Below are 56,852 nucleotides of genomic sequence, written 5' to 3'. Positions count from 1 at the left end.
ACAAAGCGGTGCTTGGCGTTACCATCCATTTGGGCGCAATTTTCAATTTGCCCGACGCTTTGCCGTTGCTGTACGACAGTTGCAGCGGGATGTGCGCCGTATCGGGCAGGCGGTGGGCGGTGAGGATGGCGGCGAGGCGTGCGATGTCGTGGCCGGGGGCAAGGGCGAGGCTGAGGCTGCGGGCGTAGCGTTCGCGCGCCATTTGCAGGGTCATGACTTGGTTTGCCATGATGCGCAGCCCGTCACTGCCACCGTAGTCGTCTCGGCTGACTTTGGATTCGATAATCAGCACTTGGTCGGACTTGAGGTAGTCGGCGCAGTTTTCCAGCGTCTGGCCGCTGACCATGATTTCAACCTGCCCGCTCAAATCTTCGAGGCTGACGAAGGCGATTTTGCCGCGCTTGCCCATCATGGTGCGTACGGCGGTCACGAATCCGGCGAGGCGCACGCTGTCTTGCGGTTTCAGACGGCCTAATTTGGTCGGGGCGATTTGGCGGACTTCCTGGGCATACGGGCCGAACGGGTGGCCGGACAGGTAAAAGCCGATGACGGTTTTCTCTTCGGCGAGTTTTTCCGATTCGCTCCACATGGGCGCGTCGATGAGCTGCACCGGTTCGATGGCGTCTTCCATCATGTCGAAGAGCCCGCCCTGATTGGCGTTGGCGGCTTTTTGGTCGGCGTTGTTCATGGCGAGGTCGATGTTTGCCAAGAGCATGGCGCGGTTGGGTTCGATGCTGTCGAACGCGCCGCCGCGTATCAGGGCTTCGAGGGTGCGGCGGTTCATGTGTTCTTTGCCGACGCGCTCGCAGAAGTCCAACAGGCCGGTAAATTTTCCGCCGCTTTGCCGCGCGGCGATGATGGATTCGACGGCGGCTTCGCCCGTGCCTTTAATCGCGCCGAGTGCGTAGCGGATTTTCATGTTCGGATACGGCGTGAAGCGGTAGTCGGATTCGTTGATGTCGGGCGGCAGGAACTCGATGCCGTTGGCGCGGCAGTCGTCGTAGAAATGCTTGAGCTGGTCGGTGTTGTCCAATTCAGACGACATGGTCGCCGCCATAAATTCGGCGGGGTAATGGGCTTTGAGCCATGCGGTCTGGTAGGAAATCAGGGCGTAGGCAGCGGCGTGGGATTTGTTGAAACCGTAGCCGGCGAATTTTTCCATGTAGTTGAAGATTTCGTCGGATTTTTCGCGCGAAATGCCTTGTTTTGCCGCGCCTTCAGCGAAGATTTCGCGGTGTTTCACCATTTCTTCGGGCTTTTTCTTACCCATGGCGCGGCGCAGCAGGTCCGCGCCGCCGAGCGAGTAGCCGCCGATAATCTGCGCCGCCTGCATCACTTGTTCCTGATACACCATAATCCCGTAGGTCGGCGCGAGGATGCCTTCGAGCAGCGGGTGGATGTATTGGAATTCCTGCCCCTTCATACGTGCGACGAAGTCAGGAATATTGTCCATCGGGCCGGGGCGGTAGAGCGATACGAAGGCGATGAGTTCTTCAAACTTGGTGGTATGCGCCGTTTTCAGCATTTTTTTCATGCCGGTCGACTCGAACTGGAACACGGCGGTGGTGTTCGCGTCGCGGAAGATTTGGTAGGCGGCTTGGTCGTCAAGCGGAATCTTGCCAACATCGACGATATCGCCGGTGGTGGTTTTGATGTTGTTCTGCGCCATTTCGATAATGGTCAGGTTGCGCAGACCCAAAAAGTCGAATTTCACCAAACCCACGTCTTCCACGTCGCCCTTGTCGTACATGGATACGGGCGAGGCGGATTCGTCCGCCTGATACACGGGGCTGTAATCGGAAATCTTGCCCGGCGCAATCAACACGCCGCCTGCGTGCATACCCAAACCGCGCGTCAAATCTTCCAGCTTTTTCGCCAGCGTAATCAGTTCGTCCGCTTCTTCTGCTTCGATCAATTCCTGAATCTGTGGCTCGGCCTCCATGGCTTTTTCCAAACTCAGGGGTTTGTTGGCTTCCAACGGAATCAGCTTGGACAGTTTGTCGCACAGCATAAACGGCAGTTCCAGCACGCGTCCGACGTCGCGAATCACTGCTTTGGACGACATCGTGCCGAAGGTAACAATCTGGCTCACCGCATCTGCACCGTATTTCTCGCGCACATATTCAATCACGCGGCCGCGGTTTGCCTGACAGAAGTCCACGTCAAAGTCGGGCATGGAGACGCGTTCGGGGTTTAAGAAACGTTCGAACAGCAGCGCGTATTTGAGCGGATCGAGGTCGGTAATCTTCAGCGAATACGCCACCAGTGAACCCGCGCCCGAACCGCGTCCCGGCCCGACCGGACAGCCGTGCGTTTTCGCCCAGTTGATAAAGTCTTGTACGATAAGGAAATAGCCGGGGAATTTCATCTGGATGATGATGTTCAACTCAAAATCCAGCCGTTCCTGATATTCCGGCATTTTCGCCGCCCGTTCCGCCTCGTTGGGATAAAGCTGAACCATGCGTTCCTGCAAACCCTCGTTGGACAACTTCACCAGATAATCGTCGAGCGACAGGCCGTCCGGGGTAGGGAAGAGCGGCAGGAAGTTTTTGCCCAATGTGATGTGCAGATTACAGCGTTTGGCGATTTCCACCGTGTTTTCCAAGGCTTCGGGCAAATCGGCGAAACGTTCGGTCATGGTTTCCGGCGGAATGAAAAACTGGCTCGGCGTGAAATCGCGCGGACGTTTCTTGTCCGTCAGTACCCAGCCGCCCGCGATGCACACCCGCGCCTCGTGTGCGTTGAAATCGTCACGGCTCATAAACTGCGTCGGATGCGTCGCCACCACCGGCAAACCCAATTCTTCCGCCAGCTTCACGCTGCCCGAAACGCAAGCCTCCCATTCGGGACGTTCGGGCAGGCGTTGCAGCTCTAAATAAAACGCATCGGGAAACCACGCCGCATACTTCAACGCCGCCGCACGCGCCGCGTCTTCATTGCCGTTCAAGAAATTCACGCCCACTTCGCCGTAATGCGCGCCGCTCAAACAAATCAAGCCGCTGTTGTTGCCGTTTTCCAGCCATTCGGGATTGAGTTCCGCATGATGGATATTGCGGTCTTTGCCGACATAAGCCGCCGTCAAAAGCTCGCTCAAGCGCAGATAGCCCGCATCGTTGCGGATAATCAGCATGGCGCGAAACGGCTTGTCGGGCGCATTCGGATTGCCTATCCACACATCCGCCGCGCCGACGGGCTTAATCCCCGCGCCGCGGCAGGCTTTATAGAATTTCACCAAACCGAATTCGTTCATCAAATCGCTGATGCCCAAAGCAGGCAAACCGTATTCCTGCGCTTTGGCAATCAGTTTTTTAATCCGCACCATACCGTCGGTAATCGAAAACTCGGTATGTAGGCGCAGGGGGATGTAGGTCGGCTCGGTCATGGCAAAATCGGAGAAAAAAGAAAAGCTGTATTGTAGCAGGGTTGGCAAAGGCCGTCTGAAACACTCATTTCAGACGGCCTTTTATTTATTCACATTATTTCAATTTCGCTTTGAAGAATTGCTCGAATTTATCAAACGGAATTTTATTCGTGCTGTTGTCGTATAAATCCGTGTGTGTTGCACCTGGTACGATGTATAGCTCTTTATCTTTGCTACCTAATGCTTTGTAAGCATCTTCACCGAAGTAACGGCTGTGAGCAATTTCACCGTGAACCACTAAAGCAGGCGCTTTCAATTCTGCCGCATATTTCAAAATTGGCATATTAATCAGCGGTAACATACCCGTTACAGTCCAAGACGCATCAGGGTTTGAGTTTACGCTACGAGGGTGGTAGCCGCGTTCGGTACGGTAGAAGTTGGCGTACTCTTTAACGAATTTAGGGGTTTCCGCCGTGAAATCTTTTTTCGGATCAAGGTTGTTGGGTGGTAACAAGTCAGCATAACCGTTTTTTGATGTTTCCCAACGTGCGTTGCTCATATCCAATTTCATTTTATAACGTGCATCAGCACTTTGCGCAGGTGCGCGGTCGTATGAACCATCGGCATTCGCTTGCATTTTGATTTCATAGCCGTTTGCTGTAACACGGGTCATATCGTACATCGTGCTGACTGCTACCGCTTTGATGCGAGGGTCTGATACCGCTGCGTTCAAAGCAAATCCGCCCCAGCCGCATACGCCTAAAATCCCGATTTCATCACGATTAACATTATCTAAAGAGCCTAAAAAATCTACCGCTGCTGAGAAGTCTTCAGTGTTGATTTCAGGTGATGGTACATTGCGTGGTGTACCTGAACTTTCGCCAGTGTATGAGCCGTCAAAGGCAATAGTAACGAAACCACGTTCAGCTAACGTTTGGGCATAAAGACCAGATGTTTGCTCTTTTACCGCACCCAATGGACCGCTTACTGCGATTGCCGGTAATTTGCCTGTCGCGCCTTGTTGGTACATATAAATCACCAACCAAAGTCAAACCATAGCGGTTTTTAAAGGTCACTTTACGGTGTTCCACTTTGTCAGATTGTGGGAAAATTTTGTCCCATTCTTGTGTTAATTGGATAGTTTGAGCCGGTACTTCAATGGCTGTGGCGTTTTGTGGTAATGCGCCCATGGCGTTTCCTCCTAATAATGTTGAACCTAAAACTGCTACAAGTGCGGTTGTTTTGAAAAATGTTTTTTTACTCATGTGTTCTCCTTTAATTTGAGAGTGATTGTTTCGTTGATGTGGGCATTATAGGAATTGAACTATTTTCAGTAAATTTATAAAATACAAATTTATAATTTCTAAAAATGGAATAATTAACTGTATGAAAAATCGCTTTGAAAGCCTAAAAATTTTTTGCTCGCTGGCGGAAACCTTACAATTTAAAGAAACCGCCAATCGCTTAGCTGTTTCACCACCCGTGATTACACGAATCATTGCTGAATTGGAAGATTATTTAGGCGAGCCGCTTTTTCAACGTAATACTAGACAGGTTAGGCTGACCGATTTTGGTGAGCAATTTTTACCTGAGGCGCAAGCTTTATTGGCACAAAGCGAACGCTTATTTATATCCAGAAAACAACGTCAAGAAAATGACATGACAGGTTTGGTACGCATTACTGTGCCGAGCTGGCGAATTAATGATAGTGTTCTGTCGCAATTACTGACCGCACTTTCGCCTTATCCTGAGCTGATTATTGATTGGCGTGACGATATGAGCAAACTTGATACCGTAACGCACCGTGTTGACATCGGTCTGCGCATTGGTTTACAACCAGATGAAAATTTTATTGTTAAAAAAATCACGGACATTGGCGATATATTAGTTGCCTCACCGGAGCTCATAGCACAACTAGGCAAACCTACTTCATTAGATGATTTGGCAGAACGCTATCCTTTTGCCGGACAAATCAACCTCAGCACAGGGAGAGCATGGCATTTCCCGATTAACAGTGAGCAAGTCTTGCCCCCCCGCCGTATTAATTTTTTAAGTACAGATGTATACAGCTATTTACAGGCTGTATTGCAAGGAAAATCAGCAGGAATGTTGAGTGATTTCTTGTGTGAGCCTTATCTAAAATCAGGACAGCTTGTTCGTTTATTTCCTGAAGTGGAGATTCAAAAATGGCAACTGTTTTTATACCGCCCATACGAAACTGTTACACCACCAAGGGTATTGAAAGTCTTTGAAATACTGGAAGGAATTTTGAAAAAGGAATTTGAGAGATAGCCAAGCGTGAGGATTTTGCAAAGCTCTTGGGTTTATCAGAATGAATAAAACAGGAGGAGGATTTTCTTTCAGACGGCCATGTTAAAATATCGCCATCATTAAAAAGGATTGAATTATGGAAGCCACTGTCTATCTTGAAGACAACGAATACATCGCTTTGTGCGACCTGTTGAAACTGGCCGGTCTTGCCGAAAGTGGCGGACAGGCAAAAGCGTTTATTGCCGAAGGGCTGGTGTTGCGCAACGGCGAAACCGAAACCCGTAAAACCGCCAAAATCCGTGGCGGCGAAGTGATTGAGTTTGACGGTGCGCGCTTGGAAATCGCCGATGGATACGACCCTGAAGAATAAGGCCGAAGCCATTTTGGGCGAGCCGATTTTAGATGAACCTGTCCGCCCCGAGTCGTGGGAGTGTTGCGGCAGCGAGTGCGGCGATGCCTGTATTCAGACAATGTATTGGGCGGAAAAAGCCCGATATGATGCGCAACGGCGGAAGTTGAAAGAATCAGGTTGGGTAGACGGCGAAGATGGTGCAAAGGCCGTCTGAAAAATGGTTTGGTTGAATAGAAACCGCATATCTTTGAGAATCTTACTGATATATCGTTATGGCGTTTTGAGTTTGCGATAAGAAAAAACGCAATAAAAAAGGGGATGCGCATACATACCCTTTGAAAGTCAGATAGAAAACGGCATGATAGAAAAACAAATGACGGAATAAGATTTGCGGTTGGTCAATTCATCTTATTCCGTCTTGTTTTACAATCACTCAGGCGATGTTTCGCCTGCAAAATTCTCGATTTCTTCGCGATGCGCGTCAAACCATGAGCCGACCACTTGATTGACTTCGTCCATGCCTTGTTTTTTCAAGCTGGAAAACAGTTGAACGCTGATTTTTTGGCGGTCGGTGTAGGGTTTGAGTGATTTTTTTACCGCCGCCAAAGTTTTAATCTGGTCGTTTTTAGACAGCTTGTCTGCTTTTGACAGCAGGATATGCACAGGACGGCCGGTAATGTGGAAAAAGTCCAGCATTTGAATGTCTAAAGCCTTGAGCGGATGGCGCGAGTCCATAATCAGAATCAGGCCGATCAGCTGGCGGCGTTGTTGCAGGTAGTCGCCCAAGAGTTTGACCCAGTGCGCACGGATGGCCTCCGGTACTTGCGCGTAGCCGTAGCCGGGCAAGTCGACCATGAAGTTGCCGTTTTCCAGCTCAAAGAAATTGATGTGTTGGGTGCGGCCCGGTGTTTTGGAAACGTAGGCTAGGCGCACGTGATTGGTTAAGGTATTGATGGCGCTGGATTTGCCGGCATTGCTTCGGCCGACAAAGGCAATCTCGGCCGGCGTGTCGGGCAGGTCTTTCAGATGGTTGACCGTTGTAAAGAATTTGGCGTTTTGAAAAAGGTTCATCAGTATTCCCTTGCATGGAAACAAAACTGCAACATCATAATTTGTATCGGGCATTTATGTTGCAGCAGTTTGGTAATTTGAGTAGTAATTTAATGTAAACTTGGTATAGAATAGCACGTTTATAGAATTATCGGTTTTAATCGGGAAAATTCCCCGGTATTTGAGTATAAAAAAGGCATTGACGCGGTACGCAATGCTGTAATCAGGAGCACTCCATGAAACGATTGACTTTATTGGCCTTGGTATTGGCTGCCGGTGCGGTTTCCGCTGCCCCTAAAGCAGATGCTGAAAAAGGCAAACAGGTAGCGACTACTATCTGTGCGGCGTGTCACGCAGCCGATGGTAACAGCGGTATCGCAACTTATCCTAAACTGGCAGGTCAGGCTGCGGCCTACGTCTACGGCCAAACCATGGCCATCAAAGACGGTACCCGTACCCACGGTGCTGCCGGCGTGATGAAACCGATGGTGATGAACTTGTCCGAACAAGACATCCGCGACGCTGCCGCCTACTACGCCAAACAACAAGGTAAACCGGGCGAAGCCAATCCTAAAGAAAACCCGGAGCTGGGCGCGAAAATCTATCGCGGCGGCCTGAGCGCTAAAAAACTGCCGGCATGTATGTCTTGCCACGGTCCTAGCGGCGCAGGTATCCCTGGCGGCGGTACTGAAATCCAAGCCTATCCTCGTCTGGGCGGCCAACACAAAGCTTACGTTGTCGAGCAAATGAAAGCTTACCAATCCGGCCAACGTAAAAACGCCATCATGGCCGATATTGCCAACCGCCTGAGCGAAGAAGAGTTGAACGCAGTAGCCAACTTTATTCAAGGTTTGCACTAAATTTCGTTCTGAAACGAGTTTATTGATACAGGCCGTCTGAAAACCCTTCAGACGGCCTTAGCCAATATAAACCGATAAGCCTGATTGGTTTTTTCAAATAGCGACGGCAAGATTTTTACTGCAATATGCAGTATTCTTCCTTTCGCATCACACGTCATTGCAGTCCGTTCCATCAATCGGGTTGCCCCAAGCCGACATTTGAGACATGAGTAAATCTTCTTCATCCGTCCCACTCATCCGCAGACCGTGGTTTGCCTTTTTCAGCTCCATGCGTTTTGCCGTCGCCCTGCTCAGCCTGTTGGGCGTGGCTTCGATTATCGGTACGGTCTTGCAGCAAAACCAGCCGCAAGTCGATTATTTGGTGAAATTCGGCCCGTTTTGGTCGCAGATTTTCGGCTTTTTGGGCCTGTACGACGTGTACGCCTCGGCGTGGTTCGTTGTCATCATGATGTTTTTGGTGATTTCCACCGGATTGTGCCTGATTCGCAATGTTCCGCCGTTTTTGCGTGAGATTCGTTCCTTCCGTGAAAACGCCAAGGAAAAATCACTGGCGGCAATGCGCCATTCCATCGTTTTAGACGGACAGGTAACGCCCGAAGTTGCGCAACGTTATTTGGAAGTGCAGGGCTACGGCTGCAAAACCGTTACGCGTGAAGACGGTTCGGTTTTGGTGGCGGCGAAAAAAGGCGCGATGAACAAATGGGGCTATATCTTTGCCCATGCCGCGCTGATTGTGATTTGTTTGGGTGGTTTGATGGACAGCAACATCCTGCTGAAAATCGGTATGCTCACCGGCCGGGTTGTGCCGGACAATACGGCGGTTTACGCCAAAGACTTTAAGCCCGAAAGCGTGTTGGGCGCGTCCAATTTGTCGTTTAGGGGCAATGTCAATATTTCGGAAGGGCAGAGCGCGGACGTGGTGTTTCTGAATGCGGATAACGGCATGCTGGTGCAAGACCTGCCGTTTTCGGTCAAATTGAAGAAATTCCATATCGACTTTTACGATACCGGTATGCCGCGCGATTTTGCCAGCGACTTGGAAGTCACGGACAAGGCAACCGGCAAAGTCAGCGAACATACCATCCGCGTCAATCATCCTTTGACGCTGCACGGTATTACGGTTTATCAGGCAAGTTTCGCCGACGGCGGCTCGGACTTGACGTTTAAAGCGTGGAATCTGGCTGATGCCGACCGTGCTCCGGTCAAACTCAAAGCAACTTCCATGCGCGAGTTTCCGCTGGATTTGGGCAAGACTTCTTATAAGCTGGAATTTGACCAGTTTACTTCGATGAACGTCGAAGACATGAGCGAGCCGTCTGAAAAAGAGCAAAACTTAAAATCCGCCATCAACGATGTTCGTTCCGTCCGTCAAGAAGGCAAAAAATACACCAATATCGGCCCGTCTATCGTTTACCGCATCCGCGACAAAGCGGGGCAGGCGGTCGAATATAAAAACTATATGTTGCCGCTGAAACAAGATGAAGACTATTTCTTCATTACCGGCACGCGCAGCGGCTTGGCGCAGCAATACCGCTGGTTGCGCATTCCGATGGATAAAAACGGCCAAATCGATACCTTTATGGCTTTGCGCCAATATCTGAAAGATGATGCGGCACGCCGTAAAACCGTTGCCAATGCCGTCAAAGGCGCCCCCGCCGAAATCCGCGAACAATTCATGGCGGCGGCGGAAAACACCTTGTCGATTTTTGCCAAAGGCGGCTATTTGGCTTTGGACAAATTTGTTACCACCAATATTCCCAAAGACCAGCAGGAAAAAATGCAGGGCTATTTCTACGAGATGCTCTATGGCGTGATGAATGCCGCTTTGGAAGACACGATCAGTACATACAACCTGCCGGCTTGGCCGCAAGACGAAAAGCGCAACCGCTTCCTGCTGCATGCAATGGATGCGTACACCGGTTTGACCGAGTATCCTGCGCCGATGTTGCTGCAATTGGACGGCTATTCCGAAGTGCGCTCTTCCGGATTGCAGATGACCCGTTCGCCGGGCGCATTCTTGGTGTATCTGGGTTCGGTATTGCTGGTGTTGGGTACGGTGTTTATGTTCTATATTCGTGAAAAACGCGCTTGGCTGCTGTTTTCAGACGGCCGTATCCGTTTTGCCATGTCTTCCAGCCGCAACGAACGCGACTTGCAGAAAGAATTTCCGCAACACACACGGCAATTGCAGCAGCTTGCCAAGGATTTGAACCATGAATAACAAACATCAGGCCTTGCCCGAGCATGAGCTTCTGACACACAAATCATTTATCCGAAACCTCAACCTCTTCGACTGGGCATTCGCACTGCTGATTGCCATCGGTGCGTTTATTGCCCAAACCCAGGCCGGTCTGCACATGGACATCTACGAAATGGTGATTTTGTGGGCGAGTGCCGGTATTGCCGTTTTTCTGGGTTGGTTTTTCAAACCGATGCGCTGGTTTATCCCTGTGGGCGTGTGCCTGGCGTATTTGGCCGTTGATTTGTATGGCGGCGATATCAAACGCGCAGACGGCTTCCTGCTCAAATACCTGTTAAGCAGCCAGTCGGCGATTATGTGGCAATGCGCGTTTGTGTTCTTTGCCTTGTTTGCCTATATCGTCGGCGCGATAGCGGCGGTGCGCAAGAATGTGCCGACCAATACGCTTTTGGGCATGGGGAGCGTGTTTGCGTGGGTTTCCGCGATGGCGGGCTTTGTCGGCCTGCTGGTACGCTGGCATGAAAGCTATCTGTTGCGTCCCGATGCCGGCCATATTCCGGTTTCCAACCTTTACGAAGTATTCATCTTGTTCTTGGTCATTACGGCACTGATGTACCTCTATTACGAAGGCCGTTTTGCCGTACAAAAACTGGGCGGATTTGTCTTCAGCTTTATGGCGGTCGTAGTCGGATTTGTCTTGTGGTACAGCGTTTCGCGCGAGGCACATACCATTCAGCCGCTGATTCCTGCTTTGCAGTCTTGGTGGATGAAAATCCACGTTCCGGCCAACTTTATCGGCTACGGCGCATTCTGTATCGCCGCCATGCTGGGTATTGCCGAACTTTTGGCGCTCAGAAAAGAAGATGCGGGCAAAAAATCATGGCTGCCGCAATCTCAAGTCATTGAAGAAGTCATGTACAAAGCGATTGCCGTCGGTTTCCTATTCTTCACCATTGCCACCATTCTCGGCGCATTGTGGGCGGCCGATGCGTGGGGCCGCTATTGGAGCTGGGACCCGAAAGAAACTTGGGCATTTATCGTTTGGCTGAATTACGCGGTCTGGTTGCATTTGCGGCTGGTGGCAGGCTGGCGCGGCAAAGTGTTGGCTTGGTGGGCGGTCATCGGCCTGGTCATTACCGCCTTTGCCTTTATCGGCGTGAATATGTTTTTGAGCGGCCTGCACTCTTACGGCACTTTGTAAACCGCTTATTCCGCACTTTATTTCAGACGGCCTTTTTCCGTTTTCGGAGAAAACGCCGTCTGAATCGTTTTTAATCATTTTTTCAGACGGCCTCAAACCATGTTGGTATTAGGAATTGAATCATCTTGCGACGAAACCGGCGTTGCGCTCTACGACACCGAGCGCGGCCTGTTGGCGCATCATTTGCACACCCAGATGGCGATGCACGCCGAATACGGCGGCGTTGTCCCCGAATTGGCCAGCCGCGACCATATCCGCCGTGTCGTGCCGTTGACGCAAGGTTGCTTGAAGGAAGCAGGCGTAGGCTATGCCGACATCGACGCGGTTGCCTTTACGCAAGGCCCGGGCTTGGGCGGCGCATTGCTGGCCGGTTCGGGCTTCGCCAATGCGTTGGCATTTGCCATCGGCAAGCCCGTTATCCCCGTCCACCATCTTGAAGGCCATTTGCTCTCACCCTTGTTGGCAGACGACAAGCCTGAGTTTCCATTTGTCGCTTTGCTGGTGTCGGGCGGACATACGCAATTTATGGCTGTACGCGGTATCGGCGATTACACCTTGCTGGGTGAGAGCGTGGACGATGCGGCAGGCGAAGCGTTCGACAAAACGGCCAAGCTGTTGGGGCTGCCTTATCCCGGCGGTGCCAAATTATCCGAGCTGGCCAAACTCGGCACGCCTGATGCCTTCACGTTCCCACGCCCCATGCTGCATTCGCACGATTTGCAGATGAGCTTTTCCGGTTTGAAAACCGCCGTTTTGACCGCTGTCGAAAAAGTCCGTGCCGAAACCGGTTGCGATGAAATTCCGGAACAAACACGCAACGACATTTGCCGCGCTTTCCAAGATGCGGTGGTTGACGTGTTGGCGGCCAAAGCCAAAAAAGCGTTGTTGGATACCGGCTTCAGAACTTTGGTGGTTGCCGGCGGTGTGGGTGCAAACTGGAAATTGCGCGATGAATTTTCGCGCTTGACCGTCAAAATGCCGTCTGAAAAAGGCAAACCCAAGCCGCAGGAAGAAAAAATCAACGTCTATTTCCCACCGATGGCATACTGTACCGACAACGGCGCAATGATTGCCTTTGCCGGCGCGATGCGTCTTGCCGAGCGTCAGGCTGTCGGTGCATTCAATGTTAAGCCGCGCTGGCCGCTGTCGGATATTGTGAAGCAGGGTTGATACATTAGACTGCTTCGATGTAATGAAAGGCCGTCTGAAAACCTGAAGACAGGGTTTTCAGACGGCCTTTAATGAAATAGATGTTTGCGGTACAACTTCATTCAAAAAGATGAGTAATTTTTTCATCCGTTTTTTCTACAATATTAACTTTGATTGATTGCAAAAGGCAGTCTGAAATGACGAATTTATCCAAAGGTTTGCTGGCTGCGGTAGCGTCCAATTTGTTATTTTCCATGCTGTTTCTGTACGGTATGTGGATGAGGCCGATGACGGGGACGGAGGTGTTTGCCTGGCGCATGGTTGCCATGCTGTCGGCTTTGTGCGTGCTGATGACCATGGTCAACGGTTGGCAGGCGGCAATGCGTTTTGCTTATGGCGTCGGCCGGGATTGGAAACGATGGCTGCTGATTGTATTGCCGACGCCGATATTTGCCAGCCAGTTGTGGCTGTTTGTCTGGGGGCCGGTCAATGGGGAAGGGGTAAACATTGCCATGGGTTATTTCCTGTTTCCTTTGGCGATGATGCTGGGCGGACGGATTTGGTTTAAAGAGCGTTTGAACCGGTTGCAGAGGGTGGCGGTAATCTTGGCGTGTGCAGGCGTGGCATGCGAATTGGTGCGGTCGGGCGCGTTTTCGTGGACGACTGTATGGGTGTTCGGTACTTATCCGTTTTATTATCTGCTGCGCCGCAAGCTGGGCGTGCCTTCCTTAATCGGGCTGACCTTTGATTTGATGATGATTACGCCGTTTGCGTTGGCATATATTGTGTTGGCAACGGATACGCCGGCGATGATTGCGGCCAAACCGGTTTTAATCTTTTTTATTGTGTTGCTGGGTTTTAATAGTGCAATATCCATGCATTTGAATTTGAAGGCAAATCAGTTGCTGCCGGTGGCAGTGTTCGGCATGTTGAGCTATTTGGAGCCTGTATTGCTTTTTATTGTGTCGATTGTGTGGCTGGGCGAGCCGGTGCAGGGCGGCGCATTGATCGGCTACGGATTGATTTGGTCGGGATTGTGCGTGATGATTGCCAATGGCCTGTTGGGGATGAAGAAAGAAAAGAAATTGGCAAAATTTGATTGATGGATTGAGGCCGTCTGAAAATGGTTTGATCAATGTTTTCAGACGGCCTTGAGTATTAAAAGGGGCGTATCGGATACGTCCCTTTTGTTTTACCAGCTTTGGGCGATACGGTCGGCTTCTTGCAGGCGTTCGACTGTGCCGACGTCCAACCAAAGGCCGTTGTGGTATTCGCCGCTGATTTGATTTTGGCTCATGGCTTGACGCAACAGAGGGGCAAGCTTGGCAGCCTGGTGTGCCGGGGTGTCTTTGAAAAGCGCAGGATGATAAACGCCCACACCACTGAAAGTAAGGGCTTGGCCGTCTGCGGATGATGCAGATACCAGGCCGTCTGAAAGCAGGCCGAAGTCGCCTTCGGGATGATGGGGTGGATTGTCCACCAGCCACAAATGGGCAAGAAGGTTGTGTTCCTGTATGCGCTGGGCAGCCAGTCGTGCAGCTTGGAAATCAATGTCAGTCAACACATCGCCATTGATGACTAAAAACGGATCGTTGCCCAAAAGCGGCAGGGCGGTGGCAATGCCGCCGGCGGTTTCCAGGCCTCCGGCACGCTCGGGAGAATAGGCAATGCACACGCCGTAGTCCGCACCGTCTTTCAAGGTGTCTTCAATTTGTTGGCCAAGCCAGGCATGGTTGATGACGATTTCAGTAAATCCGGCCTGCTGCAGGCGGCGCAAGTGCCAGCCGATAAGCGGCGTGCCTGCTACTTCGAGTAAAGGTTTGGGCGTGTGGTCGGTCAGCGGGCGCATACGCTCGCCGCGACCGGCGGCCAATATCATTGCTTTCATGGGTGTGCCTATAATGTGTGAAACAGAAAAAGTCTCAGGCCGTCTGAAAAAATGAAACCGATGTTTCAGACGGCCTGAGACCCTTAAAACCTTCTAGATCGAAATCCCCTTCATATTTGCTTCCAGAATGGGCATCTCAATACCTAACTCTTGACCTGTCTGAAAGACACTTTGACAACAATAGAAGATATCTTGTTTGTCATTGTGTAATGTCATAATCTTTCGGGTCATTTCATTTTTAGCAAACATGACTTTCATAGCTCTTCCGGCAAGCCAAGCGGGAATTTTGTAAGGTAAGAGCTCAGCTTTATAAAGCTTCAAATTTACGCCACGTGCTTCAACGACTTTCAAAGCCTCTCGAATGGCTTTGATAGCTAATGATAATTCTGAAGAACTATTCATCAAGTTTAGGGCTAACTCTTCCGGGTTTTCCAGTTTTCCCGAACGTGCAGCTGTTGAAGTAACACCCGCATTAATCGCCATATGAATCCAAATCCACTCGACCATATCATGAGGAACTTCCCACTTCAAATCTACAGAGGTCAGTAAAGTCGTCAGATTGACATAATTAAGAATTTTTGCTTTTTGCTCACCTTCTAGCATTAAATGGTCGAACAGAACACCGTCCAAATGATCCTCGGTCATATGTCCACCAGCTGTCGGAAAAGCTAAAATATAGTCGTACTCTCCTGCCCACTCCTGGATCTCTTTTCGAGTATTCCAGAAATTGCAGAAGAAAACTAGAGTTCCTTTGATATTATTTTCTTGCAAGGTTTTCACGGCTTCTTTAACAAAACCATAACGCACACTCAGAAAAATAAAATCATATTCTGAATGAGCTTCAGCCACTTGAACCTCATAGGTATCATGTTTGCTTTCCCCTTTGGAATTACAGCGACCATCTAGCAAATTAACCGAGATAGATTTTGGAGCATTGTTCCGCCTACTGTTTCTAAGTATGTGTTTTACTTGATGGCCTGCTTTTTGAAAAGCATAGGCATAAGTTGTTCCGATAACTCCGAGTCCTAGGATTGCTATTCTCACCTAAAAATTAATTCCTTTTTATGCCAAAGATTTGAATTGCCTGCGGAAATACAACAATGCCGGCGCTTGCGCGTCGGTATTGCGGATTTCGTTGATCTGGACGAAAAAGACGTAATGTGTGCCGATTTCGCGTTGCTCGACAATACTGCCGTGCAGGTGCGCCAGCGCGCCTTCAACTTCGAGCTGTCCGGTTTGCCCTCTATGCCAAATATGGTATTCGAAGCGTTCTTCGGGCGAGAGGTCGGTCAGTCCGGCAAAGTGTTCGGCAACATCCTGCTGGCTGTCGTTGAGCGTGTTGATACACAAATTGCGGTTGCCCTGCAGGATGGGGATGATGGCGGATTGGCGGTTGATGCACAGCATGACCGTCGGCGGCTCGTCGGTAACGGCAGTGACGGCAGTCATGGTAATGCCATAGCGCCCTGCTTCACCGTCTGTCGTGATAACGTGTACACCGGCGGCACAGGAGGCCATGGCATCTCGGAAGGATCTCTTGAGTGTGTGTGTTGAATCTGTCATCCGGCTCGCTTTATTTTAATGCCTGTTCGATTTTTGCCAGCTCTGCCAAGAGTTCTTTGAGTTGTGCCATTTTTTCTTTGGAAAGGACTTTTTCAATTGCGTCATAGCGCTCGTCAACCAATGCGCCGGTGGACTCATAGAGTTTCTCGCCTTCGGGCGTCAGTTTCAGATAAACGCGGCGTTGGTCGTTGGAAGGCTTCAGGCGCACGGCCAAACCTGCTTTTTCCAAGCGGGTCAGAATGCCGGTCAGGCTGGGACGGAGGATGCAGGCCTGATTGGCCAAGTCTTGGAAGTCGAGTGTGCCGTTTTCCGCTAAGAGCCGGATGATACGCCATTGCTGGTCAGTAATATTGGCTTGGTTCAGAATAGGGCGGAATTGGGTCATCAATGCTTCCCTTGCCTGAATCAGACCGATATTGATAGATGCATGTTTAGATTGGTTGGGCATTACTAAGTCTCCGGGGTTATCAAAAATCAAACCGTTGAAGCGTGAGGTAAATTAATAAAGGCGAATATTGCTGTTTTAAGGCTGCCGTCGGCAACCGGGTCTATGGGAACAAAAGCATCACGGCCACAATATTAGATGAAGGTCTCTAACAGTTTGTTTTGATAATAATGTTTCCAATTGTTCTTATGGTTATATCTTAGTCTATTTTCTTTATAATCTCAACAAAATCATATGTTATTGGGAAAGAGATAGTTTATTTATTTATGAAGTGGAATAGGGTAAATATATTCGGCAGAGATAATTCTTTGGATTTTCTATTTTTAGTGGATTTTCAATGAATTTAGCCGAAGATGTCTGCTAAGTAAATTCTGATTTTTAAGCCGATGTAGCTGGAAAGTCCGGATGTGTGATGAATCATTTTTCCATCTTTTAATATGATAATGGTCGGTGTGACGGCTATGTTCCATTTTTGAGCCATCAGGCCGTCTGAATCATTGACGTTTGGAAAGGATAGATTGTTTTCTTGCATATGGCGGGCAATATCATTGTCGCTTCCTGAGCGTAAGGCTACGCCCAGAGTCGGAATATTGTCTTGATGCAGTTTTTCTATGGTCGGTGATGTGTATGAGCAAATACCGCACCAGCTACCCCAAAAGTAAACAACGGCAACACGGTTCTGGCTGAAGGATTGGAGGGAGGTGGTTTGTCCGTTGGTTAGCGTGAGGGTTTGCGCTGCTGATTGCAATGGTTGGTCGGGTTTGCGTACCCAGTCGACAATCAAGGAGAGAAAAATGAAAATAATCACGGCCTGAAGCAATGATTTGGCGTAGTGGAGTAGGGTTTTCGTCATGTATTTGCCGTGAAAAAAGATTGAATGATTGTTTGATAAATGAAAAAAGCCTTGCAGAGCAAGGCTTTTGATTCGATTCTGAAAACGTATTAACGTTTGGAGAATTGTTTTGCACGACGTGCTTTGCGCAAACCTGGTTTTTTACGTTCAACTTCACGAGCATCGCGAGTAACGAAGCCTGCTTGAGACAGAGCTGGTTTCAGGGCTGCGTCAAAGTCGATCAGGGCGCGGGTAATGCCGTGGCGGATAGCGCCGGATTGACCGGTTTCGCCGCCGCCGGTTACGTTAACTTTGATGTCGAAAGATTCGGCATTTTCAGTCAGAACCAGGGGTTGACGTACAACCATGCGGCTGGTTTCACGTGCGAAGAATTCGTCAACGGGACGGCCGTTTACGATGATTTGGCCGGTACCTTTAGTCAAGAATACACGAGCCACTGAACTTTTGCGGCGGCCTGTGCCGTAGTAGTATTTACCGTTCATGTCGTGTCCTTATTATTTCAGTTCCAAAACTTTAGGTTGTTGTGCAGCGTGGCCGTGTTCGGCACCGGCGTACACTTTCAGTTTTTTGATCATGGCGTAGCCCAGAGGACCTTTAGGCAACATGCCTTTTACGGCTTGCTCCAAAGCGCGGCCAGGGAATTGCTCTTGCATTTCGCGGAAAGTGCGCTCGTAGATGCCACCTGGGAAACCAGAGTGACGGAAGTATTTTTTGTCTTCGAATTTAGCACCGGTCACGCGCAGTTTGTCTGCATTGATGACGATGATGTAGTCGCCGGTATCAACGTGAGGGGTGTATTCGGGTTTGTGTTTGCCGCGCAGACGGTGTGCGACTTCGGCTGCGACACGACCCAGAACTTTGTCTTCTGCGTCAATGACGAACCATTCGCGCTTCACCTCGTGGGGTTTTGCAGAGAAGGTTTTCATGGTTGGAATCCAGATATATATAGAAAGTTATGGATTTTAAAGAGGAGATTGGTTTTTGTCAATCTTAATTGAGCGTGTTTGATGCATGAATATGCGGTTTTTTCAGACGGCCGGAAATCTTTACGAAAGTCTTTACCTAGAAAGGGGAAAGCCACACCTTTCGGTATGGCTTTTTTAGGGAATCCCCACGAGTGCCGTTTAGGCTGAATCCGCTTGAACCTTGCTGACAAGGCGGTCACCTCGGGTAGTTTCGGGTGCGTCCGGCAAACGGACGCTCGCGCCCACTACAACTCCCGGCAACCTAAAGCGAACGTATTGGTTCAAAGGAATATATGCCTTCGCGAACACCGCAGGGAAAAGGGGAAATTAGTTTTGCTCCAAGCGCGCCAGTGCTTTTTGGCACGCGTTGTTCATGTCGGTTATTTTACGCTCAAATTCACCGATTGCCAAATCGTCGTTGAGGGTGGTTTTCAAGAGGTCGTGTACGACGTTGAGGGCTGCCATGACGACGATTTTGTCCGTGCCGACGATGCGGCCGCTTTCTTTAATCGCATCGCTTTTTTTGTTGAGCATTTCAACGGCTTGCAGGAGGGTTGCTTTTTCTTCACTCGGCGTATTGATGGTGAAGTTGACATTCATGATGTCGAGATTGACTTGTTCGATACTCACGGGGCATCCTTTTATTGTTGTGTTTCTTGGGGCAATCGGGCAATGAGGCTGCGGATTTGGTCTGCACTTTGGGCCAGCGCGTTGCGGTAGTTTTCTTTTTCGGCAGTCAGGTTGTCAATTTTGCTTTGCAGGTCTTCTTTGAGTTTGCCGACTTGAACCAGCAAGGCTTCGCTGAGTTCGTCAATGGCCGCGTCGTGTTGGCGTTTTTGTTGCTCTTGCTCGAGTTTGAGTCTGTCGATTTCTTCGTTGAGACGGCGGTTTTCTGAAACCAGCGTTTCAAATTTTTGGACAAGTTGGTAAACGTTGATTTCCAGATTGTTCAGTGATTGGTTCATGTGTTTCCCTTCAGACGGCCTTATGGCCGTCATATTGTGTGTCAGGCCGTCTGAATGGCAGACGGCGCGACCGTTTATTCGAAGCGCGCGCTTCGTTCCATCAGTCGTTCAACGACTTGCTGCGGGGTCATTTCTTTGCGGATGAGTTGCAGCAGGGTTTGGGTGATGGGCATATCGATTTGGTATTTGGCGGCGGTATTGAAGACTTCTTCGATGGTGCTGACGCCTTCGGAAACGTGGCCGATTTCGACAAGCACTTGATGCAATTCTTTGCCTTCTGCGAGGCCGAGGCCGACGCGGCGGTTGCGCGAGAGTGCGCCGGTACAGGTCAGGATAAGGTCGCCGATGCCGGCCAAACCCATCATGGTTTTGGGTTGCGCGCCCATGGCGATGGCAAGGCGGGTGATTTCGGCAAGGCCGCGCGTTACTAGGGCTGCGCGTGCATTGAGGCCGTATTCGAGGCCGTCTGAAAGGCCGGTGGCAATCGCCATGACGTTTTTAACGGCACCGCCCACGGCAACGCCGATGACGTCGGTGCTGCCGTACAGGCGCATTACGTTGGTGTTCAGTTGGGCGGTGGTTTCTTCCACCCATTCTTTGTTTTCGGAGGCGAGAACGACGGCGCAAGGCAGTTGGGCGGCCAGTTCTTGGGCAAAGCTCGGGCCTGAGAGAACGCCGATTTTTTTATTGTTTGGCAGGACTTCTTTCAGTACTTGGAAAGTCAGGAGGCCGGTATCTTGTTCAAAACCTTTGCAGGCGGCGAGAACGGGAATGTCGGCGGCGTTATGTTGTTTGAGCAGCTCGGCGCTGCTTCTGAGTCCGGCTACGGAGGTAACGATCAGGGCAAGTTGGCTGTCTTTCAGCGCTTCGCCCAAATCGGCATAAACGGTCAGGGACTCGGGGAAAGGGAAGCCGGGCAGGCCGCGTTTGTTTTCGCGATCTGCTTGCAGGGTGCGGATTTGGTCGGGATTGCGTGTCCAAAGGGCGACTTCATTGTTGTGGTGCGCAAAGTGCAACGCGAGAGCTGTACCCCACGAACCTGCGCCGATGACGGTAATTTTCATGTTTCTCTTCCATATGGGAACGGGGCTTACTTTAAAACAAACGGCTTTGGGGTGCAAGGGCGGCGTTTGTGAAAAACATTTTGTACTGTTTAAAAAGCCTCAGGCCGTCTGAAAGTTCAGACGGCCTGCTTCAGTTTATGATTTATTGTTGCCGGAATGGTAGGCATCGTAGGCGTAGTAGTCGTAGCTGTTGTTGGCTTCGCGCTTCATGCCGTTGAGGACGACACCTTTGATGTTGATGTGGTTTTGTTTGAGGCGTTCGACGCTGGCCTCAAGCTCTCGTGCGCGGGTGTGCGCATAACGGCTGATCATCAGGACGGTGCCGGCATGTTGGCCGATGATGACGGCGTCGGTCACGGCCAATACGGGCGGCGTGTCCAAAATGACGTAATCGTAGCGTTGGCGCGCGTGGGCGAGCAACTCGTTGAAGCGGTTGTCCATCAAAAGCTCGGACGGATTGCTGGGATAGTTGCCGCTGCTGATGAGGTGGAGGTTTTCAATGCCGGTTTCTTGTACGGCTTTGGCCGGAGCCGCTTTACCGCTTAGGATGTCGGACAAGCCGAACTCGGGGGTAAGGCCGAAGAGTCGGTCAAGATAGCCTTTGCGCATATCGGTATCGATAAGCAGGACGCGTTTGCCCGATTGCGCCATTACGGCGGCTAGGTTGGCGGAGATAAAGGACTTGCCTGCTTCAGGCGCGGCGCCGGTAATCATGAGGACGTTGTTGGGTGCGTCCAGCATGGAGAAGTAGATATTGGTACGCAGGGCGCGGATGGCTTCGACGGCCGTGTCGGTACGGTCTTCGCTGGCCAGCAGATAGTTGGAACGGCCGCCGGTCTTCTTGAATTTGTTTTTGAAGAAGTCACGTTTTTGCTGGGTTTTGGAATGCGGAACAAGAGCGACGACTTCCAAATTGAGGTTTTCGATTTCTTCGGAAGAAGTAATGCCGTTTTTCATGCGGTTGCGGATCATCAGCCACAAAGCGGTCAACGAGCCTGCGGCAAGTGCGCTCAGAAGTGTAATGACGGCTTTGCGCGGTGCAACCGGATTTTCAGGGACGTAGGCATAATCGACGATGCGGACATTGCCTTGCGCACTGGCTTTCATGATGTTGAGCTCTTGTTGTTTGCTCAACAGTTGGACGTAGGTTGCTTGGTTGGTTTCTACGTCGCGGGTCAGGCGGATGACTTCTTGTTGGGTATTGGGCAATTCGGCGATTTGTTGGTTGATTTTGTTTTTAGCGCGCTCGAGGACGGAGAGTTTGTCCAATACGGCTTTATAGGAAGGGTGTTCCTGCGTGTACAGTTCGGCCAAACCTGCTTCTTCGGTTTTGAGCAGGGTAATTTGGGTTTCGATGCCGGTCAGGCTTTCCAATGCGCCTTTGGACTCAAGTGGGATGTCGAGGGAGCCTGATTGTTGGCGGTAGGCATTGAGTTTGTTTTCAGCGTCTTGCAAGGTTTCTTTCAAGCGTGGCAATTCTTCGCTGATGAAAGCCAAGCCGCTGGATGCGACTTGGACGTCGCGTTCGCGGTTTTGCGCAACATAGTTGTCGGCAATGCTGTTGAGAATGACGCTGGTGCGTTTAGGGTCGGTGCCGGTAAAGGTAAGGTTGATGATGGGGCTGGTTTTACCTTTGCTGATGACCGCCAGTTTGCTTTGGATGTTTTCAATGGCGCTGATGCGTGAGAACTTGGTCAACGCAAACTCTTGGCCCGGATCGGCCAGGATTTGATCGATTTTGAGGGTGGTTTGGTTGTTGATTTTCAGAGGCACGCCGACCTTGCCTTCGACAACGTGTTTGTCGGGAAGGGTGAGGGTATAGGCTTTGTTGTTTTTGACGGTCAGCGTGAAGGTTTTGTTGAACCATTCTTCTTGTACGGTAAAGTTGCCGACGGTCAGTTTGGGATCGGGGTTGCCGCTGAGATTGTGCATCAGGCTGCCGATAACGGGCGTGTATTTGGCTTTGACTTCTTGGTCGAGTTGGAGGTCGTCAACGGTTTTACCCAGCACCAGGCGTGATTGAACCAGCTCGACTTCTGCTTCAGACGGCGTGGTTTGGTTGTTGAAGATGCTGTTGATTTCGGTCAGGATTTGGTTTTGCCGCGTTTCGATTTCCAGCATGGCGTCGGCGCGGTATTGCGGGGTGGATGCCAGGCTGAAGGCTGCGCCGAGTATGCCGCCTGCAAGCAGGGCGGCGAGGATTTTGTATTTGTGCATCCAAATGACGCGGAGCTGTTGGCCGAAGTCGATTTCGTCGTTGTCTGCGCTATAAGGTGTGTAGGTCGTTTTTTTCATTGCTTGCTTTCTTGTTCATGCCGGTTTTATACCGGTTGAGTTTTTCCGTTTAGTTTGGTTTTCCAAGTGTCTGCGGCAGCATTGAGTTGTTCGAAAACGGCTTCAAACATTTCACTGCTTTGTTTGTATGGGTCAGGTACGGTTTTCTTCGGCAACCATTGGGCAAACAGCATGGTTTTGCTGCGTGCCGGCGGATGGATGTCGGCCACCATGTCGATTTGACTGGGCTCCATGACGAGAATCAAATCGGCCTGTTCGCACATTTGGGCGGTCAGTTGGCGTGCCGTATGGCCTGCAACGATAACGCCGTGTTTGAGTGCGGTTTTAATGGCTTGGAAATCGGCATCCTTACCTGCCAGTGCTTTTATGCCGGCGCTGCTGATTTGATAGCCGGGTAGTTTTTTCTGCATAATCCGCTCTGCGGTGGGGGAGCGGCAGATGTTGCCTAGGCAGACAATGAGTATGTTGTGGTACATGATATTGTTTCGGTTTATGGTCTGAAAAAAGCGTGAGTCAGACTATAAGGTACTGCTTTTCCGTTTGTGCGGTGTGTACGGCTTTTATATGCCGTTTATGTAATTTGGTCGGATTGTGCGTGATTTTGTATCCTGCTGTCAAACAAGGTCTGACAGCAGGAGCCACTGCTTATTTAAACGTATTGTCGAGGGTGTTGACGTTGCTGATGGAGTTGGTAATTTGTGACATTACGCGGTTCCAACGGGTAACCGGGGCGGAGGTAACGTAAACGGTGTCTTCGGAACGCAGTTTGAATTCGCTGCCCATTGCGTAAGAGGTCGCATCTTTCAGGTTGAGCTGGTAGATGTGGATAGGTTTGGCCGCATCTTCAGGTACGCGGCGGATCACGAATACGCCGGTTGCATCCGCATAGGCTTGGTTCATGCCCCCCACTTCGCCGAGCGCTTGGGTCAGGTTGAGGCCGTGGTTGCCGATCGGCAGGGTCGCTTGTTTGCCGACTTCGCCCATGATGTAGATTTTGTTGTTGCTGCTGTTAGGAACGTAAACGATGTCGCCATGGCTGAGGAGGTGGTTTTGCGACATATCGCCGTATTGCAGCATATTTTGCAGGGAAATGGTGCGGTCAACGCCGTTGTGCGTCCATTTGATGTGCTGGGTGTCGGCGCTTTGGGTAACGCCGCCGGCTTGGTTGATAGCATCCAAAATGGTCATCGGGATATTGGTAATCGGCAATTGGCCGGCTTGGTTGATGGCACCGGAAACGGAAACGCGTTGCGAGCGGAACTCGGTAACGTTGATGGCGACTTGAGGGTTTTTGATGTAGCGTCTTAAAAGGTTGGTCAAGATGTTTTGCAATTCGTCCAAAGTTTTGCCTTTGGCTTGAATTTTGCCTGCCAACGGGTAAGTGATGTAACCGCCCTCATCCACCCAGGCGCCGCGGCTGACTTGGTTGGTTTGCGGGTTGCTTTGTTGGATGGGGGAATTGAGGTCGGAGTGCGCCCAAACCATGATGTTGAGGACGTCGCCGCTGCCGATGCGGTAGCGGTAAGCGCTTTTGCTTTGTTCCAAGCCTTGGTTGGCTTGGGAAAGTACGGGCGGCGTACGCATTTTTTCAATCAGGTTGGGCGTGATGGGGTAAACGGCAACGCGGCTGTCGAGGTTGGTATTGGCGGCGGTGTCGTTGTCGGTGTAAACAATGGTTTTGGTTCGGGTTTTGATGGTCGAACCGGGAATGACTGTCGTGCTGTTACAGGCAGCCAGTGCAAATAGAGTAAGCAGGGAGAGCGTTTTTTTCATGTAGTAGTCCTTGCAGTATGGTGTCCGGGCCGTCTGAAAATGTTCAGACGGCCTTGTTGTTTTGTTGCCAAACCAAGTCGCAGATACCGTCTTTAGGTACGAAGCCTGTCGGTGCGCGCAACAGAAGCTGGCGCAGGCTGTTTTGGTCGCTTTGGAGACAAGCGGTTTGGAGTTCCGACAGTATGTCAGATAATTGCGTCCATGGAAGCATTACTTCACTGGCGGTCATAATCCGGGGATGAGTGGTTTTTTGCACCTCGTCGCCGATGAGCAGTTCTTCATAAAGTTTCTCGCCCGGGCGCAGGCCGGTAATCTTGATTTCGATGTCGCCGTGCGGGTGTTGCTCGTCTTTGACTTTGAGGCCGCTGAGGACAATCATTTGACGGGCAAGGTCGATGATTTTGACGGATTCGCCCATGTCGAGGACGAAGACGTCGCCGCCTTTACCCATTGCGCCGGCTTGGATAACCAGTTGCGCCGCTTCGGGAATGGTCATGAAGTAGCGGGTAATGTCTTGGTGGGTCAGGGTAATCGGACCGCCTTCGGCAATTTGTTTTTCAAATACCGGGACAACGGAGCCGGACGAACCCAATACATTGCCGAAACGCACCATGCAGAAGCGTGTTTTTTGTTCCGGCTCGGCGGCAAGCGCTTGCAGGCAGAGTTCGGCCATGCGTTTGCTGGCACCCATGGTATTGGTCGGACGGACAGCTTTGTCGGTGGAAATCAAAACAAAGGTGGAAACGCCCGCATCTACGGCAGCCTGCGCGCAGCAGAGTGTGCCGAACACGTTGTTTTGAATGCCTTCGATGGTGTTGAATTCGACCATAGGGACGTGTTTGTAGGCTGCGGCATGATAGACGGTATCGACTTGGTAGGCCTTCATGACGCTGCTGAGGCGTTCTTTGTTTTGAACCGAACCCAGAAGCGGTACGACTTCGACTTGGCTGCCTTGCGCGGCTTGGGTTTCGCGCAATTCTTTGTCTATGCTGTACAGGGCGAATTCGGACAATTCAAACAACAGCAGTTTGGTCGGACGGCAGTTGAGAATTTGACGGCAAAGTTCGGAGCCGATAGAGCCGCCTGCGCCGGTTACCATCACGACTTTGTCGCTGATGTCGGCGCTCATCAATTCAGGGCGCGGTGCCACAGGGGCTCGGCCGAGCAAATCGACCACGGAGATTTTTTTCAATGAGCTGACGCTGATTTTGCCGTCCACCAAGTCCTTCATGCCCGGAATGGTCAGGACTTCGCATTTGTAGGCTTCGAGGCGGCGGATGATGTCTTTGCGTTCTTCAGGCGTAGAACTTGGAATCGCCAGCAGAATTTTGCGGACGCCGTAGCGGCTGATCAGCATCGGGATTTCGTTGGGGTTGTAGACGGCAAGGTCATAGATGACGGTGCGTTGGATTTTCGGGTTGTCATCGACAAAGGCGATGGCCGAATATTCGTTAACCTGTTTGATGGCTTCCAACAATTGGCGGCCGGATTGGCCTGCGCCGTAGATGATGACGGGGGTCATCTGCTTGCGGTGGTGGTCGGTCAGAATCGCGCGCAGGATCATGCGCGAGCTGGTTACGCCGACCACCAAGACCAAGAAATAGACGATGGGCAGGGCAAGGTGCAGTTTTTGCTCAAAAACCAGGGTGGTCAGGCAGAACAAGACTGCTGAAATAATGCTGCCGAATGCGGCGGCGGTCAGGACGCGGACGCTGACGAAGCGCGTAACGGCACGGTAGAGGCCGATACGGATGAAAAGGATGATGGTCAGCAACGCGGTGCTGCCGAAAGCCAGCCAGTTGGCGATACTCAACCATTCGTCGGAGTATTGCACTTTAAGGCTTTGGGCAAACCAAAATGCCACGAAGATCATCAAGATATCGTGAATGACGAAGAAGGTTTTTTTTAGATTGCGCGGCAGAGCCAGCAGGGTTTCCAAGTTCATTTTATTTTTTACGTGTCTGAGTGTTGTAATGTGGCTTGGTACGGATTGTTTGAAGCAGGCTGTTTTGTTTTTTTCAGACGGCCTGAAGTTGCAGGCCGTCTGAAAATGATTATGCCGTGGCTTCAGTCAATACGGCTTCTATGTTTTCTTTGCAGAACGCAATTTCTTCATCGGTCAGGGTCGGGTGCACCAAGAACATCAGGCTGGTGTCGCCCAGTTGGACAGCGTTTTTCAGCCGCTCTTTCGGACGCCAAGGCGTGTTGTCGAAGGCTTTTTCCAAATACACTTCGGAGCAGCTGCCTTGATAGCAGGGGACTTTGCGCGCGTTCAGTTCGCTGACGATGCGGTCACGCGTCCAGCCGTCTTTCAGGTGTTCGGGTTTGACGAAAACGTAGAACTTGTATTGCGCGTGTTCGATGTAGTCGGCTACTTCAACCAAACGGATGCTGGCGAATTTGCCCAAGCTTTCAGCCAGTTTGGCGGCGTTTTCTTGGCGGCGCGCCGTCCATTCGGGCATGCGTTTGAGCTGGATGCGGCCGATGACCGCCTGCATTTCCAACATGCGCCAGTTGGTACCGAAGCTTTCGTGCAGCCAGCGGAAACCGGGTGCGTGTTCGCGGTGGTACACGGCGTCATAGCTTTTGCCGTGGTCTTTGTACGACCACATTTTGCTCCACAGCTCTTTGTCGTTGGTGGTCACCATGCCGCCTTCGCCGCCGGTGGTCATGATTTTGTCTTGGCAGAACGACCATGCGCCGACATGGCCGATAGAGCCGACGGATTTGCCTTTGTATTTCGCGCCGTGCGCTTGGGCGCAGTCTTCGATAACCCACAAGTTATGTTCTTTGGCCAAAGCCATGATGTCGTCCATTTCGGCAGGCATACCGGCCAGGTGAACCACGATGATGGCTTTTGTGTTTGGCGTCAAAGCGGCTTTGATGGTTTCGGCGCTGATGTTTTGGCTGTTTAAATCGACATCGGCGAAAACCGGATTGGCGCCGGCGGTCACGATGCAGGATGCGGAAGCCAAGAAGGTGCGCGAAGTGACAATCACATCATCGCCTTGGCCGATACCCATTGCTTTGAGGGCTACGTCCAAAGCCAACGTACCGTTGGAAAGGGCGACGGCATATTGCGTGCCGACAAAGGCAGCAAATTCTTTTTCAAATTCGCGACATTCCGTACCTGTCCAGTAGTTGACTTTGTTGGACAGCAGGACTTTGGAAACGGCATCGGCTTCTTCTTGAGTAAAGCTTGGCCATGGGGAGAGTGATGTATTAAGCATTTGTTTTTCCTGCAAAAAGACTGGTTGAGCCTTTGGGGGCGATTTCTTCCAGCAGTTGGCGGTTGATCAGGGTGTATTTCTGACCGTTGATTTCGACGTATGCGCCGTCGTAAGGGGGGAACCAGAAGGCGCGGATTTTCTTCTCGATATTGTCGCCGTCGAGGATTTGCTTCATGGCTTCCATTTCGTCGCGGCTGACGTAGCGGCCGCCGATGTTGGGCGTGGTCGGCAATTTGGTTTTCGACTCGATGGCGCGGGCGATGATGCGTTGTGCGAACGGCTCCAGCGCCTGCATGGTTTTGCGTTCGAGCGATTGGGCGGTTTCTGTTTCGGCGTCGATGGGGAAGCGGTCCACTTCGATGATTTCGCCAGTGTCGATGGAGGCATCAACGTAGTGGGCGGTGTTGCCCCATTGGTCCAGTTCGTCCATGATGGCCAGGTTGTAGCCGCCTGTGCCTTTGTATTCGGGCAACAGCGCAGGGTGGAAGTTGATCGTGCCCAAAGTCGGAATGCTCAGGAATTCATCACGCAGCTTGCGCCAGTAAAGGACGGACAAGCCCAAATCGTATTTCAGACGGCCTTCACGCATTGCTTCCAAAGCCGTATCGAAGGTGTACAGGGGCAGACCCAATTCCTGCGCGGCAGCCGCGGTCGGCGAGCCTTGCAGATGGCTGTCGGTCAAAACGCCGACGATTTCGATATGGTCTTGTTTGGTCAAAAAACGAAGCAGGTTGGCGGAAACCTGTTTACGACCCATAAATAAGATTTTCATGGAGAAATGTCCCTTATGCATTTGCTTTTTCGGTGGCGGAAGTTGTCAGTGTAGTCAATTCTTCCAGGGTGTTTATCCAAAGGGTGGGCTGGTATTCGCGGCCGTATTGCTCGGGCTCGGCTTGATGAATATTGTGCGGCTTAGGCATGATGCCTATGGAGAGCCAACCCAGTTTGTTGGGTGCGACAAAATCTTTTTTGATGTTGTCGCCGATGTAAATAAAACGTTTTGCGGCCGGATATTTGTTTTGCAGGAAAACGAAACGCTTGTCGTCGGGCTTTTCCGATTGTGTGGCTTCCGAAATCAAAATGTCGTCAAACAAATCGGTCAGGCCCAAGGCCTGTATTTTCAACCGCTGTGTCAGGCTGCGGCCGTCTGTAATCAGGGCGCGTGCGGCAAAAGGGCGCATCAGCTTCCGTAAAAAAGACGGTTCGACATAGGGTCGGATGGCAGGCCGATGCAGTCGATATTGCCACAAGAGTGATTGTTTCTCTGATTCGTTTAATTTGCAATGATGACACAAATTGTCGAGCCAGTCTTTACTTTTATTGTCGGCAATTTCATATAGTACGCCGGCATTGTATTGCGGATAAAGCGACGTAATCATCTCTACAACTGCCCGTATTCCGGAGCATTTGTAGTCATGTTCGGAGTAAAGCGTATCGTCAAGGTCAAAAACGATGACGGATTCTTCCGGCTTAATCATGTTCTCTTACCAAAACCTTAGCATCATAACGAAGCATGATTAAATTGTTTTCCCAGTCGTCGGAGAAGGGAATGTCTTGGCCGCCGATGTATTCTTGAATCAGCCAGCCCGGATAGTTGCCGCCTGCGGCGTAGGTCAGTGGGAAACCGCCGCCGAAACGCGGATTGATTTCCACGCCGTAGGTCGTATTGTCGGTTTTGCTGACGAAGAATTGCGCGGTAATGCAGCCGCGTGCGCCTTCCAATACGGCCATTTTTTCAACCAACTCTTCGTACAGGGCATTGCGCCGGGTCGCGCCTTTGCTGACTTCGCCGGTGCGCACTTCCAAGCGTTCGCGAGGAATGGCGCATTTCAGACGGCCTTGACGGTCGTAATACATATCGACGGTAAACTCGGAAAAAGTATTTTCAATATCGATGTATTGGGCGAACATCATTTTCGGATCTTCGGCAATGTCGGCAGTCAGATCGGCCGGTGTGTTGATTTTTTTCGCACCGATGGCGCGGCTGCCGTCATAAGGCTTGGCAAAACACGGGAAGGCCAGGCGGTCCCGTTCGTAAATTTCAGGCGAACGGATGCCGTATTGTGCAAACAGGCCTGCGGTCAGGCGCTTGTCGCGGCACAGGGTAATCAGTTTGGCGTCGGAAATGACGATGTGTATTCCTTCGGCTTCAAAACGGTCGCGTGCTTCGGCCAGCTTGAGCAGTTCGGTATCGATGGTCGGCACAATCAGGCCGATGTTGTGTTGTTTGGCCAGTTCGAAAATGCTGTCGATGTATTCGGCTGCGTCGATGCGCGGTACGCTGAAAGCGCGGTCGGCGACATGACAGGCTGAAGACATGTGGGGATTGAGGTCGGTGGCAAATACGCCGATGCCGTCTGAAAAACGTGCGGCTTCGGTTTGGAAGTCCTGCACCAATTCGACGCGGCGGCCTGCCGACAGAATCAGTATGTTATTTTTTTTCATCAGTTTTATTACCCGTGAAATAAGGCATAGTGGCTTCTCCTTCGGCTGAGATGCCTTCTTTGACGAAGACTTTTTTAACCGTCAGGAACAAAATTTTAATATCCAGCCAGAAGCTGAAGTGGTCGATATACCAAACATCGTGGGCGAACTTTTCGTCCCATGAAATGGCGTTGCGGCCATTGACTTGCGCCCAACCGGTCACGCCCGGTTTCATTTCGTGGCGGCGGTTTTGGAAGTCGTTGTACAACGGCAGGTAGTGCATCAGCAGCGGACGAGGGCCAACCAAACTCATCTCGCCTTTTAAGACATTCCATAATTCAGGAAGTTCGTCCAAGCTGGTGGCCCGTAATTTTTTGCCGAAATCGGTCAGGCGTTCGCTGTCCGGTAGCGGGTTGCCGTCTTTATCAATTGCATCGCGCATGGAGCGGAATTTAATCATTTTAAACGGCTTGCCATCCTTGCCCGGCCGCTCTTGGATGAAGAACACGGGCGAGCCTAAGTTTTTGCGGATGAGGTACACCAAAATCAAAAACACAGGCGACAGGATAATCAGCCCTGAGGCGGAGGCAACAATGTCAAACAGGCGTTTGAAAAATTTATTCATGAGCTAATCTTTCAATCAGGTTGACGATTTTTTGATAGGCAACGTCGCGCTTGAAGCGGCGGACGATTTCTTCGGACTGAACAGGATCGTCTTTGCGCTTCAAAATATCTTTGGCGGCTTTAACGAAGCTTTCCACATCGCCGGAACGGTAGTCCGCATGCGGCAGCAGGGTAAGGACTTCGGCAACTTCGTCGTTGACCTGGCTGTTCAGAATCGGTTTTTGCAAAGCCATATAGTCGGACAGTTTGTTGGTAATCGACTGCATGGCGTAAGAGTGGATGGCGTTGACGGAGATGTCGCAGCCCTTGGCGACAGACATCATTTCGGCGTAAGGAATGTAGCCGTAAAATTTGATGCCGTCGCAGGCGTATTGTTTGAGCCTGTCCAAATCGGGACCACCGCCCATGATGTGCAATTCAACGTTTTCGCCGGCATCCAACAGTTTCCGAACGCCTTTGCACACGGTTTCCACGTCATAGCTGTAACTGAGCGTACCCAAGTAGAAAAAGCGGGTTTTGTCGTCGCCGAAATTTTTGGCAGGCGCGGCATCGAGTTTGGGAAAGTCGGCACCGATATAGACGACTTCGCCGGGTACGTTCGGATTGGCTTCTTTGGCGCGGTCGAGATAAGTCTGCGATACGGCGACCAGCGCGTCGGCGTAGCGGTAGGCTTGGTTGGCGCGTGAAGCAAAGGGCAGCAGGTTGTGCGGTACTTTTTTCAAAAACGGTACGACTGAGGAGAAAGACTCCGGCCATACATCCTGCACATCGACAATCAGCTTGTAGCCCAAACGTGCTTTGTGTTTGCCCAACAGCAGGTTGGTGGCAATCAGCGGATAGGCGGAAAAGACGACGTCTTGTTCGCCCGGACGGCAGTTTTCCAACCATTTTTCAAAATGTTTGACGAAGCGGTGATGGCTGGTCACGCGTCCTAAAGACACGTTTTTGCTGTATCCGCTTTCTTCTAACAACATCACTTTCAGACGGCCTTGTGAGGCGGCCTCGGCATCTTCGGGCCGTCTGAAAGATTTGTCGTAGTGCTTGAAGTTGCTGGTAATCAGCAATACGTCATGCGACTGCGACAACAGCTCGGCCAGATACCAGAAGCGGTTGAAATGCGGCTCGGACGGCAGCGAGCAATAAGGGGCGACGATGGTAATGTTCATGTTTCAGACGGCCTTACATTTCGTACGCAGCCATGGTGGTGCGGTAGATTTCATCGTCGGAGCATAAAGTTTCGACGTGTTTGTGCAGGGCTTTGCCCATTTGACCGCGCAACTCTGGATGCTTGATGAGTGTATCGACGGCTTCGATAAACGCTTCGTCATCGCCGAAAGGAATGCAGTAGCCGGTTTGGCCGGTGATGACCATTTCGGAAATGCCCGCCATGTTGTAGGTCACGACAGGTGTGTCGTAAAGGCCGGCTTCCAAAATATTGTTGCCGACGCCTGCGCCGTGGTCGCCCACGCAATGCGGCGTGTTCACCAATATATCGACTTCTTTGAAGTAGCCGGTCAAGTCGCGGACGCCGCCGAGGAAGGTAACTTTGTCTTCAATGCCCAAACGTTTGGCTTGGGCTTTGAGGTTGTCCATTTCTTCGCCGATGCCTGCAACGTTGAGGCGTACAGGCATACCGCGGTCAACCATTTTCTTGAGAATGTCCAACATCAGGTGCACGGCGCGGACGGTGTCCAAACGGGAAAGCGTGCCCAGTTGGACATAGTCTTTGACTGTTTTTTCAGGAACGTAATCCGCTTTGTGCAGGGCGTTGTAAGTGTAGGTGATGCGGTTGGCAGGGAAACCGTAACGGATGAGTTTTTCGCGTTCGTGTTTGCAGTTGCCGATGATGTACACGCCCAGCTTGTCGAAAAGCTTGGAAATTTTCGGATAAGTTTCCGGATCAAGGCCGCGCGCGTGGTAGAACACTTTGGTTTTCGGCGAGGTAAACTTGGCCGCAATGGCGCAGGCCGGAACGATACGCGCCATTTGGCAGTGAATCACATCAGGTTTCTCTTTTTTCAGCAGTTTCATGTAGGCAAACATGCCTTTGATGTAACCCAAAAGACCGCCTTGGTAAAAATCAATCGGCTGCCAACGGATGCCCAATGCTTGTGCTTCCTGAATCAAAGGGCCGTCTGAAGAGGCCAATACGATATCGTGTCCGCGTTGTTTGAGCAGGCGGCCGAGGCGGAAAGTGGCGTTTTCAGTGCCACCGAGGCCGGACATGGAGGTAGTCAGGATGATTTTCATGATGGTTTCTTCGTATCGTATAGTGTTTCGTTGTATGCGTAAGCGGCCATATCTTTCAGCTTGGGCGCAACAAATACGCTGTAAATAAAAATCAGCAGGCAGGGCAGCCAGATAAACGGCATACGCAAAATGGTGGACGGAATAAAACCGGCCATGAGGAAAATGCCTAAGGCAACCCAAGCCAAAACGCGTGATTTGCCGGTTACTGCGCGGTTTGAAGCGGTGTAGAGGAAATAACACGCCACAAATGCAATAAAGCCGAGCAGGGAAATCATGCCGAAACCCAGATACAGCTCGATGATGAAGCTGTGCGGGTTTTCAAAGCCCAAGCTGTCGCTCAAATGGCCGCCGAAATATTCGCGGAAGTTTTTAGGGCCGTAGCCGGTCAGCAGCAGGGGCGGATTGTTCCAAAAGTAGTTGTAAATCTCCTGACGGTAGGACACGGAGTTGTCGCTGCCCAAGTCGTACAGGAAGAGGTACACGCGACTGGAAAAGCGTTCCAAAAACTGGTTGCCGTTGAGTGAGAGCAAAAATTCCGCAATCGCGCGTGACGGAATCATCGACAACACCAACGCCAGCAGGCCTGCTACGCCGACCGTAATAAAACCGTTTTTGCGATAGGCCGTATAAACCAGCAAAATCAATAGGTAACAGCCGATGGCGGTACGCGATACGCTGGCGAAAATGGCCATACCCAACAGCAGGAACAAGCCCCAGCCCAGTAGTTTTTCTTTGTGTTTTCGTCCTTGGAGTTGGAAGAAAAACAAAATGGCAGGCGCAAGGCAGACTGCGGTGGCGGCAAGGTTGTTCGGGTTAAAGAACAAGCCTTTGAGCGAGCCTTCATCAATAGCCAACTCATCGCTGGCGCTCACAAACTGAATACCGGTGGCCAGCTCTGCAAACGGCGGCACGGCGATAAACAGCGTAAATACGACGAGGAACTTCTGAATTGTCCTCAAAGGGTCGTCGGCGCGCTTCAATACTTGGTAAAACAAGTAGAAGAAAGCCGGAACCGCCATAAAAAACAAAATATCCATGTACTGCGTCGGCGTCAGCGACGTAATGCCCATGTGGATGGCAGGCCAGATGCACATGGCGGTCAGGGCGCAGAGCATGGCAAAAATCTTGCGCGGAATATGCTTGCTTTCCAGAAAAAATACGACAAAACCAAGCAGTACAAATATCAGGGTCAAGGGGTTGTCGATACGCGGCACGCCGACCTTAAAGGACAGCGCGGGCCCCAGCATATAGGCTGCGAGCATGATGTAGAGGATGTAAGTGTATAAGTTCAGACGTTTTATTTTCATAGTCGTGCTGTTGTTATCGTAGAGACGTGAATCTCAGGTTGGCTATTTTGCCGAACGGTTTAATTTGACTTTGATTTTTTCGGTCGCGGCAAATAATGCGTGTTTGTATTTTAGGAACAGGAAACCCAGTCCGACTGCCCATGCCAGCGCAAACCAAATATAGTTGTCGCGCGTACCCAGCCAAGTGTAGGCAAGGCAGATCATCAGACAGAGCGTTGAGTTGGTATAAATCTTCAGGCGCGGCAAAGGCTGCCACAGGCGTGAAGAGAATTCGGTTTTCAAGATGAAAAACAGCCAAAAAGCCGTTGCGCTGGCCATAGCCGCACCTTTTGCACCGAATTTCGGCACCAGCAGATAGAGCAGGGCGGTATTGGCGATAAAGGCAACGATGTTGATGGCGGTAATCAGCCAAGTCGAGCGGACGACGTTCAAACCGATGCCGCTGACTTCGGTCAGCGTGTAAAACAGGGGGAAGAGCATACACGAGAGCAGGATAAATTGAACCTGCGTGTATTTTTCCGGCAGTATCCAAGTCGCCATCGGCGAGAAAATCCCGATAAGGCAAATCATTGCACTGATGAAGACGGTCATGGAAAGCGTGATGTCGCCAATTTTGTCCAGATTGTTTTTTTCTTCCACCCATTTAAACACCAAAGGCGCCCAAATGGTGGAGAACACGCTTTGGAAAATCAAGGCGACGGCGCCAAAGCTGACTGCCATCGAATAAATACCCAACTCGTCCAAGCCCGAGATATTTTTGAGGACAAAACGGTCAATCGAAGTCAAACCCCAATAGGCCAAGTTGCCGAATGCCAGCGGCAGGCCGTAGCGCAGGCCGTCCCGATGCAGCTCAGGCGACCATTTCGCATGGGAAACGGCTTGCAGGTCTCGGCGCAGTTGATAGATCAACAGCGCAACGGTCAGCACTTGGGCGGCGGTGTAGGCAAAAACCAGCGAAGTCGTATTGGCGGGCAGGCCGGAAGCGATCACGGCAAAAACCAATACCAAAATCAAAAATTTCGGCGCAAGCTGGCTAAGTGAAAAAGCCAATGCCTGCTCTTTCATTCGCAAAATCAAGGCTAAAAAACGGATAATCAGCGTGGTGGCCAAGAAAATCAGGAAAAGAATCCCCAAATTCGCACTGGGGATGTCGAAAATGATTTCAGACGGCCATGATGCGTTTATCAGCAACACTAAAACCACAACCGCCACCGTCAGAATCAATGGCGATAAAAAAACGGATTTGAACAGCGCGGCCTTGTCTTTAACGGCGTAATAGTCGCGAATATAGGATTGGTCCAGCCCCAGGCCCAGCAACAGGATGCTCAGTCCGGCAATGGTCTGCAAGAGTACGATACGGCCGATGTCTTCCGCAGGGAAGTACCATGAGATGAGCGGCAGGGAAAGCAGGCCGAAAGCGGCGCTTCCTATCGGGCCCAATGCGTAGCCGAGGATTTTTTTCGCGTTCATATTATTTGTTTTCAGACGGCCGGAAGTTCGAGCTGAGCGTTTTTCGTAAGAGATGCGTTGTTACCGTTGCCGGTTTCCCAAGGCCGTCTGAAAAAACAAATGGCCTTGGGAAACCGGCCGCCGTCCCAGTCGGGGAAACCGGAGGCAGCCGGATGCGTCTGAAGCAAGATTATGCTTTGATGACTTTAGGATTTTTCACTGGGAATTTGCCACGCGTATCGACAATCAGTTTGGCATGTTCGGTGATCATGTCATAGTCGAATTTGTCGTGATCGGTGGTCAGAACCACGCAGTCGTATTGGGCGACAGTTTCAGGGGTCAGCGCTTCACTCTTCAAATCGAAGTAGTGGTGGCCGGGGATGTGTGGGAACTCTGGAACGTGCGGGTCGGAGTAGGAAACCACAGCGCCCAATTTGTGCAGGCGGTCCATCACTTCCACAGAGGGGCTTTCACGCATATCGTCCACGTTTTTCTTGTAGGCGATACCCAATACCAAGATTTTGCTGTCTTTGATGGAACGGTTGTGGTCGTTCAAAGCCAGGCCGACTTTTTCGATAACGTAGTCGGGCATGTGGGAGTTCACTTCACCTGCCAGCTCGATGAAGCGGGTGTTTACGCCGTATTCGCGGGCTTTCCAAGTCAGGTAGAACGGGTCGATAGGGATACAGTGGCCGCCCAAGCCGGGGCCCGGGTAATAAGCAACGAAGCCGAACGGTTTGGTTGCGGCGGCATTGATGACTTCGTGAATGTCGATGCCCATTTTATCGGCAACGATTTTCATCTCGTTCACCAAGCCGATGTTTACGGCGCGGTGGATGTTTTCCAAAAGTTTGGTCAGCTCGGCCGCTTTGGTGGAGCTTACCGGAACAACTTTATCGATGGCGGGTTGGTACAGTGCCAGGCCGACTTCCAAACAAGCAGGGGTATGGCCGCCGATGACTTTGGGGATGGTACGGGTTTCAAAGTTAGGGTTACCCGGGTCTTCGCGCTCAGGAGAGTAAACCAAGAACACGTCTTGACCGACTTTCAAGCCGCCTTCTTCCATGCGTGGCAGCAATTCTTCTTCGGTAGTGCCGGGGTAGGTAGTGGATTCCAAGGACAGCACTTGACCGGCGCGCAGGTAAGGTTTGACCGCGTCGGTAGTGTCGATAACGAAGCTCATGTCCGGTTCGCGGTATTTGTTCAGCGGAGTCGGTACGCACAAAATCACGGCTTCTACTTCGCCGATACGGGAGAAGTCGGTCGTTGCTTCAAACAGGCTGTTTGAAGCGGCGGCGATTTTTTCGGCAGGAATATGCTCGATGTAGCTTTCGCCTTTGTTGAGCTTGTCAACTTTGGTTTTGTCGATGTCGAAACCCAAAACTTGGTAACCGATGTCCACATAGCGCAGCATCAGTGGTAAACCGACGTAGCCTAAGCCGACGATGCCGATTTTTGCGGTCTTATCGGCAAATTTTTGTATCGTAATGTTTTTCATGATGTCTTTCGTGTAATGAATGAGTAAATCGGGAGTGTTTGCCCGATGCCTGAGTTGTTTGCTGCTGCCGTATCGTGTGAAGCCTCAAAACCGTACTTATAATCCCAGCAGACGAAATCATAAGCATTTATCAGATTCGTCTCAATCAAAAAAGTTTAACGGTCGTTCAGACGGCCTCTGAGGTATGGAAACGGTATTTTCGAATATTTAATTTTAAAAGGTTTTATGCAACTACATGTTTTAATTTTGGATATTTTTCTGTCAAATGCTTGGTTCATGAAATCAAGCTGTCGGTTATGCCGTTTAAAACCCTTCTAGAATAAAAACTTTTAATAAATTTTCTCGGCTTAACTTATTTTAAAAGTTTATTGTTTTGTGAAGAAAAAAGAATTTTGTTGACAATCAGGTTAATTATAATGAGCCTAAGTCAAAGTTTTAAATTGAAATACGCTATAGTCATTATAATAGATTGATGAATAAATCACATTTATTGCTATATAAACAATAGAATAACTCTATTGAAAATAATTAAATTATTTATGACAAGCAATCAGACGGATTTTTTCCGTAGAACCCATTTAATGTCCTGCCCGATGATTTCTACCGATTGACTCAGCCAGGGGCCGTCTGAAAGTAGGGCGGCCGGATTTTCAGGGAGGGAGAATAGAGGTTTGCCTGCGCCTAACAGTTTCGGCGCTTGGTAGAGGACGATTTCATCCACCAAGTCATCCTTCAGGAAGGCTGAGACAAGTGTTGAGCCGGCTTCTGCCAGAACTTCGCCAAAGCCAAGCTCTGCCAGTTGCGGCATGAGGGAAGGAAGATTGATGCGGCCGTTGATGTGTTCAGACGGCCTGATGATGCGGATATGTTCAAATTTACCCAGCGCCTGCAAACGTTTTTCGTCTGAGGAAAGGGTAACGATAACGGTCGGGCTGTCGGTATCGGTCACGAGGTGGCAGTCCAAAGGGATTTGCAGACGGCTGTCTAAGACGATGCGCGCAGGCTGGCGCAGGGTGGGGAAGCTGCGGACGTTGAGTTTCGGGTTGTCGGCAAGTACGGTGCCGATACCGGTCAAAACGGCGCAACTTTCGGCGCGGAGAATTTGTACGTCTTCGCGCGCCGCTTCGCCGGTAATCCAAAAGCTGCGGCCGTCTGAAAGAGCGGTTTTGCCGTCCAAACTGGCGGCGCATTTGAGGCGGATAAACGGTCTGCCGCGTTCGATACGCGATAGGAAACCGCGGTTGAGCTCGCGCGCCTGCGCTTCCAGCAAACCGCTTTCGGTACGGATTCCGGCGGCTTCCAGCATGGACAAACCTTTGCCTGCGACCAATGGGTTAGGGTCAGTCATGGAGGCGACCACACGTGCTACGCCGGAATGAATCAGCGCTTCGGCGCATGGCGGCGTGCGGCCGTAATGGCTGCAAGGCTCCAGCGTGACATAGGCTGTTGCGCCTTTTGCCGCCGCTTGGGCCTGCCTCAAGGCGTGAACTTCAGCGTGCGGCTCGCCTGCTTTGACGTGGAAACCTTGTCCGACGATTTGGGCGCCGTGTGCAATCACGCAACCTACGCGGGGATTGGGGGAAGTAGAAAACCGCCCAAGCTTGGCCAGCTCGAGGGCGGTTTGCATCATTTGGGTATCAAGTGCGGAAAACATGGTTTCAGACGGCCTTATTTGGCTTTGCATTCGGCGATGACTTGGGTGAATTCGGAAACGTCTTTAAAGCTTTTATAGACGGACGCGAAGCGGACATAAGCGACTTGGTCGATTTTTGCCAGCTCCTCCATCGCCATTTCGCCGACGATGCGCGAAGCGACTTCTTTTTTGCCCAAACGGTAGAGGCGCTGCTCGATCAGGGCAACGGTTTCGTCGATTTGTTCTTGCGTGACAGGGCGTTTGTGCAGCGCGCGCTCAAGGCTGGTCTGCAGTTTGTGCGGATTAAAGGGAACCCGTGTGCCGTTGGATTTGATGACTTGCGGCATCCGCATTTCAACGGTTTCAAAAGTGCTGAAGCGTTGTCCGCATTCCAAGCATTTGCGGCGGCGACGGATGCTGTTGGTGTCTTCCAGCCATCGCGAGTCGGTTACTTGAGTGTTGGGGTGTTGGCAAAACGGGCACTTCATCGGGTTTCCTTGTCATACGCTCGGCAAGGTCGCTAAGCAATTGAATTTATTGTTTGTGAACTATTATTGTAGCGGATTGCGTTATTTTCGTATAGTAAAGGCTTTTGCGTAGAATTTAGGTATAAAAAGGCCGTCTGAAAGGGCAGCTTTGGCGAAGTCGGGCTTTTCAGACGGCCTTGTGTTTTTCAGTCAATCACACGTCAAACCGATACGCCGACGGCACGGGCGATTTCCAAACCTTCTTCCGCGCTCATGTAAACCGGATTGTCGGGGCGGTCGCTGAGGACAATGTCGCCGTCTTGAAACATCACCAATTCATTGACTGCCAATTGCGACCAGGTTTCATCGCGCGTCAGGGGCAGGGTGGCGATGACAGAAACTTTATCGTTCGGGGTGGTCACTTCTGAAAAATCGACCATGACATCATCGTCCAGCAGGCGTGCTTTGCCAAACGGGGCTTTGCGCACGATGTAGTGCAGCAAGGTGCTGGCGTGGGCAAACAGGCAGTCGCCGTTGGACATCACGAAATTAAACAAGCCGTAGCGGCGGATTTCATGGGTCAGGCCGGCAATGGCGTCAAACAAAACTTCAGGTTCGGGCTTGGTGGCAAAGCGGCTGCGCAGGCGGTTGAGAATAAAGCAGAACGCGCGTTCGGAATCGGTTGAGCCGACGGCATGGTAGTACTCGCCCTGCTCGGGAAAAAAATCAATTAAATGACCGTTGTGGGCAAACAGCCAATATTCGCCCCACATCTCGCGCATGAAGGGATGAGTGTTTGCCAATGAGGTCTGGCCTTGTGAGGCCTTGCGGATATGGGCGATAACGTTTTTAGATTTGATTTGGTAGGCGCGTACCAAGTCGGCAACGGGCGAGTTGGCGCTGGGTTTGTCGTCGTGAAACAAGCGCACGCCTTTGCCTTCGAAAAAGCCGATACCGAAGCCGTCGGCGTGGTGGTCGGTAATGCCGCCGCGACGGCGGAAGCCTTCAAAAGAAAACATGATGTCTGTGGGAGTGTTGCAATTCATGCCGAGCAGTTGGCACATGGTGTTAACCTTTATTTTTGGGGTATTTATAGGGTTATTATGGTGTATCGGGCAGGCAGTTTCAATATGTAGAGTGTGATATGTTTATAACTGTCTCATACTTGGCGGGCCGTCTGAAAAATTGCTGTCAAAAATTCAGACGGCCTTAAAGTGTTCCCAGACCGGGCGGCATTGTTCGGGTAAGTCGGGGCAGGCGCCGAGTATGCCGCCGCTGAAGTCGTTGGGGCGGTGGAAGTCGCTGCCTGCGCTGGCGAGAAAGTCGAAGCGGTCGGCAAGCAGGGCATAGTTGAGGCGGTCGTTTTTGCAGCAGTTGCCGCTGTGTACTTCAATCCCTGCGCCGCCGAGGTTTTTAAATTCTTGAAACAGGTTTCGTTTGGCGGTGGCGGATAATTCATAGCGCATCGGGTGGGCAATAATGGCCATGCCGCCCGCGCCTGTAATCGCGGCTACGCAGTCTTCCAGTGTGGCCCATTCATGTCTGACGGAACAGGATTTGCCGTCGCCCAGGTATTTGGTAAACGCCTGCTGTTTGTTTTTGACATGGCCTGCGCGGATGAGGAATTCGGCAATGTGGGTGCGGCTGGCCATTTCTTTGTTGGCGGCCAATGCCAGTGCGCCTTCATACGCGCCTGTGATGCCTTTTTTTTCCAGTTTGGCCGCGATGGCTTCCAATCGTTTCAGACGGCCTTTGCGGACTTCGGCAAGCAGGTTTTGCAGGGTTTCGTTGTGTTCGTCAAAGTCCAAGCCGACAACGTGGATGGTGCGGCCGCGCCAAGTGACGGATATTTCTACGCCGTTGATGAAGGGGAGGCCGAGGGTATCGGCTTCGGCGCGAGCTTCGGCCAGTCCGCCGGTATGGTCGTGGTCGGTCAGGGCGAGCAGGGTGCAACCGTTTTGACGGGCGAGTCGGACGACTTCGGTTGGGGAGAGCATGCCGTCTGAAACGGTCGAATGGCAGTGTAAATCAATCATGGTTTTGCTTTGAATTTTCTCAAAAAAGGCCGTCTGAACGTTTCAGACGGCCTTGATTTGTTAGAACAGAGAGTCCAGTTGTTGTTTGTTATTGTTGCCGGTATTGCTTGGCAGAACTGGGGTTTCGTCTAATTCTTCACGGGCTGGCGCATTGCCGCTCTCAGTGCGGCGGCGGTTTTCATTCGGAACCGCGCGACGGGTAGGTTGAGCGGGACGCGGTGCAACGCCGCTGTTGTCCAAGGCCAGGTCGGAGCTGGTGGTCATGCGTTCGCGCATATACACTTCGCCGCCGTTCGAAACCACGCCCTCAGGGGCTTTCATCGGTTTGACGCTGGTGCCTTTCAGGGCGAAGCGCATATATTCTACCCATACCGGTACGGCGATTGTACCACCGTAACCTGCACGACCCATGCTGCGCGGTTTGTCAAAGCCGATATAGACGGCAGTCACAACGCTAGGGTTGAAGCCGACAAACCATGCGTCTTTGTTGTCGTTGGTGGTACCGGTTTTACCGGCGATGTCGGCGCGGCCGAGTGCGGCTGCACCGCGTGCGGTACCGACACGGACAACGTCTTGCATGATTTTGTACATGATGTAGGCGTTGCGCGGGTCAATGGCCTGAGGCGCGTTTTCACCGGCTACCAAAGGCTGCATTTGCGCTCTCAGACGGCCTTGGCTGTCGTAGATTTTGTCGATGACGTGGGCGGACACTTTGTAACCGCCGTTGGCAAAGACGCTGTAACCTTCTGCAATACGCAACGGCGTGGTTTCGCCTGTACCCAAAGCCATAGACAGGCTGGCAGGGATTTCAGACGGCTTGAAGCCGAAGCGTTGGATGTATTGTTGCGCGTAACCGATACCAATAGACATCAGGATGCGGATGGACACCATGTTTTTCGAAGCGGTCAAAGCCTGGCGCAGCGTGATGTAACCGGAATAGCGGCCGTCTGAATTTTTCGGGTTCCACGCTTTGCCGTTTGCACCTTTGCCCGGCAGGGAAATCGGCGCATCGTTAATCATGGTGGAAGCAGTCATGCCTTTTGCCAAGGCGGCGGAATAAACGAACGGTTTGAACGTCGAGCCGGGTTGGCGCATGGCTTGAGTTGCGCGGTTGAAGGTTTTGCTGTGGTAGTCGTAGCCGCCGACCAATGCGCGGACTGCGCCGGTTTTCGCATCTAAAGACACCAATGCGCCTTGCAGCAAAGGCTCTTGAACGACGGTAAAGGTATCGCCGCTGCCTTTAACGCGGATGACGGAGCCGCGGCGGATGCGGTCTTCGCCCATTTTTTCGTTGTTGACGGCACGGGCGGCAAAGCCTAAAGCGTGGCTGTTCAACGTGACTTTACGGCCGCTCGGCAACTGAATCTGTACACCTTTGCGGGAGGCTTCCAATACAACCGCCGGAATCATTTTATCGACGGTATAAAGTGTAGAAAGGTATTGGCTGACGGTTTCTTCTACGTTGTCGCTTTTGCTCAGGTCGATGTAGTTTTCTGCGCCGCGGTAGCTGCTGCCGCGGTCGAAATTACGCAGGACTTTACGCAGGGCTTCGGTGGCCACGCGTTGGTGTGCAGTATCGACGGTGGTGTATACCTTGAAGCCTTGCGTGTAGGCATCTTCGCCGTATTTCTCAAACAGCTCTTGACGCACCATTTCGGCAACGTACAGGGCGCTTTGATCGATGTTTTGTACAAAACGCTCGTAATGCAACTCTTCTTTCAAAGCCTGATCACGTTGCTGCAGGGTAATCATGCCTTCTTCCAGCATATTGTTCAGAATATAAGCCTGACGCAGTTTGGCGCGTTCAGGGTTTACAATCGGATTGTAGGCGGAAGGGGCTTTGGGCAAGCCGGCCAACATGGCGGCTTCGGCCAATGTTAACTCGTTAACATTTTTGTTGAAATAAATTTGGGCTGCAGATGCGAAACCATAAGCGCGTTGACCCAAATAGATTTGGTTGAAGTACAGCTCCAAAATCTTGTCTTTGCTCAAAGACTGCTCGATTTTGTAAGCCAACAGGGCTTCGTTGAATTTACGGGTAAACGAACGCTCGCTGCTCAGGTAGAAGTTTTTGGCAACCTGCTGCGTAATCGTACTGGCACCGGATTGAACGCCGCCGGCCATGACGTTGCCGATCGCGGCGCGCGCCACACCCCAAACGTCCACGCCCCAGTGGTCGTAGAAGCGTTTGTCTTCGGCTGCAATCACGGCATTTTTCAAAACTTTGGGAAAGTCACCGATTTTGGTGAATTCACGCCGTTGCTCGCCGTAAACGCCAATCACTTGGCCGTCTGAAGAATAAATCGTCAGCGGCATTTTGGGTTTGTAGTGTTGTAAAGTGTCCAAAGACGGCAGCTTCGGATAGGTGACCAAAATTGCAATTGCAAGCAGCCCCACACCGAAAAGAGCCAGTCCCAATAAGAGACCCAGGCAGGTCGTTATAATCTTTTTAATCATGACTAAGTAATAATTTGCCATTAATGGCGATAAATAAAGTAAAATGGGAAACGATTTCTATCAGCCACAGTCAATACTGTGCAAAGAATAAGAAGTCCTTTATGGATAACGAAACAGTTACTCACTCCTAAATGATACAGGGAAGTCAAATCATGCGCTTATTTAAAAGCACGAAAGATACCAAAACAGGCAAGGCTTCTAGCGGATTGAACAACCGCTCTGCCATCGGCGTCGACATCAGCCAACATGCCATTAAGATGGTACAACTGACAGGCCGTAGTTTAAACCAAATTCAGCTGGAAAAATACGTTATTACCAAATTGCCTAAAAATATTGTCAAAGGCAACAAAATTCAAGACTACGATCAGCTTGCTACCTACATCCAGCATACTTACGCACAATTACGCAGTTCTTGCAAAAATATTGTTGCGGCCGTGCCACAAAATTTGGCGACAGTCGAACAAATTATTTACAACCCGCGTGATACCGATTTGGACTTGGAAGAGTTTGTCGAGGCGGAAGTCGGCCAATTTGCGCCGATTGAAGAAATGAACTACGACTTTCAAGCCGAAGAAGTCGGTTCGGGTCAGCATGTTTTAGCGGTTGCCGCCAAAAAAGACGATGTCGAGCCGCGCATTGAAATGTTTGAGAATGCGGGCCTGCCTTTGTCTGCTTTGGATTTGGACTTGCTGGCGCAACGCAATGCCTTCGTTTATTGGATGAATACGCATGCCCCCGAGATGGCAGATGAAAAAGTTGCTGTGTTCGGCATTCATGCGACGCAAATGTATGCCCTGATCCTGCAAAACGGCCGTATTCTTTACAAACAAGAAACGCCGGTCAGCACTGAGCAGCTCAATCAGCTGATTCAGCGGACTTATCAGGTAACGGAAGAAAAAGCCGCGCAAATGATGGCTTCTCAAAACAAGCCTTCTGACTACCAATCTCAGATTGCCGACCGTTTTAACGTACAGGTTGCACAAGAAGTTCAGCGTGTTTTGCAATTTTACTATACCACGCAAGCCACTGATTCCTTCTCCAATATCAAACACATCCTGCTGACCGGCTTTACCGCGCAGCAGGCAGGTTTGGCGGAAAGCATTTTCTCGCAAACCAATACGGCGACAGAATATCTGCATCCGATTTCATATGTGGAACGCAGTGCAAAAGTAGAATTGCCGCAGCTTCAAATTGATGCGCCGTCACTGACCTTGGCGTTCGGATTGGCATTAAGGGGACTTTGAGAACATGATTGAATTAACCAGAATCAACCTTCTCCCGTATCGGGAGGAGATTAAACAGCGCAAGCAGCAGCAATTCAAAGTATTGATGCTTGGCGCCTTTGCAGTGGGTTTGGGCTTGGCGGCCGCAACCTATCTCGGTATTGACAACGCCATCAGTAATCAAGAAGGGCGCAACAACTTCCTGCAAACCGAAATCGACAGACTCGATAGGGAATTGGGCGAAATCGATAAACTTCAGCAAGAAAAAGAAGCCTTCTTGGCTAAAAAGCTGAAAGTGGAAGAATTGCAGGAAAAACGCTATCAAGCGGCCTATATCCTTGATTCTTTGAATACGCTTACGCCCGATAATACTTATTTGACCGCGTTGGAAGCCGAAAGCCCGACCAGCTATAAAATCAGCGGCCATGCCATCAGCGACAATAAAATCGCTGTTATGATGCGCTCCCTGCCAAGTACAGGTATTTTCTTGCAGCCTGAATTGTTGAGCATTAAAAAAGTAGATAACTACCAAGAATTTACTTTGAAATCTTCAATCAACCAAGTGAATACGCCGGCTCCTGCACCGACTGCCCAAAGCAGCGGTGAAATGGCCGAACCTGTGGCCGAACCTGCTCCGGAGGCTCAATAATGGCATCTAAAAACCTGAAACAATTGGACGTACAAAACCTGTACCTGCTCAATATGCCTTCAAAACTTTTGCTGGCAGGTTTATTGATTGTCGGTATGTTGGCTTTGGGCTATGTCGGCGTATTTAAAGATCAGATTGAAACCTTGAATACGCAGGAAGCCAAAGAAGATGAGCTGAAGGAAACCTTTACGCGTAAAAGCATTCAGGCGGCAAGCTTGAACAATCTGAAGGCTGAATTGGCTTCGATCCGTTCTGCATTTGACGTTTTGTTGAAACAACTTCCGACCGACGCGGAAATTCCGAACCTGATTCAAGAGCTGCATCAGGCAGGTTCAACCAACGGACTGCGTTTGGACAGCGTTGCACCGCTCCAACCTGAAAACGATGGTCCGATCCAAAAATTGCCGTATCAGATTTCCATCACAGGCAAATACTCACAGATCAGCCAATTTACCCGTGATGTAGGCGATTTGTCGCGCATTATTACTTTAGATTCTTTAAAACTCGTGAACGCAGGCGAGGACAAAGAAGGCAAAGGTAATAAAGGCGAGTTGACATTGAGCGCGATTGCAACGACTTACAAAGCACGTCCGGCCGAAGAGATTGCTGCCGAATTGGCTGCGCAACAGGCACAAGAAGAAGGCAAACCTGCCGAGAATGAGCAAAAATAAAAGAATAGGGAAATCATGAAAAAAATCATCTTACTCTTAAGTCTTCTTCCCTTGGCAGCCTGTACGCAAAGCTATGAAGATTTGACTCAATGGATGACGCAAACCCGTCAGGAAGCAAAATCCAAGATTATTCCGTTTGAAGAGCCGACGGTTACATTGCCTAAGCCGTATAGCCCGCCGAACTTTAAAGGCATGAATGCGTTTGATTCACGCCGTTTGGACACTGCCCCTAAAGGCGGCAATGCGCCGGATGTAAACCGTCCGAAAGAAACCTTGGAAGCCTTCAGTTTGGAAAATATGGCTTTTGTCGGAACGCTGCAAAGCGGCGGCAAAGTTTCCGGATTTATCAAAGTCAACGACCATGTTTATACCGTTTATCCCGGAAACTACATCGGTCAGAATTACGGCAGAATCCAAAGTATTACTGAAGATAAAATTATCCTGACCGAGCAAGTTGAAGACAGCTACGGCAACTGGGTGTACCGGAAGGCCGAATTGCCGTTGAGCAACAAAGACGCGGATTCTTCCGATAGCTCAGATAGTTCGAATACAAATTAATTTAGGGGTCTCACTCGATTATGAAAACCAAGCACATGACAAAATTATTTGCCGGCTTCAGCGTTGCCCTCGCTGTTCAGACGGCCTTTGCAGGCAATATTACCGATATCAACGTTTCCACTTTGCCTGACAACCAAAAAATCATCAAAATCCGTTTCGACAAAGACGTCACCACACCTCATGGTTTTGTAACATCTACTCCGGCGCGTATTGCATTGGATTTTGCCAATACCAATATCCGTTTGCCTCAGCCTGTTTTGGAATATGCCGACCCATTGCTGCATCAAATTACTGCGGCGCAAAACAATGACCGCGCACGCGTGGTTTTGGGTTTGAACAAAATCAGCCAATACAATACCGAAATTCGCGACAACGAAGTTTGGGTATTTGTAAACGAATCTACTGACCAAACCAATGCGGCCGTTGCAAATGAACGTGCGGCTACGCCGTCTACCGCGCGTGCTGCTCAGACTTATCAAGCCGTTTCAGCAGCCAATATTGATTTTCGCAAAGGCGCACGCAATTCCGGCATTATTGAATTGTCCGCCCCTGGTTTCAGCGGACAGCCGGACATTAAACAGCAGCGTGACCGCGTCGTTGTAACCTTGAAAAACCATACGCTGCCGACACAAGCGCAACGCAGTTTGGATGTGGCTGACTTCAATACGCCTGTACAAAACGTTACGCTCAAACGTATCGGCAATTCTACCCAGCTCATTATCCGCAACAATAATGCAAATTGGGACATCAATACCAAAGCTTCTTCCGGACGCTTTGTATTTGAAGTATCGCCTAAAGCCGCCAATACCGAATCCGGCGGTTTGAACCAAAATGCAAACAAATCGTTCAAAGGCCGTAAAATTTCCTTGGACTTCCAAGATGTAGAAGTCCGTACCATTTTGCAGATTTTGGCAAAAGAATCCGGCGTGAATATTGTTGCCAGCGATACCGTCAAAGGCACCATGACCCTGTCCCTGAAAGAGGTACCTTGGGATCAGGCTTTGGACTTGGTCATGCAGGCGCGCAATTTGGATATGCGCCGTCAAGGCAACATCATCAATATCGCACCTCGCGATGAATTGTTGGCAAAAGACAAAGCCTTCTTGCAGGCGGAAAAAGAGATTGCCGAATTGGGTCCGCTGTATTCTCAAACCTTCCAGTTGAAATACAAAAACGTGGAAGAATTCCGCAAAATTTTGCGTTTGGAAGAATACGACAGCAATAATTCCAATACCCGCAACACTCTGTTGAGCAACCGAGGCAGCGCCTTAATCGATCCGGCCACCAATACGCTGATCGTAACCGACAACCGCGGCGTGATTGAGAAATTCCGCAAACTGATTGATGAATTGGATGTTCCAACCCGTCAAGTAATGGTGGAAGCGCGTATTGTGGAGGCAGAAGATACCTTCTTCCGCAACTTGGGCGTTAAATTCGGTTCCGGTGGTGCGAGCGGCCGTACGGCATGGGGTAGCAACTGGAGCAATGCGCAAGCCAACCATAACACCAATGCTTCGTTTAACCGTGGTGATGTCGGCTATCCTACTTGGTCCTTGGATCCAAACGTCAGCCTGCCGACCGCAGCCGCAGTCAACAGCATTGCGCTGGTGCGTGCGTTCTCGTCTGGCGCATTGGGTTTGGAAATCAGCGCGTCTGAAGAGCAAGGTAAGAGCAAAACCATTTCCAATCCGCGCGTGCTGACACAAGACCGCAAAGAAGCCAAAATTGAATCCGGTACGGAAATTCCTTACCAAGAGGCTTCTTCCAGCGGTGCGACTTCGATTACCTTCAAGAAAGCCGTTTTGGGCTTGACCGTAACGCCGAACATTACGCCTGACGGTCAAATCATCATGACTGTGAAGATTAATCGTGATACCCCGATTGACTGTACCGTAGATTCTCTGACAACCAAGTGTATCAACACCAAACACTTGAATACCCAAGCCATGGTTGAAGATGGAGGTACGCTGATTGTCGGTGGTATTTACGAGGAAGAAAGCACCAATGCGGTGAACAAAGTACCTATTTTGGGTGATATTCCTGTTGTCGGCAATTTGTTCAAATCACGCGGTAAACGTGAAAACCGCCGCGAGCTGTTGATCTTCATCACGCCGCGCATTATGGATAATGTGGGTAACAATCTGCGTTACTGATTTTTAAAATGACAAACAGGCATATCTGTAAAGGTATGCCTGTTTTGGTTTTCAGACGGCCTGAGATGAAAAGGCCGTCTGAAAAACGACGAACTTTTCCACGAAACCACCATATCGTATAAAATGACCCTCATGGAAAAAATCAACGGCAATTTAATTTTAATCGGGCTGATGGGCGCGGGCAAAACCACTTTGGGCAAGCAGCTTGCCCAAATGTTTGAATGCCCGTTTTACGACAGCGACTACGAAATCTGCACTTCATCGGGCGTATCCATTCCGACCATTTTTGAGATGGAAGGGGAGGAAGGCTTCCGCAACCGCGAAACCAATATGCTGAAAAAGCTTGCTTCCCGGCGCAACATCGTTTTATCGACCGGTGGCGGCTCCGTGTTACGCAGTGAAAACAGACAGATTCTGCGCCAAAACGGCACGGTTGTTTATCTGCATGCCAGCCCTGAAACCTTGCTGGAGCGTACCCGTTACGACAGCAACCGGCCGCTGTTGCAAGTTGCCAACCCTTTGGCCAAACTGCAAGAGCTGTATGACCAGCGCGATACGCTGTACCGTCAAACCGCCCATTTCGTCATCGAATCCGACAGCTGCCACAAAACGCTCAAACGGCTGATTGAAATATTGAGCGAATAACACGCTTTACAAAGGAACACCATGCGCACCCTGACTGTCCAAACCCCGTCCCATCAATACCCCATCTTTATCGGGCATAAACTGATCGAGCAGGCCGATACGCTGCTTCAGCCCTATTTAGGCAAAAAAGCGGCCATCATTACCAACGAAACCGTTGCGCCGCTTTACCTCAAACAGCTTCAGACGGCCTTAGACAGACTGGGCGTGCCGCATTTCAGCATCATCCTTCCCGACGGCGAAGAATATAAAAACTGGCAGACGCTTAACCTGATTTACGATGGCCTGATGCAAAACCGTGCCGAACGCAAAACCACTTTAATCGCTTTGGGCGGCGGCGTGATAGGCGATATGGTCGGCTTTGCCGCAGCAACTTATCAGCGTGGCGCACCTTTTATCCAAGTACCGACCACATTGCTCAGCCAGGTTGATTCCTCGGTCGGCGGTAAAACCGCCATCAACCATCCGCTCGGTAAAAACATGATTGGCGCGTTCTACCAGCCGCAAGCCGTTCTGGCCGATTTGACCGCCCTGCAAACGCTGCCGCAGCGCGAACTTTCCGCAGGCATGGCCGAAGTCATCAAATACGGCGCATTGGGCGATGCCGAATTTTTTGCCTGGTTGGAAGAAAATATGGCCGACCTGATGGCGCAACATCAAGAAAAAATGGCGGAAGCCGTTTACCATTGCTGCAAAATGAAGGCCGATATTGTTGCCCAAGACGAAACCGAGCAGGGCATCCGCGCATGGCTTAATCTCGGCCATACTTTCGGCCATGCCATCGAAGCCGAAATGGGCTACGGCGTATGGCTGCATGGCGAAGCCGTTGCCGCCGGTTGCGTCCTTGCTTCCCGTTTGTCGCAAATCTTGGGCAAACCCCGACAAGCCGACACCGAACGCATTGCCGCTTTAATGAAAGCCGCCTCCCTCCCGTCTGCGCCGCCCGTTTTCTCCTTTGAAAAATGGATTGAACACATGAGCCACGATAAAAAAGTCAGCAGCGGCATCATGCGTTTTGTCGGCTTGGAATACTTGGGCAAAGCCAATATCACTGAAATTACCGATATGGAAATCCTCCGCCAAACCTTGCAGCCATATTTGTGAGGAATGAAGTAGGTTTGCTTTAAAACCAAAGGCCGTCTGAAAGTCATTTTCAGACGGCCTTTGGTTTTAAAGCGTTTTGATTCATCGGCTTAAAGCTAGATAAACCAATTTGGGCGGGTCAATTATTTAAAGCGTCTTTTTATCCAACTCGGCAATAATCAACAAGCCGCTGTCAAAGCGTCGGCTGTCGGCCAGTTTCAGACGGCCTTGATGGCGTTTGACGATGGTGTCTGCGATGGACAGCCCCAAGCCGGTGCCTTGTTGTTCGGTGCCGAGAATACGGTAGAAAGGGTCGATAACGCGTTGGCGTTCGCTTGGGGGAATGCCGGGACCGTCGTCTTCCACCCAGATGTTGAGGTATTCGGCGGTTTCGTCAAAGCCCAAATCAATGCGGCCGCCTTTGGGAGTATAGCGGATGGCGTTGTCGGTCAAGGTTTTGATGAGGGTGTAGATTTCGGTGTCGTCGGCGTGGATTTGGCAGTCGTTTTCAACGGCAACGCCGATGTCTTGACCTTTGGCCAGCGCCAGCGGCATGAGTTCTTGCAATACGCGGCGAAACTGGTTTTGCAGGCTGATCAGGGTTTTGGGGCGTTGGATTTCGGGCGCTTGGGCGCGTGCGAGGGAGAGGAGTTGCTCGAGCAGGTGGCGGTTGCGCTGTATGCTTTGTTGCAACAGGGCGGACTGCTCGCGCGCTTCGGCGGACAGCTGCATATTGTTGAGCCGCTCTGCCTGAAGGGAAAGGGCGGTCATGGGGCTGCGCAATTCGTGTGCGGCATCGGCGATAAAGCGTTGCTGTTGGCGGACGTTTTCATCGGTACGTTGCAACAGGTTGTTGATGGCGACGACAAAGCCTTGGATTTCGCTGGGAATGTCTTGCGTGTCCATTGGCGAGAGGTCGTTGATTTGGCGCTGCTCTAAATCGTTGGACAGGGTTTTGACGGAACGCATGGTGTGGTGGGTAATCCAGACGGTGAGCAGGATAATCAGGGGCAGGGCGAGGAGCATGGGAAGGATGCTCTGCACGGCGGCCATTTCGGCCAGCTCTTCGCGGTAGTCGCTTTCCTGCATGACGGCAATGCGGCCTTGTTTGGTGGTGCGGGTGTAAACGCGGTAGTAATCGTCGTCGTCATCGGCCTGAATGGTGTGCAGGCCGTCTGAAATCTTCTCAGGCAGGCTGATAATGGGGTTGGGCGTATTGGGAAATTGAACGGAAATCTTGTTGTCGTTGTCGAGCGAGTGTTTCTCGTCATCGGCATCGCTCGGGTCGAGATAATTAGCGACTTGGCGCAACAGGTCGTCTTGAACCTCTTGGGTCTCGTGATAAGTATCGTAATATGAAAATATGCCTGCAAGAATGGAGAGGGGCAGGAGCATGCAGATCAGGGCAAGGCTGATTCGGACTTGCAGGGATTGTTTGATGGTGTGGATAAGGCGTTGCATGGTTTGTGTATTGATATTGTTGTGATTTTTCAGACGGCCTGATTGTTTTGTGCAACCAGCCAGCCGACCCCGCGGACGTTTTGAATCGCTTCTTTGCCGAGTTTTTTGCGTAAGGCGTGAATCAGGAAGTCAACGGCGTTGCTTTCGACTTCTTCGCCCCAGCCGTAAATTTTGTCTTCCAAATCGCTGCGCGACAGAATCATGCCCGGACGCAGCAGCAGGGCTTGGAGGACGGCAAATTCTTTGTTGCTGAGCATGACGGCCTGTTCCTGCCCGACTACTTCCGCCTGATGGGTGGAAGGGTTGAGCGTGATGATGCCGTTGGTCAGCAGCGTTTGCGCCTGTCCGCCGTGTCGGCGCAATACGGCACGCATACGGGCTTGCAGTTCCGCCATGTCGAAGGGTTTGACGATGTAGTCGTCTGCGCCGCCGTCTAGGCCGTTGAGCCGGCTGTGCAAATCATCGCGCGCGGTTACGATTAAGACGGGAACGGTACAGCCGCCGTTACGGATTTGCGCCAATACGTCCAAACCGTCTTTGCCGGGCAAACCCAAATCCAAGAGCAGCAAATCGTATGCTTGTGCCGCCACTGCCGCGGCCACTTCCGAACCGCGGCTGACCCAATCAACAGCGTAGCCGGCGTCTTTCAGATTGGCACTGACGGCTTGGGCAATCATGGCATCGTCTTCAACCAATAATACGCGCATGGAAGTTCTCCAAAGGATGGGCGGACAGTGATTATAACCGCACTCAATTAGTAAAAATTTAGGAAGGGTTGAAAAACTGATTTTTTGCAAACGATGAGGCCGTCTGAAATTCGGTTTTCAGACGGCCTGTATGCTTCAATCCCGATTATTTAGGGTTTTTCTCAATCAAGGCAACCAGTTGGTCGATATAGCCTTGGACAAATTCACGCGCGGATTCGATGAGTCGGCCGTTGTCGTCAAACAGGGTGGGTGAGTTGCCGAGGAACACTTCCGGCTGGCCGGTCAGCGGCATATCGAAATATGAGAGGGCAAGGCGCAGATTTTTTTGCGCGCTATAACCGCCCATTTTACCGACAGAATGGCTGATGATGCCGGCCGGTGTTTTTTTCCAGGCAACATCGGCATTGGGTTTGGAGCCAATGTCGATGGCGTTTTTCAGGCAGGCAGGGACAGTACGGTTGTTTTCGGAAGTCACGAACAATACGCCGGCAGAGGCTTTGATGGTTTCGCGGAATTCGGTATAGCTGGGCGGAGTGGGGAAGTCGGTAACGGCAGGATCGTCGTAGTCGAAGTTATACAAAGGCAAATGGCCGATTTCGACGATTTGTGCTTCGTAGCCTTCGGGGAACATGGAAATGATGTTTTGTGCGATTTTTCGTGCGAACGAACCTTTACGCAGGCTGCCGACCAAGATGCTGACTTTTTTTGACATGTTTTTCTCCTGTTTGATAATAAAAATGAAAACTATTCTAGATTTTAGTGTTGTCTAGGGAAGCGGTCAAGGTTTCAGACGGCCTGTCAAAACGGTTTATGCTAAAATAACAGTTTCGCTGATATTTCAAATTATTATGCACGCTTCTGATTTTCAAGAAAATGATACGGCGCACGAATACCACGCCGACAATCCTGATTTTCCTGCTAAAACCATTGTAGCGACGCTGTTTATCGGCGCATTTTTCGGCTATCTCAACGATACCCTGCTGAATGTCGCGCTTACGCCGATTATGAAGGATTTCGGAGTCGATAAGACCACGGTTCAATGGCTGACGACGGGCTTTTTGCTGGTGATGGGCGCGTTTACGCCGATTACGGCAGGCGTGATTCAATGGTTTGAAACGCGCAAAATGGTGCTGTTTACGCAGGCAACGTTTTTGGCCGGTTCGCTGATTTGCGCGTTTGCGCCGACTTTCGGAATTCTGGTTGTGGGGCGGATGGTGCAGGCGGTGTCTGCCGCGTTTTTCGTCCCGCTCCTGTTTAACGGCATTTTATCGATTTATCCGCCCAATAAGCGCGGAACAGCGATGGGCGTGATTACCATGATGTTCACCGCCGCGCCCGCGATGGGGCCGACGCTGTCGGGCATTATCATCGACCACACGCATTGGCGCGTGCTGTTCGGCTTTACCGCGCCGTTTATGCTGGCGGCGATGGTATTGGTGGGCAAATATTTGACGGTCAATTTGAGCAACATCAGCCGTCCGAAGATTGATGTGTTGTCGGCCGTTTTGTCGATCGCTGGTTTCGGCGGGCTGGTGTATGCGAGCAGTAATTTCGCCCACCTGTCGCTGGTGGAATTCATCCTGCTCTTTGCCGCTTCCGTTGTACTGGTGGGTTGGTTTGCGCACCGTCAGTTCCGTTTGGCGACGCCTTTGCTGAACCTTCGCGCATTTGGATACAAGCAGTTCGGATATTGCGTTGTGATTTTGGCCGGCGCGGTATTCCTGTTTTTGGGATTGGAACTGATGGTGCCGATGTACACGCAGCAAGTGCTGATGCTGACCGGTACGGCAACCGGCCTGATTCTGATGCCCGCCAGCATTGCCCAAGCGGTTGCCGCGCCTTTGTTCGGCAAATTGTTGGACAAAAAGGGCGGACGCTTTGTCGTCTTGCCGGCAACCGTGATGCTGGTGGTGTCGTTGGCGGTATTGTGGCTGTTTTTACGGATTGACACGCAAGTGATGATGCTGACGGCAATGTTTACGCTGTTGGCGGTATCCGTGTCTGCTTGCGTAACTGGTGAAACCCATGGTCTGAATTCATTACCGAAAACGCTCAATCCGCACGGCGCGGCGATTCTGACCACCATCAATCCGATTGCCGGTGCCATCGGCGCGGCGTTTTTCGTCGGTGCAACCAATATCGGCGAGAAACTTTCCAGTGCAGATATGCCGCAACAGGCAATGCTGGACGGTATCCATTTGGCGATGGGTTGCGCTTTGGTTGTCGGTGTCGTTGTCGTTATGTTTGCTTTGCGTTTGAAAGCGCATCAGAAATAAATAACAGGCCGTCTGAAATGTTCAGACGGCCTCAGTACCTCGTACAGATGTATCAATTTTTCGTAACACAATGAAGTTAAAAAATATTTTATTAATCAGCCTGATGGTGGCGGCGTGTCCGTCATGGGCTTTGGATTTCGGCCGTATTCCTGAAAATGAGATTTCCGTTTATGTGCAGGAACTGGACAGCGGCAAAGTGATTGTGGAACACCGTGCCGATGAGTTGCGCAATCCTGCTTCAACCATGAAGCTGGTAACGGCGTTTACCGCGTTTCGTATGTTGGGCGGCGATTATCGTTGGAAAACCGAGTTTAAAACCAACGGCGCAATCAAAGGCGATACGCTGAAAGGCAATGTTTATTGGGTAGGGAGCGGTGATCCTGTGTTTGACCAGCATGATTTGGTGCAAATGCAGCAACAGATGCGCGATAAGGGCATACGCCATATTGACGGACATCTGATACTCGACCGCAGCCTCTGGGGCGATGTGAAGAATCCGGATGATTTTGCTTCCGATTCTGCCGAAAGCTTTATGACGCCGCCCGACCCCAATATGTTGGCGTATAAAACCGTTGAACTTAGCGCTGAAAAAGAAGAAGACGGACGCTTGGTCATCCGTACCAATCCGCCGCTGCCGAATCTGAACATTCAAAACAAATTGACGCTTGAAGATAAGGAAGGGAAGTGCAGCGTTTTAAAAAACCACATGAAGACTTCCTATAAAAACAATACGCTGACCGTATCGGGCAAGCTGCCGGAAAGTTGTTTGGGTAAAGAGCTGTATCTGAATATGTACAGCATGAAAGAATTTGTTGGCAAAAGTTTTGTCAACCAATGGCGCCAACAAGACGGTACGGTTTCAGACGGCCTGACGACAGGTGTCGCGCCTCATGACGCGCATGTGTTGGCGAGCCATCTATCCAAACCGCTTGCCGATATCCTCACCGATATGAACAAGCATTCCAATAATCTGATTGCCCGTTCGGTTTTCCTTAAATTTGCCGGACATATATCTGATTACAAGCAGGCGCAGGCCAAGGCTGCCTCTATCGTAAAAAGCGAGTTGGCGGTTGCCGGCATCAATACGGAAGGGCTGGTGTTGGAAAACGGCTCAGGCCTGTCCCGTGTAGAACGGCTCAATGCGCGAATGATGGCGCAAATGTTGGAAAAAGCCTACTTCAGCCCGTTTAAAAACGAGTTTATCAGTACGCTGCCGATTGCCGGTAAAGACGGTACGCTTAAAACACGCTTGAAACAGCCCGGTGAAAACCTGCGCCTCAAAACCGGTACGCTCAAAGATGTCCGCGCACTGGCTGGGTATTGGTTGGGCGAAAAACCGTTGTTGGTTGTCGTCATTATCAATAGCCAGAAATCAACCGATTATCTACGCGACTTGGATAAGCTGGTGTCTAAAATCGTTCAGCCGGGCGGGGATCATTGGATTGATGCTAAAGTTTCCTGCGTGATGAGGTATCAGGCTTGATAAGCTAAAAAAGGCCGTCTGAAAATGTATTGACGTTTCAGACGGCCTTTGTGTAAGAGGGGCAAGTATTTATGTCTATTTTGAAGGATGATTCAGGGATTGGATGAATAAGCGTTTGGTGTGAATCAGCTTGAGATGGATGGTTTTATCTTTGGTATTGAAGACGTATGTTTTAAGTTTATTTCCGGCTTCTCTTGTCTAAATAATCAGGCTCTTTACGAAAAGGCATAGGGTACAGACGAAAAAAATACCGGTAAAAACCAGTATTTTTTATTTTTAACTTGATGGCGCGGCGGACGGGGCTCGAACCCGCGAC

53 protein-coding genes and 1 other RNA gene (1 of these 54 cut by a window edge) are annotated in these 56,852 nt (G+C 50.8%); 17 read left to right on the top strand and 37 right to left on the bottom strand.

What is annotated here, in order from left to right; genetic code table 11:
• The 3 genes from dnaE to HMPREF2711_RS11295 all read right to left on the bottom strand — a co-directional run.
• Positions 1–3,382, bottom strand: the 5' portion of a protein-coding gene (gene dnaE / locus HMPREF2711_RS06785; RefSeq protein ID WP_070615894.1) for a DNA polymerase III subunit alpha. 53 nt of this gene lie to the left of the window's left edge; the window shows 3,382 of its 3,435 coding nt (coding positions 1–3,382); its start codon is at positions 3,380–3,382; its stop codon lies off the left edge, out of view.
• A 94-nt stretch (positions 3,383–3,476) separates the two neighbouring features.
• Positions 3,477–4,391 (bottom strand): alpha/beta hydrolase, encoded by a 915-nt coding sequence (locus HMPREF2711_RS06780; RefSeq protein WP_283118233.1) that lies wholly within the window; start codon positions 4,389–4,391, stop codon positions 3,477–3,479.
• Entirely contained in the window at positions 4,285–4,626 is a 342-nt protein-coding gene (locus HMPREF2711_RS11295; RefSeq protein ID WP_283118232.1) for a hypothetical protein, read from the bottom strand. The genes HMPREF2711_RS06780 and HMPREF2711_RS11295 overlap by 107 nt, the downstream gene beginning before the upstream one ends.
• A gap of 121 nt (positions 4,627–4,747) precedes the next feature.
• Here HMPREF2711_RS11295 and HMPREF2711_RS06775 point away from each other — a divergent pair, with 121 nt between their 5' ends.
• The 3 genes from HMPREF2711_RS06775 to HMPREF2711_RS06765 all read left to right on the top strand — a co-directional run bounded on the left by HMPREF2711_RS06775 (position 4,748) and on the right by HMPREF2711_RS06765 (position 6,198).
• Complete coding sequence (locus HMPREF2711_RS06775; RefSeq protein ID WP_003749036.1) at positions 4,748–5,653, top strand: LysR family transcriptional regulator; 906 nt, start codon at positions 4,748–4,750, stop codon at positions 5,651–5,653.
• 115 nt (positions 5,654–5,768) lie between these two features.
• The gene (locus HMPREF2711_RS06770; RefSeq protein WP_002221492.1) at positions 5,769–6,002 is read left to right on the top strand and encodes an RNA-binding S4 domain-containing protein; all 234 of its coding nucleotides are present in this window, start codon (positions 5,769–5,771) and stop codon (positions 6,000–6,002) included.
• Positions 5,980–6,198, top strand: a complete 219-nt coding sequence (locus HMPREF2711_RS06765) for a hypothetical protein (RefSeq protein ID WP_003749035.1) — start codon at positions 5,980–5,982, stop codon at positions 6,196–6,198. Before HMPREF2711_RS06770 ends, HMPREF2711_RS06765 begins: the two co-directional genes overlap by 23 nt.
• A gap of 215 nt (positions 6,199–6,413) precedes the next feature.
• Here the strand turns inward: HMPREF2711_RS06765 and yihA are convergent, their stop codons facing one another.
• Positions 6,414–7,055, bottom strand: coding sequence for a ribosome biogenesis GTP-binding protein YihA/YsxC (gene yihA / locus HMPREF2711_RS06760; protein ID WP_003749033.1), 642 nt, complete (start codon positions 7,053–7,055; stop codon positions 6,414–6,416).
• Between the two features lie 215 nt (positions 7,056–7,270).
• Here yihA and HMPREF2711_RS06755 point away from each other — a divergent pair, with 215 nt between their 5' ends.
• The 5 genes from HMPREF2711_RS06755 to rarD all read left to right on the top strand — a co-directional run bounded on the left by HMPREF2711_RS06755 (position 7,271) and on the right by rarD (position 13,547).
• A complete protein-coding gene (locus HMPREF2711_RS06755) occupies positions 7,271–7,894 on the top strand; it encodes a c-type cytochrome (RefSeq protein WP_003749030.1) in 624 nt (207 codons plus the stop codon).
• Positions 7,895–8,162: 268 nt separating this feature from the next.
• Positions 8,163–10,115 (top strand): cytochrome c biogenesis protein ResB, encoded by a 1,953-nt coding sequence (locus HMPREF2711_RS06750; RefSeq protein WP_070615870.1) that lies wholly within the window; start codon positions 8,163–8,165, stop codon positions 10,113–10,115.
• Entirely contained in the window at positions 10,108–11,295 is a 1,188-nt protein-coding gene (gene ccsB / locus HMPREF2711_RS06745; protein ID WP_003749026.1) for a c-type cytochrome biogenesis protein CcsB, read from the top strand. The genes HMPREF2711_RS06750 and ccsB overlap by 8 nt, the downstream gene beginning before the upstream one ends.
• A gap of 99 nt (positions 11,296–11,394) precedes the next feature.
• The gene (tsaD, locus tag HMPREF2711_RS06740; RefSeq protein WP_003749024.1) at positions 11,395–12,465 is read left to right on the top strand and encodes a tRNA (adenosine(37)-N6)-threonylcarbamoyltransferase complex transferase subunit TsaD; all 1,071 of its coding nucleotides are present in this window, start codon (positions 11,395–11,397) and stop codon (positions 12,463–12,465) included.
• A gap of 176 nt (positions 12,466–12,641) precedes the next feature.
• Positions 12,642–13,547, top strand: a complete 906-nt coding sequence (gene rarD / locus HMPREF2711_RS06735; protein ID WP_003749022.1) for an EamA family transporter RarD — start codon at positions 12,642–12,644, stop codon at positions 13,545–13,547.
• Between the two features lie 89 nt (positions 13,548–13,636).
• Here the strand turns inward: rarD and murU are convergent, their stop codons facing one another.
• The 30 genes from murU to HMPREF2711_RS06585 form a co-directional block, all read right to left on the bottom strand.
• Complete coding sequence (gene murU / locus HMPREF2711_RS06730) at positions 13,637–14,332, bottom strand: N-acetylmuramate alpha-1-phosphate uridylyltransferase MurU (RefSeq protein WP_003749020.1); 696 nt, start codon at positions 14,330–14,332, stop codon at positions 13,637–13,639.
• Between the two features lie 93 nt (positions 14,333–14,425).
• Entirely contained in the window at positions 14,426–15,376 is a 951-nt protein-coding gene (locus tag HMPREF2711_RS06725; RefSeq protein WP_003749018.1) for a ketopantoate reductase family protein, read from the bottom strand.
• A gap of 18 nt (positions 15,377–15,394) precedes the next feature.
• On the bottom strand, positions 15,395–15,895 hold the full coding sequence (gene hpaC, locus HMPREF2711_RS06720) for a 4-hydroxyphenylacetate 3-monooxygenase, reductase component (protein ID WP_003749016.1): 501 nt from the start codon (positions 15,893–15,895) through the stop codon (positions 15,395–15,397).
• 10 nt (positions 15,896–15,905) lie between these two features.
• Positions 15,906–16,343 carry a homoprotocatechuate degradation operon regulator HpaR gene (hpaR, locus tag HMPREF2711_RS06715; protein ID WP_003681518.1) on the bottom strand — a complete coding sequence of 146 codons (438 nt, stop codon included), beginning with the start codon at positions 16,341–16,343 and terminating at the stop codon, positions 15,906–15,908.
• A gap of 340 nt (positions 16,344–16,683) precedes the next feature.
• On the bottom strand, positions 16,684–17,193 hold the full coding sequence (locus tag HMPREF2711_RS06710; protein ID WP_003749012.1) for a protein disulfide oxidoreductase: 510 nt from the start codon (positions 17,191–17,193) through the stop codon (positions 16,684–16,686).
• 89 nt (positions 17,194–17,282) lie between these two features.
• Entirely contained in the window at positions 17,283–17,675 is a 393-nt protein-coding gene (gene rpsI, locus HMPREF2711_RS06705) for a 30S ribosomal protein S9 (protein ID WP_003681515.1), read from the bottom strand.
• A 12-nt stretch (positions 17,676–17,687) separates the two neighbouring features.
• The gene (gene rplM, locus HMPREF2711_RS06700; RefSeq protein WP_003684605.1) at positions 17,688–18,119 is read right to left on the bottom strand and encodes a 50S ribosomal protein L13; all 432 of its coding nucleotides are present in this window, start codon (positions 18,117–18,119) and stop codon (positions 17,688–17,690) included.
• A 178-nt stretch (positions 18,120–18,297) separates the two neighbouring features.
• Positions 18,298–18,478, bottom strand: a non-coding RNA gene (gene ssrS / locus HMPREF2711_RS06695) — 6S RNA.
• 7 nt (positions 18,479–18,485) lie between these two features.
• Positions 18,486–18,788 carry a cell division protein ZapA gene (gene zapA / locus HMPREF2711_RS06690; protein WP_003681511.1) on the bottom strand — a complete coding sequence of 101 codons (303 nt, stop codon included), beginning with the start codon at positions 18,786–18,788 and terminating at the stop codon, positions 18,486–18,488.
• Between the two features lie 11 nt (positions 18,789–18,799).
• Positions 18,800–19,123 (bottom strand): hypothetical protein, encoded by a 324-nt coding sequence (locus HMPREF2711_RS06685; protein WP_036494022.1) that lies wholly within the window; start codon positions 19,121–19,123, stop codon positions 18,800–18,802.
• Between the two features lie 74 nt (positions 19,124–19,197).
• Positions 19,198–20,187, bottom strand: a complete 990-nt coding sequence (locus tag HMPREF2711_RS06680; RefSeq protein ID WP_003749007.1) for an NAD(P)H-dependent glycerol-3-phosphate dehydrogenase — start codon at positions 20,185–20,187, stop codon at positions 19,198–19,200.
• Between the two features lie 135 nt (positions 20,188–20,322).
• On the bottom strand, positions 20,323–22,482 hold the full coding sequence (locus tag HMPREF2711_RS06675; RefSeq protein ID WP_003749006.1) for a polysaccharide biosynthesis tyrosine autokinase: 2,160 nt from the start codon (positions 22,480–22,482) through the stop codon (positions 20,323–20,325).
• Positions 22,483–22,508: 26 nt separating this feature from the next.
• Positions 22,509–22,958, bottom strand: a complete 450-nt coding sequence (locus tag HMPREF2711_RS06670) for a low molecular weight protein-tyrosine-phosphatase (protein ID WP_003749004.1) — start codon at positions 22,956–22,958, stop codon at positions 22,509–22,511.
• Positions 22,959–23,127: 169 nt separating this feature from the next.
• Positions 23,128–24,255 carry a polysaccharide export protein gene (locus HMPREF2711_RS06665; protein ID WP_003749002.1) on the bottom strand — a complete coding sequence of 376 codons (1,128 nt, stop codon included), beginning with the start codon at positions 24,253–24,255 and terminating at the stop codon, positions 23,128–23,130.
• A 43-nt stretch (positions 24,256–24,298) separates the two neighbouring features.
• On the bottom strand, positions 24,299–26,200 hold the full coding sequence (locus HMPREF2711_RS06660; RefSeq protein ID WP_003749000.1) for a polysaccharide biosynthesis protein: 1,902 nt from the start codon (positions 26,198–26,200) through the stop codon (positions 24,299–24,301).
• Between the two features lie 109 nt (positions 26,201–26,309).
• Complete coding sequence (locus HMPREF2711_RS06655; protein WP_003748998.1) at positions 26,310–27,485, bottom strand: DegT/DnrJ/EryC1/StrS family aminotransferase; 1,176 nt, start codon at positions 27,483–27,485, stop codon at positions 26,310–26,312.
• Positions 27,478–28,257, bottom strand: a complete 780-nt coding sequence (locus HMPREF2711_RS06650) for a methionyl-tRNA formyltransferase (RefSeq protein ID WP_003748995.1) — start codon at positions 28,255–28,257, stop codon at positions 27,478–27,480. Before HMPREF2711_RS06650 ends, HMPREF2711_RS06655 begins: the two co-directional genes overlap by 8 nt.
• Before the next feature lie 13 nt (positions 28,258–28,270).
• Positions 28,271–28,963 carry an HAD family hydrolase gene (locus HMPREF2711_RS06645; protein ID WP_003748994.1) on the bottom strand — a complete coding sequence of 231 codons (693 nt, stop codon included), beginning with the start codon at positions 28,961–28,963 and terminating at the stop codon, positions 28,271–28,273.
• A complete protein-coding gene (locus HMPREF2711_RS06640) occupies positions 28,956–29,930 on the bottom strand; it encodes an ATP-grasp domain-containing protein (RefSeq protein WP_070615868.1) in 975 nt (324 codons plus the stop codon). The genes HMPREF2711_RS06645 and HMPREF2711_RS06640 overlap by 8 nt, the downstream gene beginning before the upstream one ends.
• Positions 29,917–30,534, bottom strand: a complete 618-nt coding sequence (locus HMPREF2711_RS06635) for a sugar transferase (protein WP_036492790.1) — start codon at positions 30,532–30,534, stop codon at positions 29,917–29,919. Before HMPREF2711_RS06635 ends, HMPREF2711_RS06640 begins: the two co-directional genes overlap by 14 nt.
• Positions 30,527–31,699: a glycosyltransferase gene (locus tag HMPREF2711_RS06630; RefSeq protein WP_070615866.1), complete on the bottom strand. Its 1,173-nt coding sequence runs from the start codon at positions 31,697–31,699 to the stop codon at positions 30,527–30,529. The genes HMPREF2711_RS06635 and HMPREF2711_RS06630 overlap by 8 nt, the downstream gene beginning before the upstream one ends.
• Positions 31,700–31,712: 13 nt before the next feature.
• The gene (locus HMPREF2711_RS06625; RefSeq protein ID WP_070615864.1) at positions 31,713–32,783 is read right to left on the bottom strand and encodes a glycosyltransferase family 4 protein; all 1,071 of its coding nucleotides are present in this window, start codon (positions 32,781–32,783) and stop codon (positions 31,713–31,715) included.
• Positions 32,780–34,090 (bottom strand): O-antigen ligase family protein, encoded by a 1,311-nt coding sequence (locus tag HMPREF2711_RS06620; RefSeq protein WP_070615863.1) that lies wholly within the window; start codon positions 34,088–34,090, stop codon positions 32,780–32,782. Before HMPREF2711_RS06620 ends, HMPREF2711_RS06625 begins: the two co-directional genes overlap by 4 nt.
• A gap of 42 nt (positions 34,091–34,132) precedes the next feature.
• Positions 34,133–35,560: an oligosaccharide flippase family protein gene (locus tag HMPREF2711_RS06615; RefSeq protein ID WP_070615861.1), complete on the bottom strand. Its 1,428-nt coding sequence runs from the start codon at positions 35,558–35,560 to the stop codon at positions 34,133–34,135.
• Between the two features lie 169 nt (positions 35,561–35,729).
• Positions 35,730–37,037 (bottom strand): nucleotide sugar dehydrogenase, encoded by a 1,308-nt coding sequence (locus HMPREF2711_RS06610; protein ID WP_003748983.1) that lies wholly within the window; start codon positions 37,035–37,037, stop codon positions 35,730–35,732.
• Positions 37,038–37,587: 550 nt separating this feature from the next.
• Positions 37,588–38,691: a bifunctional diaminohydroxyphosphoribosylaminopyrimidine deaminase/5-amino-6-(5-phosphoribosylamino)uracil reductase RibD gene (gene ribD / locus HMPREF2711_RS06605; protein ID WP_003748981.1), complete on the bottom strand. Its 1,104-nt coding sequence runs from the start codon at positions 38,689–38,691 to the stop codon at positions 37,588–37,590.
• A gap of 14 nt (positions 38,692–38,705) precedes the next feature.
• The gene (gene nrdR, locus HMPREF2711_RS06600) at positions 38,706–39,158 is read right to left on the bottom strand and encodes a transcriptional regulator NrdR (protein ID WP_003748978.1); all 453 of its coding nucleotides are present in this window, start codon (positions 39,156–39,158) and stop codon (positions 38,706–38,708) included.
• Between the two features lie 200 nt (positions 39,159–39,358).
• Positions 39,359–40,201, bottom strand: coding sequence for a class II glutamine amidotransferase (locus HMPREF2711_RS06595; RefSeq protein WP_003748976.1), 843 nt, complete (start codon positions 40,199–40,201; stop codon positions 39,359–39,361).
• 135 nt (positions 40,202–40,336) lie between these two features.
• Positions 40,337–41,173, bottom strand: coding sequence for a PHP domain-containing protein (locus HMPREF2711_RS06590; RefSeq protein WP_003748974.1), 837 nt, complete (start codon positions 41,171–41,173; stop codon positions 40,337–40,339).
• 60 nt (positions 41,174–41,233) lie between these two features.
• Positions 41,234–43,630, bottom strand: coding sequence for a penicillin-binding protein 1A (locus HMPREF2711_RS06585; protein WP_036494021.1), 2,397 nt, complete (start codon positions 43,628–43,630; stop codon positions 41,234–41,236).
• A 152-nt stretch (positions 43,631–43,782) separates the two neighbouring features.
• On the opposite strand from HMPREF2711_RS06585, the gene pilM reads away from it, so the two are divergent.
• The 7 genes from pilM (at position 43,783) to aroB (ending at position 50,630) form a co-directional block, all read left to right on the top strand.
• The gene (gene pilM / locus HMPREF2711_RS06580; protein WP_003748971.1) at positions 43,783–44,874 is read left to right on the top strand and encodes a type IV pilus assembly protein PilM; all 1,092 of its coding nucleotides are present in this window, start codon (positions 43,783–43,785) and stop codon (positions 44,872–44,874) included.
• A gap of 4 nt (positions 44,875–44,878) precedes the next feature.
• A complete protein-coding gene (locus HMPREF2711_RS06575) occupies positions 44,879–45,502 on the top strand; it encodes a PilN domain-containing protein (protein ID WP_036492821.1) in 624 nt (207 codons plus the stop codon).
• The gene (gene pilO / locus HMPREF2711_RS06570; protein WP_003748967.1) at positions 45,502–46,173 is read left to right on the top strand and encodes a type IV pilus inner membrane component PilO; all 672 of its coding nucleotides are present in this window, start codon (positions 45,502–45,504) and stop codon (positions 46,171–46,173) included. Before HMPREF2711_RS06575 ends, pilO begins: the two co-directional genes overlap by 1 nt.
• Positions 46,174–46,188: 15 nt before the next feature.
• Complete coding sequence (locus HMPREF2711_RS06565; RefSeq protein ID WP_003748964.1) at positions 46,189–46,731, top strand: pilus assembly protein PilP; 543 nt, start codon at positions 46,189–46,191, stop codon at positions 46,729–46,731.
• Positions 46,732–46,751: 20 nt separating this feature from the next.
• A complete protein-coding gene (locus HMPREF2711_RS06560; protein ID WP_003748961.1) occupies positions 46,752–48,884 on the top strand; it encodes a type IV pilus secretin PilQ in 2,133 nt (710 codons plus the stop codon).
• A gap of 132 nt (positions 48,885–49,016) precedes the next feature.
• Positions 49,017–49,529, top strand: coding sequence for a shikimate kinase (locus tag HMPREF2711_RS11290; RefSeq protein ID WP_036494019.1), 513 nt, complete (start codon positions 49,017–49,019; stop codon positions 49,527–49,529).
• A 21-nt stretch (positions 49,530–49,550) separates the two neighbouring features.
• The gene (aroB, locus tag HMPREF2711_RS06550; RefSeq protein WP_070615858.1) at positions 49,551–50,630 is read left to right on the top strand and encodes a 3-dehydroquinate synthase; all 1,080 of its coding nucleotides are present in this window, start codon (positions 49,551–49,553) and stop codon (positions 50,628–50,630) included.
• A gap of 126 nt (positions 50,631–50,756) precedes the next feature.
• Here aroB and HMPREF2711_RS06545 read toward each other — a convergent pair whose 3' ends face one another.
• The 3 genes from HMPREF2711_RS06545 to HMPREF2711_RS06535 form a co-directional block, all read right to left on the bottom strand.
• Positions 50,757–52,070 carry a sensor histidine kinase gene (locus HMPREF2711_RS06545; protein ID WP_070615856.1) on the bottom strand — a complete coding sequence of 438 codons (1,314 nt, stop codon included), beginning with the start codon at positions 52,068–52,070 and terminating at the stop codon, positions 50,757–50,759.
• 29 nt (positions 52,071–52,099) lie between these two features.
• Entirely contained in the window at positions 52,100–52,777 is a 678-nt protein-coding gene (locus HMPREF2711_RS06540; RefSeq protein ID WP_003748951.1) for a response regulator, read from the bottom strand.
• Positions 52,778–52,922: 145 nt separating this feature from the next.
• A complete protein-coding gene (locus HMPREF2711_RS06535; protein WP_070615854.1) occupies positions 52,923–53,489 on the bottom strand; it encodes an NADPH-dependent FMN reductase in 567 nt (188 codons plus the stop codon).
• A gap of 136 nt (positions 53,490–53,625) precedes the next feature.
• Between HMPREF2711_RS06535 and HMPREF2711_RS06530 the strand changes: the two genes are divergently transcribed.
• Positions 53,626–55,053, top strand: a complete 1,428-nt coding sequence (locus HMPREF2711_RS06530; protein ID WP_003748948.1) for an MFS transporter — start codon at positions 53,626–53,628, stop codon at positions 55,051–55,053.
• A gap of 70 nt (positions 55,054–55,123) precedes the next feature.
• A complete protein-coding gene (gene dacB / locus HMPREF2711_RS06525) occupies positions 55,124–56,536 on the top strand; it encodes a D-alanyl-D-alanine carboxypeptidase/D-alanyl-D-alanine endopeptidase (protein WP_003748946.1) in 1,413 nt (470 codons plus the stop codon).
• The last annotated feature ends 316 nt before the right edge of the window (positions 56,537–56,852 follow it).

The organism is Neisseria sp. HMSC070A01 (genome assembly GCF_001810165.1).
Lineage (GTDB): Bacteria > Pseudomonadota > Gammaproteobacteria > Burkholderiales > Neisseriaceae > Neisseria.
Note: the sequence above shows the minus strand (reverse complement) of the source record. Positions and strands in the feature narration are given on the sequence as shown.

What these genes read in the sequence shown, in the direction of transcription:
- hpaR (WP_003681518.1), bottom strand. Translation starts at nt 16,343, where the DNA reads ATGCCCAACCAATCTAAACATGCATCTATCAATATCGGTCTGATTCAG.
- HMPREF2711_RS06685 (WP_036494022.1), bottom strand. Translation starts at nt 19,123, where the DNA reads ATGAACCAATCACTGAACAATCTGGAAATCAACGTTTACCAACTTGTC.
- HMPREF2711_RS06755 (WP_003749030.1), top strand. Translation starts at nt 7,271, where the DNA reads ATGAAACGATTGACTTTATTGGCCTTGGTATTGGCTGCCGGTGCGGTT.
- HMPREF2711_RS06535 (WP_070615854.1), bottom strand. Translation starts at nt 53,489, where the DNA reads ATGTCAAAAAAAGTCAGCATCTTGGTCGGCAGCCTGCGTAAAGGTTCG.
- rplM (WP_003684605.1), bottom strand. Translation starts at nt 18,119, where the DNA reads ATGAAAACCTTCTCTGCAAAACCCCACGAGGTGAAGCGCGAATGGTTC.
- HMPREF2711_RS06660 (WP_003749000.1), bottom strand. Translation starts at nt 26,200, where the DNA reads ATGAACTTGGAAACCCTGCTGGCTCTGCCGCGCAATCTAAAAAAAACC.
- HMPREF2711_RS06765 (WP_003749035.1), top strand. Translation starts at nt 5,980, where the DNA reads ATGGATACGACCCTGAAGAATAAGGCCGAAGCCATTTTGGGCGAGCCG.
- ccsB (WP_003749026.1), top strand. Translation starts at nt 10,108, where the DNA reads ATGAATAACAAACATCAGGCCTTGCCCGAGCATGAGCTTCTGACACAC.
- HMPREF2711_RS06615 (WP_070615861.1), bottom strand. Translation starts at nt 35,560, where the DNA reads ATGAACGCGAAAAAAATCCTCGGCTACGCATTGGGCCCGATAGGAAGC.
- HMPREF2711_RS06630 (WP_070615866.1), bottom strand. Translation starts at nt 31,699, where the DNA reads ATGAACATTACCATCGTCGCCCCTTATTGCTCGCTGCCGTCCGAGCCG.
- ribD (WP_003748981.1), bottom strand. Translation starts at nt 38,691, where the DNA reads ATGTTTTCCGCACTTGATACCCAAATGATGCAAACCGCCCTCGAGCTG.
- HMPREF2711_RS06635 (WP_036492790.1), bottom strand. Translation starts at nt 30,534, where the DNA reads ATGAATAAATTTTTCAAACGCCTGTTTGACATTGTTGCCTCCGCCTCA.
- HMPREF2711_RS06780 (WP_283118233.1), bottom strand. Translation starts at nt 4,391, where the DNA reads ATGTACCAACAAGGCGCGACAGGCAAATTACCGGCAATCGCAGTAAGC.
- hpaC (WP_003749016.1), bottom strand. Translation starts at nt 15,895, where the DNA reads ATGACAGATTCAACACACACACTCAAGAGATCCTTCCGAGATGCCATG.
- aroB (WP_070615858.1), top strand. Translation starts at nt 49,551, where the DNA reads ATGCGCACCCTGACTGTCCAAACCCCGTCCCATCAATACCCCATCTTT.
- HMPREF2711_RS11290 (WP_036494019.1), top strand. Translation starts at nt 49,017, where the DNA reads ATGGAAAAAATCAACGGCAATTTAATTTTAATCGGGCTGATGGGCGCG.
- rpsI (WP_003681515.1), bottom strand. Translation starts at nt 17,675, where the DNA reads ATGAACGGTAAATACTACTACGGCACAGGCCGCCGCAAAAGTTCAGTG.
- HMPREF2711_RS06710 (WP_003749012.1), bottom strand. Translation starts at nt 17,193, where the DNA reads ATGACGAAAACCCTACTCCACTACGCCAAATCATTGCTTCAGGCCGTG.
- HMPREF2711_RS06610 (WP_003748983.1), bottom strand. Translation starts at nt 37,037, where the DNA reads ATGAAAAACATTACGATACAAAAATTTGCCGATAAGACCGCAAAAATC.
- HMPREF2711_RS06590 (WP_003748974.1), bottom strand. Translation starts at nt 41,173, where the DNA reads ATGATTGATTTACACTGCCATTCGACCGTTTCAGACGGCATGCTCTCC.
- HMPREF2711_RS06640 (WP_070615868.1), bottom strand. Translation starts at nt 29,930, where the DNA reads ATGAAAAAAAATAACATACTGATTCTGTCGGCAGGCCGCCGCGTCGAA.
- HMPREF2711_RS06680 (WP_003749007.1), bottom strand. Translation starts at nt 20,187, where the DNA reads ATGAAAATTACCGTCATCGGCGCAGGTTCGTGGGGTACAGCTCTCGCG.
- HMPREF2711_RS06750 (WP_070615870.1), top strand. Translation starts at nt 8,163, where the DNA reads ATGCGTTTTGCCGTCGCCCTGCTCAGCCTGTTGGGCGTGGCTTCGATT.
- HMPREF2711_RS06620 (WP_070615863.1), bottom strand. Translation starts at nt 34,090, where the DNA reads ATGAAAATAAAACGTCTGAACTTATACACTTACATCCTCTACATCATG.
- HMPREF2711_RS06650 (WP_003748995.1), bottom strand. Translation starts at nt 28,257, where the DNA reads ATGAAAATCTTATTTATGGGTCGTAAACAGGTTTCCGCCAACCTGCTT.
- HMPREF2711_RS06775 (WP_003749036.1), top strand. Translation starts at nt 4,748, where the DNA reads ATGAAAAATCGCTTTGAAAGCCTAAAAATTTTTTGCTCGCTGGCGGAA.
- HMPREF2711_RS06530 (WP_003748948.1), top strand. Translation starts at nt 53,626, where the DNA reads ATGCACGCTTCTGATTTTCAAGAAAATGATACGGCGCACGAATACCAC.
- HMPREF2711_RS06645 (WP_003748994.1), bottom strand. Translation starts at nt 28,963, where the DNA reads ATGATTAAGCCGGAAGAATCCGTCATCGTTTTTGACCTTGACGATACG.
- HMPREF2711_RS06560 (WP_003748961.1), top strand. Translation starts at nt 46,752, where the DNA reads ATGAAAACCAAGCACATGACAAAATTATTTGCCGGCTTCAGCGTTGCC.
- tsaD (WP_003749024.1), top strand. Translation starts at nt 11,395, where the DNA reads ATGTTGGTATTAGGAATTGAATCATCTTGCGACGAAACCGGCGTTGCG.
- HMPREF2711_RS06625 (WP_070615864.1), bottom strand. Translation starts at nt 32,783, where the DNA reads ATGAAAATCATCCTGACTACCTCCATGTCCGGCCTCGGTGGCACTGAA.
- pilM (WP_003748971.1), top strand. Translation starts at nt 43,783, where the DNA reads ATGCGCTTATTTAAAAGCACGAAAGATACCAAAACAGGCAAGGCTTCT.
- HMPREF2711_RS06655 (WP_003748998.1), bottom strand. Translation starts at nt 27,485, where the DNA reads ATGCTTAATACATCACTCTCCCCATGGCCAAGCTTTACTCAAGAAGAA.
- dacB (WP_003748946.1), top strand. Translation starts at nt 55,124, where the DNA reads ATGAAGTTAAAAAATATTTTATTAATCAGCCTGATGGTGGCGGCGTGT.
- HMPREF2711_RS06770 (WP_002221492.1), top strand. Translation starts at nt 5,769, where the DNA reads ATGGAAGCCACTGTCTATCTTGAAGACAACGAATACATCGCTTTGTGC.
- HMPREF2711_RS06540 (WP_003748951.1), bottom strand. Translation starts at nt 52,777, where the DNA reads ATGCGCGTATTATTGGTTGAAGACGATGCCATGATTGCCCAAGCCGTC.
- HMPREF2711_RS06575 (WP_036492821.1), top strand. Translation starts at nt 44,879, where the DNA reads ATGATTGAATTAACCAGAATCAACCTTCTCCCGTATCGGGAGGAGATT.
- HMPREF2711_RS06545 (WP_070615856.1), bottom strand. Translation starts at nt 52,070, where the DNA reads ATGCAACGCCTTATCCACACCATCAAACAATCCCTGCAAGTCCGAATC.
- HMPREF2711_RS06665 (WP_003749002.1), bottom strand. Translation starts at nt 24,255, where the DNA reads ATGAAAAAAACGCTCTCCCTGCTTACTCTATTTGCACTGGCTGCCTGT.
- nrdR (WP_003748978.1), bottom strand. Translation starts at nt 39,158, where the DNA reads ATGAAGTGCCCGTTTTGCCAACACCCCAACACTCAAGTAACCGACTCG.
- rarD (WP_003749022.1), top strand. Translation starts at nt 12,642, where the DNA reads ATGACGAATTTATCCAAAGGTTTGCTGGCTGCGGTAGCGTCCAATTTG.
- HMPREF2711_RS06670 (WP_003749004.1), bottom strand. Translation starts at nt 22,958, where the DNA reads ATGTACCACAACATACTCATTGTCTGCCTAGGCAACATCTGCCGCTCC.
- yihA (WP_003749033.1), bottom strand. Translation starts at nt 7,055, where the DNA reads ATGAACCTTTTTCAAAACGCCAAATTCTTTACAACGGTCAACCATCTG.
- HMPREF2711_RS11295 (WP_283118232.1), bottom strand. Translation starts at nt 4,626, where the DNA reads ATGAGTAAAAAAACATTTTTCAAAACAACCGCACTTGTAGCAGTTTTA.
- HMPREF2711_RS06565 (WP_003748964.1), top strand. Translation starts at nt 46,189, where the DNA reads ATGAAAAAAATCATCTTACTCTTAAGTCTTCTTCCCTTGGCAGCCTGT.
- HMPREF2711_RS06585 (WP_036494021.1), bottom strand. Translation starts at nt 43,630, where the DNA reads ATGATTAAAAAGATTATAACGACCTGCCTGGGTCTCTTATTGGGACTG.
- HMPREF2711_RS06675 (WP_003749006.1), bottom strand. Translation starts at nt 22,482, where the DNA reads ATGAAAAAAACGACCTACACACCTTATAGCGCAGACAACGACGAAATC.
- pilO (WP_003748967.1), top strand. Translation starts at nt 45,502, where the DNA reads ATGGCATCTAAAAACCTGAAACAATTGGACGTACAAAACCTGTACCTG.
- murU (WP_003749020.1), bottom strand. Translation starts at nt 14,332, where the DNA reads ATGAAAGCAATGATATTGGCCGCCGGTCGCGGCGAGCGTATGCGCCCG.
- HMPREF2711_RS06595 (WP_003748976.1), bottom strand. Translation starts at nt 40,201, where the DNA reads ATGTGCCAACTGCTCGGCATGAATTGCAACACTCCCACAGACATCATG.